Source organism: Micromonospora sp. NPDC048909 (assembly GCF_040649635.1).
Taxonomy (GTDB): Bacteria; Actinomycetota; Actinomycetes; order Mycobacteriales; family Micromonosporaceae; genus Micromonospora.
The window spans coordinates 13,650-69,571 of sequence record NZ_JBEZFU010000019.1 but is presented as its reverse complement, the minus strand read 5'-3'; the positions used below and the strand labels follow the sequence as shown (position 1 = coordinate 69,571).

General features: G+C 73.6%; 55 protein-coding genes (1 of these 55 only partly in view). 35 read left to right on the top strand and 20 right to left on the bottom strand.

Features of this window, described 5'->3' with window-relative positions; all coding sequences use genetic code 11:
- The 5 genes from treY to AB0C04_RS30850 form a co-directional block, all read left to right on the top strand.
- Nucleotides 1-1,519, top strand: partial view of a malto-oligosyltrehalose synthase gene (gene treY, locus AB0C04_RS30870; RefSeq protein ID WP_357061602.1) — the 3' portion only. The gene continues 818 nt to the left of window position 1, outside the view; 1,519 of the gene's 2,337 nt are visible here — the last part of the coding sequence; its start codon lies beyond the left edge, outside the window; the stop codon is at nt 1,517-1,519.
- Nucleotides 1,516-3,249, top strand: a complete 1,734-nt coding sequence (gene treZ, locus AB0C04_RS30865; RefSeq protein WP_357061599.1) for a malto-oligosyltrehalose trehalohydrolase — start codon at nt 1,516-1,518, stop codon at nt 3,247-3,249. Before treY ends, treZ begins: the two co-directional genes overlap by 4 nt.
- 66 nt (nt 3,250-3,315) lie before the next feature.
- A complete protein-coding gene (locus tag AB0C04_RS30860) occupies nt 3,316-4,236 on the top strand; it encodes a hypothetical protein (RefSeq protein WP_357061597.1) in 921 nt (306 codons plus the stop codon).
- 498 nt (nt 4,237-4,734) lie between these two features.
- Nucleotides 4,735-5,070 (top strand): hypothetical protein, encoded by a 336-nt coding sequence (locus AB0C04_RS30855; protein WP_357061595.1) that lies wholly within the window; start codon nt 4,735-4,737, stop codon nt 5,068-5,070.
- Nucleotides 5,071-5,144: 74 nt separating this feature from the next.
- Nucleotides 5,145-5,300, top strand: a complete 156-nt coding sequence (locus AB0C04_RS30850) for a hypothetical protein (protein WP_357061592.1) — start codon at nt 5,145-5,147, stop codon at nt 5,298-5,300.
- Nucleotides 5,301-5,362: 62 nt separating this feature from the next.
- On the opposite strand, the gene AB0C04_RS30845 is transcribed toward AB0C04_RS30850, so the two are convergent.
- The 3 genes from AB0C04_RS30845 to AB0C04_RS30835 form a co-directional block, all read right to left on the bottom strand.
- Nucleotides 5,363-7,411, bottom strand: a complete 2,049-nt coding sequence (locus AB0C04_RS30845; RefSeq protein ID WP_357061616.1) for a glycogen debranching N-terminal domain-containing protein — start codon at nt 7,409-7,411, stop codon at nt 5,363-5,365.
- Between the two features lie 12 nt (nt 7,412-7,423).
- Nucleotides 7,424-7,777 (bottom strand): SCP2 sterol-binding domain-containing protein, encoded by a 354-nt coding sequence (locus tag AB0C04_RS30840; protein WP_357061590.1) that lies wholly within the window; start codon nt 7,775-7,777, stop codon nt 7,424-7,426.
- A gap of 394 nt (nt 7,778-8,171) precedes the next feature.
- Nucleotides 8,172-8,375, bottom strand: coding sequence for a hypothetical protein (locus AB0C04_RS30835; protein WP_357061588.1), 204 nt, complete (start codon nt 8,373-8,375; stop codon nt 8,172-8,174).
- Nucleotides 8,376-8,490: 115 nt separating this feature from the next.
- Between AB0C04_RS30835 and AB0C04_RS30830 the strand changes: the two genes are divergently transcribed.
- A complete protein-coding gene (locus AB0C04_RS30830) occupies nt 8,491-9,801 on the top strand; it encodes an alpha/beta fold hydrolase (RefSeq protein WP_357061586.1) in 1,311 nt (436 codons plus the stop codon).
- 15 nt (nt 9,802-9,816) lie between these two features.
- Here AB0C04_RS30830 and AB0C04_RS30825 read toward each other — a convergent pair whose 3' ends face one another.
- Complete coding sequence (locus AB0C04_RS30825; RefSeq protein ID WP_357061584.1) at nt 9,817-10,656, bottom strand: hypothetical protein; 840 nt, start codon at nt 10,654-10,656, stop codon at nt 9,817-9,819.
- Between the two features lie 481 nt (nt 10,657-11,137).
- Between AB0C04_RS30825 and AB0C04_RS30820 the strand changes: the two genes are divergently transcribed.
- The 4 genes from AB0C04_RS30820 to AB0C04_RS30805 all read left to right on the top strand — a co-directional run bounded on the left by AB0C04_RS30820 (nt 11,138) and on the right by AB0C04_RS30805 (nt 13,943).
- The gene (locus tag AB0C04_RS30820; RefSeq protein ID WP_357061581.1) at nt 11,138-12,094 is read left to right on the top strand and encodes an SRPBCC family protein; all 957 of its coding nucleotides are present in this window, start codon (nt 11,138-11,140) and stop codon (nt 12,092-12,094) included.
- A gap of 25 nt (nt 12,095-12,119) precedes the next feature.
- Nucleotides 12,120-13,292, top strand: coding sequence for a zinc-dependent alcohol dehydrogenase (locus AB0C04_RS30815; RefSeq protein ID WP_357061579.1), 1,173 nt, complete (start codon nt 12,120-12,122; stop codon nt 13,290-13,292).
- 61 nt (nt 13,293-13,353) lie between these two features.
- A complete protein-coding gene (locus AB0C04_RS30810) occupies nt 13,354-13,587 on the top strand; it encodes a hypothetical protein (RefSeq protein ID WP_357061577.1) in 234 nt (77 codons plus the stop codon).
- Nucleotides 13,588-13,709: 122 nt separating this feature from the next.
- Entirely contained in the window at nt 13,710-13,943 is a 234-nt protein-coding gene (locus AB0C04_RS30805; protein ID WP_357061575.1) for a GNAT family protein, read from the top strand.
- 90 nt (nt 13,944-14,033) lie between these two features.
- On the opposite strand, the gene AB0C04_RS30800 is transcribed toward AB0C04_RS30805, so the two are convergent.
- On the bottom strand, nt 14,034-15,512 hold the full coding sequence (locus tag AB0C04_RS30800; RefSeq protein WP_357061573.1) for a glutamate--cysteine ligase: 1,479 nt from the start codon (nt 15,510-15,512) through the stop codon (nt 14,034-14,036).
- Between the two features lie 182 nt (nt 15,513-15,694).
- Here AB0C04_RS30800 and AB0C04_RS30795 point away from each other — a divergent pair, with 182 nt between their 5' ends.
- On the top strand, nt 15,695-16,036 hold the full coding sequence (locus AB0C04_RS30795; protein ID WP_357061570.1) for a DUF3817 domain-containing protein: 342 nt from the start codon (nt 15,695-15,697) through the stop codon (nt 16,034-16,036).
- Between the two features lie 90 nt (nt 16,037-16,126).
- Here AB0C04_RS30795 and eda read toward each other — a convergent pair whose 3' ends face one another.
- Together eda and AB0C04_RS30785 are read right to left on the bottom strand one after the other, a co-directional pair.
- The gene (gene eda / locus AB0C04_RS30790; RefSeq protein ID WP_357061568.1) at nt 16,127-16,840 is read right to left on the bottom strand and encodes a bifunctional 4-hydroxy-2-oxoglutarate aldolase/2-dehydro-3-deoxy-phosphogluconate aldolase; all 714 of its coding nucleotides are present in this window, start codon (nt 16,838-16,840) and stop codon (nt 16,127-16,129) included.
- Nucleotides 16,841-16,901: 61 nt separating this feature from the next.
- Complete coding sequence (locus AB0C04_RS30785; protein WP_357061614.1) at nt 16,902-17,450, bottom strand: hypothetical protein; 549 nt, start codon at nt 17,448-17,450, stop codon at nt 16,902-16,904.
- 143 nt (nt 17,451-17,593) lie between these two features.
- Between AB0C04_RS30785 and AB0C04_RS30780 the strand changes: the two genes are divergently transcribed.
- The 4 genes from AB0C04_RS30780 (at nt 17,594) to AB0C04_RS30765 (ending at nt 23,705) form a co-directional block, all read left to right on the top strand.
- Entirely contained in the window at nt 17,594-18,718 is a 1,125-nt protein-coding gene (locus AB0C04_RS30780; RefSeq protein WP_357061566.1) for a Vms1/Ankzf1 family peptidyl-tRNA hydrolase, read from the top strand.
- Nucleotides 18,711-20,471, top strand: coding sequence for a thiamine pyrophosphate-binding protein (locus AB0C04_RS30775; RefSeq protein WP_357061563.1), 1,761 nt, complete (start codon nt 18,711-18,713; stop codon nt 20,469-20,471). Before AB0C04_RS30780 ends, AB0C04_RS30775 begins: the two co-directional genes overlap by 8 nt.
- 461 nt (nt 20,472-20,932) lie before the next feature.
- Nucleotides 20,933-22,345 (top strand): hypothetical protein, encoded by a 1,413-nt coding sequence (locus tag AB0C04_RS30770; protein ID WP_357061560.1) that lies wholly within the window; start codon nt 20,933-20,935, stop codon nt 22,343-22,345.
- A gap of 223 nt (nt 22,346-22,568) precedes the next feature.
- Nucleotides 22,569-23,705: a SigB/SigF/SigG family RNA polymerase sigma factor gene (locus AB0C04_RS30765; protein ID WP_357061557.1), complete on the top strand. Its 1,137-nt coding sequence runs from the start codon at nt 22,569-22,571 to the stop codon at nt 23,703-23,705.
- 183 nt (nt 23,706-23,888) lie between these two features.
- Here AB0C04_RS30765 and ctaD read toward each other — a convergent pair whose 3' ends face one another.
- From ctaD to AB0C04_RS30740, 5 genes are all read right to left on the bottom strand, one after another.
- A complete protein-coding gene (ctaD, locus tag AB0C04_RS30760; RefSeq protein ID WP_357061554.1) occupies nt 23,889-25,892 on the bottom strand; it encodes a cytochrome c oxidase subunit I in 2,004 nt (667 codons plus the stop codon).
- Between the two features lie 105 nt (nt 25,893-25,997).
- Nucleotides 25,998-26,726 carry an STAS domain-containing protein gene (locus tag AB0C04_RS30755; protein WP_357061550.1) on the bottom strand — a complete coding sequence of 243 codons (729 nt, stop codon included), beginning with the start codon at nt 26,724-26,726 and terminating at the stop codon, nt 25,998-26,000.
- A gap of 91 nt (nt 26,727-26,817) precedes the next feature.
- A complete protein-coding gene (locus tag AB0C04_RS30750) occupies nt 26,818-27,282 on the bottom strand; it encodes a DUF4383 domain-containing protein (RefSeq protein ID WP_357061547.1) in 465 nt (154 codons plus the stop codon).
- A 129-nt stretch (nt 27,283-27,411) separates the two neighbouring features.
- Entirely contained in the window at nt 27,412-28,569 is a 1,158-nt protein-coding gene (locus tag AB0C04_RS30745; protein WP_357061544.1) for a glycosyltransferase, read from the bottom strand.
- A 70-nt stretch (nt 28,570-28,639) separates the two neighbouring features.
- Nucleotides 28,640-29,623, bottom strand: coding sequence for a glucosyl-3-phosphoglycerate synthase (locus AB0C04_RS30740; protein WP_357061611.1), 984 nt, complete (start codon nt 29,621-29,623; stop codon nt 28,640-28,642).
- 230 nt (nt 29,624-29,853) lie between these two features.
- Here AB0C04_RS30740 and AB0C04_RS30735 point away from each other — a divergent pair, with 230 nt between their 5' ends.
- The 6 genes from AB0C04_RS30735 (at nt 29,854) to AB0C04_RS30710 (ending at nt 36,775) form a co-directional block, all read left to right on the top strand.
- On the top strand, nt 29,854-30,864 hold the full coding sequence (locus tag AB0C04_RS30735; protein WP_357061542.1) for a Gfo/Idh/MocA family oxidoreductase: 1,011 nt from the start codon (nt 29,854-29,856) through the stop codon (nt 30,862-30,864).
- Entirely contained in the window at nt 30,857-31,945 is a 1,089-nt protein-coding gene (locus AB0C04_RS30730; protein WP_357061539.1) for a zinc-binding alcohol dehydrogenase, read from the top strand. The genes AB0C04_RS30735 and AB0C04_RS30730 overlap by 8 nt, the downstream gene beginning before the upstream one ends.
- Before the next feature lie 90 nt (nt 31,946-32,035).
- Nucleotides 32,036-34,327, top strand: coding sequence for an accessory Sec system translocase SecA2 (gene secA2, locus AB0C04_RS30725; RefSeq protein WP_357061536.1), 2,292 nt, complete (start codon nt 32,036-32,038; stop codon nt 34,325-34,327).
- A 181-nt stretch (nt 34,328-34,508) separates the two neighbouring features.
- A complete protein-coding gene (locus tag AB0C04_RS30720) occupies nt 34,509-35,249 on the top strand; it encodes a GAF and ANTAR domain-containing protein (protein WP_357061533.1) in 741 nt (246 codons plus the stop codon).
- A 98-nt stretch (nt 35,250-35,347) separates the two neighbouring features.
- The gene (locus tag AB0C04_RS30715; RefSeq protein WP_357061530.1) at nt 35,348-35,848 is read left to right on the top strand and encodes a DUF2231 domain-containing protein; all 501 of its coding nucleotides are present in this window, start codon (nt 35,348-35,350) and stop codon (nt 35,846-35,848) included.
- A gap of 168 nt (nt 35,849-36,016) precedes the next feature.
- Entirely contained in the window at nt 36,017-36,775 is a 759-nt protein-coding gene (locus tag AB0C04_RS30710; RefSeq protein ID WP_357061527.1) for a class I SAM-dependent methyltransferase, read from the top strand.
- A gap of 6 nt (nt 36,776-36,781) precedes the next feature.
- On the opposite strand, the gene AB0C04_RS30705 is transcribed toward AB0C04_RS30710, so the two are convergent.
- Complete coding sequence (locus AB0C04_RS30705) at nt 36,782-37,735, bottom strand: DUF3500 domain-containing protein (protein WP_357061525.1); 954 nt, start codon at nt 37,733-37,735, stop codon at nt 36,782-36,784.
- 40 nt (nt 37,736-37,775) lie between these two features.
- A complete protein-coding gene (locus AB0C04_RS30700; protein ID WP_357061522.1) occupies nt 37,776-38,168 on the bottom strand; it encodes an ankyrin repeat domain-containing protein in 393 nt (130 codons plus the stop codon).
- A 62-nt stretch (nt 38,169-38,230) separates the two neighbouring features.
- Between AB0C04_RS30700 and AB0C04_RS30695 the strand changes: the two genes are divergently transcribed.
- From AB0C04_RS30695 to AB0C04_RS30655, 9 genes are all read left to right on the top strand, one after another.
- Entirely contained in the window at nt 38,231-38,608 is a 378-nt protein-coding gene (locus tag AB0C04_RS30695) for a signal peptidase I (RefSeq protein WP_357061520.1), read from the top strand.
- 127 nt (nt 38,609-38,735) lie between these two features.
- Entirely contained in the window at nt 38,736-39,194 is a 459-nt protein-coding gene (locus AB0C04_RS30690) for a cysteine dioxygenase family protein (RefSeq protein ID WP_357061518.1), read from the top strand.
- A 98-nt stretch (nt 39,195-39,292) separates the two neighbouring features.
- Nucleotides 39,293-39,781, top strand: coding sequence for a rhodanese-like domain-containing protein (locus tag AB0C04_RS30685; RefSeq protein WP_357061516.1), 489 nt, complete (start codon nt 39,293-39,295; stop codon nt 39,779-39,781).
- Nucleotides 39,782-39,832: 51 nt separating this feature from the next.
- Complete coding sequence (locus tag AB0C04_RS30680) at nt 39,833-40,381, top strand: winged helix-turn-helix domain-containing protein (RefSeq protein ID WP_357061514.1); 549 nt, start codon at nt 39,833-39,835, stop codon at nt 40,379-40,381.
- Nucleotides 40,382-40,773: 392 nt separating this feature from the next.
- On the top strand, nt 40,774-41,379 hold the full coding sequence (locus AB0C04_RS30675) for a winged helix-turn-helix domain-containing protein (RefSeq protein ID WP_350876555.1): 606 nt from the start codon (nt 40,774-40,776) through the stop codon (nt 41,377-41,379).
- A 60-nt stretch (nt 41,380-41,439) separates the two neighbouring features.
- Nucleotides 41,440-42,117 (top strand): uridine kinase, encoded by a 678-nt coding sequence (locus tag AB0C04_RS30670; RefSeq protein WP_357061511.1) that lies wholly within the window; start codon nt 41,440-41,442, stop codon nt 42,115-42,117.
- A 153-nt stretch (nt 42,118-42,270) separates the two neighbouring features.
- Nucleotides 42,271-42,669: a TraR/DksA C4-type zinc finger protein gene (locus AB0C04_RS30665; RefSeq protein ID WP_350876551.1), complete on the top strand. Its 399-nt coding sequence runs from the start codon at nt 42,271-42,273 to the stop codon at nt 42,667-42,669.
- Between the two features lie 48 nt (nt 42,670-42,717).
- A complete protein-coding gene (locus AB0C04_RS30660) occupies nt 42,718-43,590 on the top strand; it encodes a DUF72 domain-containing protein (RefSeq protein ID WP_357061506.1) in 873 nt (290 codons plus the stop codon).
- 326 nt (nt 43,591-43,916) lie between these two features.
- On the top strand, nt 43,917-44,345 hold the full coding sequence (locus AB0C04_RS30655; protein WP_350876547.1) for a DUF2267 domain-containing protein: 429 nt from the start codon (nt 43,917-43,919) through the stop codon (nt 44,343-44,345).
- Between the two features lie 42 nt (nt 44,346-44,387).
- Here AB0C04_RS30655 and AB0C04_RS30650 read toward each other — a convergent pair whose 3' ends face one another.
- On the bottom strand, nt 44,388-45,149 hold the full coding sequence (locus AB0C04_RS30650; RefSeq protein ID WP_357061504.1) for a DUF72 domain-containing protein: 762 nt from the start codon (nt 45,147-45,149) through the stop codon (nt 44,388-44,390).
- 183 nt (nt 45,150-45,332) lie between these two features.
- On the opposite strand from AB0C04_RS30650, the gene AB0C04_RS30645 reads away from it, so the two are divergent.
- Both AB0C04_RS30645 and AB0C04_RS30640 read left to right on the top strand, forming a co-directional pair.
- Nucleotides 45,333-45,623, top strand: coding sequence for a hypothetical protein (locus AB0C04_RS30645; protein WP_357061502.1), 291 nt, complete (start codon nt 45,333-45,335; stop codon nt 45,621-45,623).
- A gap of 8 nt (nt 45,624-45,631) precedes the next feature.
- Complete coding sequence (locus AB0C04_RS30640) at nt 45,632-46,906, top strand: cupin domain-containing protein (protein ID WP_357061498.1); 1,275 nt, start codon at nt 45,632-45,634, stop codon at nt 46,904-46,906.
- 364 nt (nt 46,907-47,270) lie between these two features.
- Here AB0C04_RS30640 and AB0C04_RS30635 read toward each other — a convergent pair whose 3' ends face one another.
- The 5 genes from AB0C04_RS30635 to AB0C04_RS30615 form a co-directional block, all read right to left on the bottom strand.
- Nucleotides 47,271-47,936 carry a hypothetical protein gene (locus AB0C04_RS30635; RefSeq protein WP_357061496.1) on the bottom strand — a complete coding sequence of 222 codons (666 nt, stop codon included), beginning with the start codon at nt 47,934-47,936 and terminating at the stop codon, nt 47,271-47,273.
- Complete coding sequence (locus AB0C04_RS30630) at nt 47,933-50,602, bottom strand: FtsK/SpoIIIE domain-containing protein (protein WP_357061494.1); 2,670 nt, start codon at nt 50,600-50,602, stop codon at nt 47,933-47,935. Before AB0C04_RS30630 ends, AB0C04_RS30635 begins: the two co-directional genes overlap by 4 nt.
- Complete coding sequence (locus tag AB0C04_RS30625) at nt 50,595-51,725, bottom strand: hypothetical protein (RefSeq protein ID WP_357061491.1); 1,131 nt, start codon at nt 51,723-51,725, stop codon at nt 50,595-50,597. Before AB0C04_RS30625 ends, AB0C04_RS30630 begins: the two co-directional genes overlap by 8 nt.
- Before the next feature lie 8 nt (nt 51,726-51,733).
- Nucleotides 51,734-51,994 carry a hypothetical protein gene (locus AB0C04_RS30620; protein WP_350876533.1) on the bottom strand — a complete coding sequence of 87 codons (261 nt, stop codon included), beginning with the start codon at nt 51,992-51,994 and terminating at the stop codon, nt 51,734-51,736.
- A gap of 150 nt (nt 51,995-52,144) precedes the next feature.
- Nucleotides 52,145-52,555, bottom strand: a complete 411-nt coding sequence (locus AB0C04_RS30615) for a hypothetical protein (protein ID WP_357061488.1) — start codon at nt 52,553-52,555, stop codon at nt 52,145-52,147.
- A gap of 174 nt (nt 52,556-52,729) precedes the next feature.
- Here AB0C04_RS30615 and AB0C04_RS30610 point away from each other — a divergent pair, with 174 nt between their 5' ends.
- Genes AB0C04_RS30610 through AB0C04_RS30600 form a run of 3 tightly spaced genes read left to right on the top strand, consistent with a single transcriptional unit; the run spans nt 52,730 to nt 55,832 of the window.
- The gene (locus AB0C04_RS30610) at nt 52,730-55,285 is read left to right on the top strand and encodes an ATP-dependent Clp protease ATP-binding subunit (RefSeq protein WP_357061486.1); all 2,556 of its coding nucleotides are present in this window, start codon (nt 52,730-52,732) and stop codon (nt 55,283-55,285) included.
- Nucleotides 55,282-55,482, top strand: coding sequence for a hypothetical protein (locus AB0C04_RS30605; RefSeq protein WP_357061483.1), 201 nt, complete (start codon nt 55,282-55,284; stop codon nt 55,480-55,482). Before AB0C04_RS30610 ends, AB0C04_RS30605 begins: the two co-directional genes overlap by 4 nt.
- Complete coding sequence (locus AB0C04_RS30600; RefSeq protein ID WP_357061480.1) at nt 55,482-55,832, top strand: DUF3140 domain-containing protein; 351 nt, start codon at nt 55,482-55,484, stop codon at nt 55,830-55,832. Before AB0C04_RS30605 ends, AB0C04_RS30600 begins: the two co-directional genes overlap by 1 nt.
- Nucleotides 55,833-55,922 lie beyond the last annotated feature (90 nt).

Sequence of the window (55,922 nt, the reverse complement as noted above, 5' to 3'; positions counted from 1 at the left end):
GAAGATCCTCGAGTACGGCGAGGAGCTGCCGGACTGGCCGGTGGACGGCACCACCGGCTACGAGGCCCTCGCGGCGGTCAGCGGGCTCTTCGTCGACCCGGACGCCGAGGGGGACTTCACCGCCCTGGACACCCGGCTGGTCGGGCGGCACACCTCATGGGAGGACATCACCCACGCCACCAAGCTGGCCGCCGCCACCCGGCTGCTCGCCGCCGAGCTGACCCGGCTGGCCGCGCTCGCCCCCGAGGTACCGTCCGAGGCGGCCCGGGCCGCGCTTGCCGAGCTGGCCGCCGCCTTCGCCGTCTACCGGGGTTACCCGCCGCACGGGGCTCGGCACCTCGCCGCCGCCCGCTCCGAGGCCGGCCGGCGCCGCCCTGACCTGGCCGGCGCGCTGGACACGGTCACCCGCCGGCTGCGCGACCCCGACGACGAGCTGGCCCGGCGCTTCCCGCAGCTGACCGGCGCGGTGATGGCCAAGGGGGTGGAGGACACCGCCTTCTACCGGTGGAGCCGGTTCGTGGCGCTCAACGAGGTCGGTGGCAGCCCCGCCCACTTCGGGGTGCCGCCGGCGGAGTTCCACCGCTTCGTCGCCGCCCGGCAGGTCCGCTGGCCGGCCGCGATGACCACGCTCTCCACCCACGACACGAAGCGCAGCGAGGACGTCCGGGCCCGGCTCGCCGTGCTCAGCGAGCTGCCGGAGCAGTGGGCGCAGCGGGTCACCGGGTGGATGGCCGCCGCGGAGCTGCCCGACCCGGCCTTCGCGCACCTGCTCTGGCAGACCGCCGCCGGCGCCTGGCCGATCGAGCGGGAGCGGCTGCACGCGTACGTGGAGAAGGCCGCCCGGGAGGCGTCCACGTCGACCAGTTGGGCCGACCCCGACCCGGCCTTCGAGCGGGCCATGCACGCGGTGGTCGACCGGATGTACGACGACCCGAGGCTGCACGCCGAGCTGACCGCGTTCGCCGACGAGATCACCCCGGCCGGCTGGTCCAACTCCCTCGGGCAGAAGCTGGTGCAGCTGGCCATGCCCGGGGTGCCGGACACCTACCAGGGCACCGAGCTGTGGGACAACTCGCTGGTCGACCCGGACAATCGCCGCCCGGTCGACTTCGTCGTACGCCGGGAGCTGTTGACCCGGCTCGACAGCGGCTGGCAGCCGCCGGTCGACGCGGTCGGCGCGGCGAAGCTGCTGGTGGTCTCCCGGACGCTGCGGTTGCGCCGCGACCGGCCCGAACTGTTCACCGGCTACCGGCCGGTACCGGCGCACGGGCCGGCCGGGCGGCACGCGGTGGCCTTCGACCGCGGCGGCGCGGTCGCGGTCGCCACCCGGCTGCCGCTGCGGCTGGCCCGGGCCGGTGGCTGGCGTGACACGGTCCTGTCGCTTCCCGTTAACAACATGACGGACCTGTTCACCGGGCGGGTCTACAGTGGCGGGGAGACCTCTCTGGCCGACCTGTTGGCCACCTACCCTGTCGCGCTGCTGGCTCCCACCAACGAGTCCGTGGAGGCTGCGTCATGACCGAGTTCACGGTGTGGGCCCCTGAGGCCAGCCGGGTCCGACTACGACTGACCGGCGACTCCGACCACGAGATGGCCGCCGGCCCCAACGGCTGGTGGCGGGTGGACGTACCCGGCGTCGGCCCCGGCACCGACTACGCCTTCCTGCTCGACGACGATGAAACCCCGCTGCCCGACCCCCGGTCGCCCTGGCAGCCGGCCGGGGTGCACGGGCCGAGCCGGCGCTACGACCACGCCGCGTTCGACTGGACCGACGGGTCGTGGACCGGCCGGCAGCTGCCCGGCGGCGTCCTCTACGAGCTGCACGTCGGCACCTTCACCCCGGAGGGCACCTTCGACGCGGCCATCGACCGCCTCGACCACCTGGTCGAGCTGGGCGTCGACCTGATCGAGCTGCTGCCGGTCAACGCGTTCAACGGCGAGCACAACTGGGGCTACGACGGGGTCTGCTGGTATGCGCCGCACCAGCCCTACGGCGGCCCCGACGGGCTGAAACGCCTGGTCGACGCCGCGCACGGCAAGGGGCTGGGGGTGATTCTCGACGTCGTCTACAACCATTTCGGGCCCTCCGGGGCCTACGCGCCGCGGTTCGGGCCCTACCTCGCCGAGCAGAGCAACACCTGGGGACGCTCGGTCAACCTGGACGGCCCGCACTCCGACGAGGTGCGCCGCTACATCATCGACAGCGTGCTGATGTGGCTGCGCGACTACCACGTCGACGGGCTGCGCCTGGACGCCGTGCACGCCCTGCCGGACACCCGGGCGGTGCCGCTGCTGGAGGAGCTGGCGATCGAGGTCGAGTCGCTCGCCACCCACCTCAACCGCCCGTTGTCGCTGATCGCCGAGTCCGACCTCAACGACCCGAAACTGATCACCCCGCGCGAGGCGGGCGGCTTCGGCCTGCACGCCCAGTGGAACGACGACGCCCACCACGCGCTGCACACCCTGCTCACCGGGGAGCGGCAGGGCTACTACGGCGACTTCGGCTCGCTGGAAACCCTCGCCGAGGTGCTCACCGGCGCCTTCTTCCACACCGGTACCTGGTCCAGCTTCCGCAACCGCCAGCACGGCCGCCCGGTCGACCGGCAGCGCACCCCCGGCCACCGGTTCGTGGCGTACCTGCAGAACCACGACCAGATCGGCAACCGCGCCACCGGCGACAGGATCTCGGCTTCGCTCTCGCCGGCCCTGCTGCGCGTCGGAGCGACGCTGCTGATGACGGCCCCGTTCACCCCGATGCTGTTCATGGGGGAGGAGTGGGCGGCCTCGACGCCGTGGCAGTTCTTCACCTCGCATCCGGAGCCGGAGCTGGCCACCGCGGTGGCCACCGGCCGGCGGCGGGAGTTCGCCGCGCACGGCTGGCCGGAGGGGGACGTTCCGGACCCGCAGGACCCGCAGACGTACCTGCGGTCGCGGCTGGACTGGGCCGAGCTGGACAAGCCCGAACACCGGGAGATGCTCGACTTCTACCGGCGGTTGATCGCGCTGCGCAAGAGCCGGGCCGACCTGTCGGACCCGCGGCTGAACAGCGTCGAGGTCCGGCACGGCGACCAGTTCCTGCTGATGCGGCGCGGCGAGACGCTGGTGGTGGCGAACCTGGCCGGGCGGGCGCAGGGGATCTCGCTGCCGGGGGTGGCACGGCGGGTGCTGCTGGCCACGGGGGAGGGCGTCACGGTGATGCGGGACCGGATCGAGCTACCGGCAGAGACGGCGGCGATCGTGGCGCTATGAGGTCGAGGTCGATGCGCTTGGTAGGAGGATGGACGCGGATCGCGGCGGATCCGGACAATCCAGAGTGTGCCGTTGGATGAGCTGCCGGACTGGTTGCCGGCTTGGTGTCTTGACCATCTAGGCGGCGAACCCGCCGGCGTGCTGTTCCACTCGCAACAGGTCTCGATGGTGTTCGGTCTGCGGTTGGCCGGTGGCAGGGACGTCGTGGTCAAGGCGCGCGCCGACGACGGCCGGGCCGCGTCGTGCGTCGCGGCACAGGCCCGGTTGGCCGAGCGCGGGTTTCCGTGTGCCCGGCCGCTCACGCCGGTGGTCGGTGTCGGTGCGCTGGCCGTGCACGCCGAAGAATTGCGGCCCGCCGGCGAGGTGTTGCACGGGGACTCGCCGGGCATAGCCATGCGCTGCGCGGAGGTGTTCGCCCGACTGATGGGCGAACTTGCCGGCGTGACCGTCGCGCCGCCGCTTCCGAATCCGCCCTGGGTGCGGTGGGACCACACCGATTCTGGGGTGTGGCCGGCGATCGACTTTCTCGACAGCCGGGACCAGATCGTCGTGCCCGAGCACATCGTTGAGACGGCTGAGCGGGCCCGGGGGCGGCTGCTGGCCGCCGGCTTGCCGTGCGTGCTCGGCCACGCCGACTTCGAGGCGCAGAACCTGCGGTGGCAGGGTTGGCAGGTGTGGGCGGTGCACGACTGGGACAGCCTGGCGTGGCAGCCAGAGGCGGCGCTGGTGGGAGCGGCGAGCGGGTCGTTCGCCAGTTCCGGGCCGCCCACGCTGGCGCCGATCCAAGGCTCCGAGGCGTTCCTGGTGGCTTATCAAGACATTCGAGGGCGCTTGTTCACGGCCGTGGAGCTGGAGATCGCATGGGCGGCCAGCTTGTGGATGGCTGCGTACAACGCCCGGGAGATGGCACTGTGCGGTGGCACCCCGGCGGGCGGCGATGCGCTGCGGGCGCAGGCAGCCGAACGCCTCCGCCGGGCTAACGCGTAACATCAGCACGCAAATTCAGCCAGCGTCTGCCCCGGCCGCGACGTGACACGTCGGTCTCAGGACGTGGGCGACACTCGACGGAGCTGCGGCGGGGATGAGCATGGTGCGTAGCAGCCGTATCGCGCGTGCAGACTCAGATCGGCGCGTACCAAGAAAGCTGCTCGGATTTCCGTGCCCCCGGCTGAGAGACTGCGATCCATGGGGAACTCGGCTGTCTACCGGATACACACCAGTGATGACCTTGACGTCGCGTATGCGATGGCCCAGCGTCTACTGGGCCACCGGTCGATCGCCTGCCGCTGCCCACAAGACGTCAGCGCCCGAGCAGAGACCAACACCCATGACCTCGGCCGGTACCTGAGCGTTGGACCCGCGTTGCTGTCCCTATCCATCCCGGCGTACTTGCTCGGTCAGGTAGAGGACATTCTGGAGCCACGTCTACCGCCTCACGACCGACCGAGGCAGCACCGTGACGGCAGCGGGTACCTCCTCACGGACATGACGACCGAGGTCGTGGCAGCACTCCGTCAACTGCCACCGATCGGCGCTGAGGTTTCCACACCCGAATACCCGCTGCCGACTACCTCGGCTGACACCATCCTCGCAGCCGCGAACACGGATCCCGCATCGATCTCGTGGCACACGTGCTGGCCAAGCGAGCACAACCGCTGCGGGTTTGAACTCGCCATCAACGGCGCCGAACTGTGGCACGCTCCAGCACCAGCGGGCCACAGTGTCTACGTACACGTCCACCCCGCACAACCGAAGCTCGCGCACGGCCTTGCCGCAGCAATAGGGGGCCAGGTCATGGGCGAGCCGGCACTGGGCTGGTGAATACCAGATACATCCCGTCGAGCTGAACAGCGCTCCCGCGAACCCGGCAACGCGCTGCAAGATCGCCCAGGGCCATGTCACGCACCTCCCGACGGCGCGCGGACAGCGTCGCGCCGGCCGAGGTCCGGTGCCGGCCGTCGGCGCGTACGGTGATCGCCGAGGTCGCCCGGGGTCACCCGGCGCGGGCCGGCGTGGCGCGACTGGCGACGCTGGTCGGCCTGACCCGATGACCGGTCGGCCGGCACCCACTTTCGCCGGGAGATCGCGTCGACCTGGCCGCCGGGAACGCGGATCAGCCGTGTGGCTGGTCGGGGCGGCGGCGGCCGAAGGCGTCGGCCTTGCCCCAGCGGCCGGGGATGTCCAGCAGCGCGATCCGCTCGAAGGCGGCCGGCAGCGCGGGGGCCACGGCGAGATGGTCCTCGTGCGGATCGATGCCGAGCATGGTCCGCAGGAGCAGCATCGACGCTCCGCTGGACCACGCCTGCGGGCTGCCGGCCGTCGGGTACCGGACCGGGTAGCGGGTGGTGTAGCGGTCGAACCCACCGAAGGCCTCCGGCAGCCGCCCCTGGAAGTAGGTGGCCGCGTAGAGGATGCCCTCGGCGATGCGGCCCGCCTCGCTGGTGAAGCCGTAACGGCGCAGGCCCCATGCGATGAACGAGTTGTCGAACGGCCACACCGTGCCGTTGTGGTAGCCGAGTGGGTTGTAGCGTCCCTGCCCCTCGGCGAGGGTACGCACTCCCCAGCCGGAGAAGAGCGCCGGACCCATCAGGTGCTCGACGACCCGCGGCGCCCGCTCGGGCGGCACGATGCCGCTCCACAGCAGGTGACCGATGTTCGAGGAGAGGCTGTCGACGGGGGTGCCGTCGCGGTCGAGCGCGAGCGCGTAGTAGCCACGATCCTCGAGCCAGAAGTCCCGGTTGAAGCGGTCGTACAGGGCCGCCGCCTCGCGTTCCAGCCGGTCGGCGTAGCCGGGGTCGCCCCAGACGGTACGGGCCAGCCGGGCCCCGCGGATTTTGGCGTCGTAGGCGTACCCCTGGGTCTCGCACGTGGCCCTCGGGAAGGCCGGCAGTCTCCCGTCGGCGTAGGAGATGCTGTCCCACGAGTCCTTCCAGCACTGGTTCTCCAGTCCGGTCGCGCGGTTGCGCCGCTCGTACCAGATGTAGCCGGTGGACATCAGGTCCGCGTACTGGTCGATCCACGCCAGAGCCGCGCGGGCCTCCTGCTCCAACTCCATCACCAGCGCGGTGTCGCCGCTCCACCGCTCGTACTCGTCGAGCAGCACCACGAACAGTGGTGAGGCGTCGACCGTGCCGTAGTAGGGGGAGTGCGGCTGCTCCTCGAACGCGGCCGACTCGCCGTAGCGCAACTCGTGCAGGATCCGCCCGGGATCCTCCTCCAGCACGTGGTCGGTGCGGGCGCCCTGCAGCGAGGCGAGGATCCGCAGCGTCGGCGGGGTCAGCGACGGGGTGACGGGCAGGGTCTGCAGGCAGGTCAAGAGGCTGTCCCGGCCGAACAGGGTCATGAACCAGGGCAGCCCGGCCGCCGGCACGCTCGCGCCGCCGAGCGAGAGCGGCGCGAAGCGCAGCGCCGCCAGGTCCACCAGGCTGCGGCGGTACACCTGCTGTAGCGCGGTGTTCTCGGTGTCCAGGGTCGGGGCCGCCGCGACCCACGCCTGCACGCTCGCCGGCAGGGTGGACTCGTCCGGCCGTAGCGCCCGCAGGGTGGACCGGAAATCGAAACCGTCCGGGCGCAGCGCGCGCATGACCACCTGCAACTGGGTGGACCACTGCTCTCCGGGCTGCAGCCGGGGGGTGAACCGAAGCCCCTGCGCGTCGAACGTGGCCGGCTCACTGGCCGTCACGGAAACTTCGCGCCGGTACGTTGCGCGCCCGTAGCCCAGCCGCAGTTCGTTTGCGCCGACGTGGGTGTAGTGACTGCCGGCCTTGTCGTGGAGGTCGAACTTGATCTCGAAGATGTCGGCGAAGTCGGCCGCCACGTCGAGCCGTACGTCCAGCTCGACGTCCTGCTGACCGTAGTTGAAGATCGTCAACGACTCGGTCAGGTCCGGGCCGAGCCGACGGCGCCGGATCGCCGAGACATCAGCCTGCACGTAGTCGACCGCCCCGCCCGGCACCAGGAAGAACGTGACCTCGTAGTACAGCATGTCGTCCACCGACAGCGCGTTCAACCGTTCGCCGTTGAGGGTGAGCACCCAGCGGGACAGGAAGCGGGTGTCGGCGGCGAACAGCCCGACCGGCGTACTGCTCGACGACTCCACGTCGCCACTGGCGTCCGACACGATGAAGGTGTTGCCGTCGAGGCACGACACGGTGCCGGGGATGTCCCTCATTGGCTACGTCCCGCCGTCGGGAGCGGTCTGATCCGGTGCCCGTGGGAACAGCCGGCCGATCCGCAGCGCCAGGGCGAGGTCCCCGTCGACCAGGATCTCGCCCCGGGTGATCGCGGCCAGGCCGTTCACCTCTCCCCGCGCCATCGCCTCCGCGACCTGGGCGGACACCCTGATGACGGTCGTGGCGGGGCCGCCGTCCCGCGTCACCCGCATGCGGCCGTGATCGATGTCGAGCTGCCACTGCTCCACGCGGTCTCCGTCCCGGATGTCGAACCGCACACTCCCGGACACGTTGCCCAGCCGTTGATCCTGGCCAGCAACCGTCAACCGCTCGAAGAAGTCGCTGGTCGCCGTCATCCGATCTCTCCAGGCGCTGGTAGGGGCGCCTGCCGGCTACCCGCTGGACGAGGCGGCTAACTCCGTGTCGGCGGCTGCCAGCCGAACACCGGGGCGCGTACCTGGTGGACGCCCCCGCTCACCGTGGCGGCATGCGTGGCTGGCAGGGCCCTCACTCAGTCGCGACATCCACACCCTGACCCGGCAGCACCAGCACGGTGCGCTCACCGACGCCGAGTTCGCCGCGGAACTGGCGAAGATCCGCGGCACCGGCTAGGTCGACTCCGCCAGGACGCCGGGAGGCTCCCGAGGGTGTTCCCCAGCCGACGGGCCGCCGCTCCGCACCTCGCCGTCGGCGGCGCGGCTGCTCAGGGCGCGAGCGTGAAGCGGCTCCAGCTCTTCGCGTCCGTGGTCATCAGGAAGTGCCCCGCTCGCCGGTCGATCCGTCGTCCCGTCCGAACAGCCAGGCATACCCGGGCGCGACGCTCGTCCAGGTGGCCCCGGTCGATGCTGCGCGCTCCTGAGCCTCGCTCAGGTCGCCGGTCACCGCGTACAGCTGGACCACCAGGCGGCGGAAACAGCCGGCGTAGAGCTCGGCGATCAGATCACCGTCAGACACCGTCAACCCCCCTTCTCCACCCACTCCCACCAACGGGCTGCGGAGAAGGTTCCGGTGGTCGGCCAGAATTCTCGTAGCCGCCAGCGCGTCGAGGCGTCTTCCGGGAAGGGAACCCGTGCCGACCTACCGCCATCCGGGCACCGTCATCACCGACCACAGCTTCCGGGTACCGCTGGACCACGCGGACCCGGCCGGCGAACGGATCGAGGTGTACGCCCGCGAGGTCGTGGCCGCCGGCCGGGAACGCGACCCCCTGCCCTGGCTGCTCTTCCTCCAGGGCGGCCCCGGCGGGCGGTCGCCGCGCCCGGTGGGCCGGGACAGCTGGCTGGACCGGGCGCTGGACGACTACCGGGTGCTGCTGCTGGACCAGCGCGGCACCGGCCGTTCCACCCCCGCCGACCGGCACACGCTGCCGTTGCGCGGGGACGCCGCCGCGCAGGCCGACTACCTGGCGCACTTCCGGGCCGACTCGATCGTCCGTGACTGCGAGCTGATTCGCCGGGAACTGCTCGGCGAGGACGTGCGGTGGAGCCTGCTCGGCCAGAGCTACGGCGGCTTCTGCACCCTCACCTACCTGTCCTACGCGCCGGAAGGCGTCCGCGAGGCCTTCGTGACCGGCGGCCTGCCCGGGCCGCGCAGCACGGCGCAGGAGGTCTACCGGGCCGCCTACCCGCGCGTGCAGCGCAAGGTCGCGGCGCACTACGCCCGCTACCCGGAGGACGTCGAAGCCGTCCACGCCGTACTGCGGCACCTGCGGGAGCGGGAGGTGCGGCTGCCCGGCGGCGGGCTGCTGACCGCCGAGGCGTTCCAGGCGATCGGCACCATGCTGGGCACCGGCAGCGGCTCACACGCGCTGCACTACCTGCTCGAAGACGCCTTCCTGCCCGGGATGCCCGAGCGCCGGCTCGCCGATTCGTTCCTCGCCGAGGTCCAGGGCCACCTCTCGTACGCGGGCCGCCCGCTCTACGCCCTGCTGCACGAGTCGATCTACGGCCAGCGCTCGGTGTCGCCGCACGCCACCGGATGGGCGGCCGAGGCGGTACGCGCCGAGTTCCCGCAGTTCGACGCCGATCGGGCGCTGGCGGGAGACCGGCCAGTGCTGCTGACCGGCGAGATGATCTACCCCTGGATGTTCGGGACCGATCCGGCGCTGGCCCCGCTGCGGGAGGTGGCCGAGCTGCTGGCGGCCCGCGAGAACTGGCCCGACCTGTACGACCCGCGGCAACTGGCCCGCAACGAGGTGCCGGTGGCCGCCGCCGTCTACCACGACGACATGTACGTCGACACCGACGACTCGTTGGCCACCGCGCGCTCGGTGCACGGCCTGCGCCCCTGGATCACCAACGAGTACGAGCACGACGGCCTACGGGTGAGCGAGGGCCGCGTCCTCGACCGGTTGATCAGGCTGGTCCGCGACGAGACCTGAGCACGGGCGCCGAGGTCACAGTGGTGGCGGGCACCGATCGGGGAGCGTGACCTGCCCCGGCTGGTGGGTGAAGGTCCTCATCGTGAACCACTCGTCCAGCGCCGGATCGAAGAGGTTCTGGAAGCCGAACTGCAGCACCTGCCACCACTGGCTCGGGTTCCGTTGGTCGACGTAGACATCGCCCAGGGCGATCGGGAACCGGAAGACCTCGCCCGGCTGGGTGAAGCCGCCGACGATGCCGACCCGCCAATGGTCGACGCGGCGATCCTTCTGCCCCTGCAGGATCTCCGGTCCGACGAACCGCGCGGTCTTCAGCAGGTCGTTGAACATCTGCCGGTTGAAGAACCCCAACCGATCGCAGGGGCGCGGCGGGTCCAGCGGGATGTTCGGCCACTTGTAGGTCAGCGTGTAGAGCGTGTTCCGGTAGATCAGGTTGGTGAACCAGATCGGATGCTCCGGACCCCCGGCGATCATCTGGCTGTCGCCGTTCCGGCCCTGCCAGGTGAAGGGCACGTCGATGCCGAGGTCGCGCACGATGTACCGGCCGGTGCCCCGGAAGTCCGCCGGCAGTAGCGGCGGGCGCGGCTCTCCCGGGCCGGGCGGCTTGCCGCGCGCCGTACCGCCGGGTTCGTCGGGGCCGGGCGGCCCGCTGGCCGTCGTGTCGCCCGGCTCGTCGGGCCCGAGCGGCCCGCTGGCCGTGGTGTCGCCCGGCTCGTCGGGCCCGAGCGGCCTGCTGGCCGTGGCGCCGCCGGCCGAGGTCGCGTTCGGCGGAGAGGCGGACGCGCCGGGTGCGATGAGGGCGAGGACGACCACGCCGCTGGCGATCAGCGTCCGAAGTGCGCGGGTCGGTGCCATCTGCCCTCCGTGCTCAAAGCGGCTGATGCTCGGACAATCCGGGCGTCTGTCGCGAATAGTAGGGCTCGACCGGCAGCCGAGCCGGCGTCAAGTCCGCCGTCGTCACCCGGAAGCGCCGAAGAATCCTCGCCTGCCGCCTGCCGCCTGCCGCCTGCCGCCCACGTCCCCGCCGGACTTTCGGGAGCGCGACGGCCGCCGCGAAGATCGCGCTCGATCCGGGATGTAGTGGCCTCCTGCTAATGGCGATGCCACTACATCGTGGATCGAGCACGATCTTGCAAGCTCGCGGGTGGTCCCACGTGCCGACCAGGTGGGCGGGACCGGCCGGGCGGATGCTCGGAGTTGGCGCAGCGGGATGCGGTTGGACATTCTCGGCTGAATCGGGCTTGCCGACACGTCGTACCGCATAGCGTCACGGTGGCGGCGTCACCGCCGCGCCGCCGGTCCGCCGGCGGCCCCGCGCTGCGCGGAGGTTACCGACGTGAACCGCATCGACGGAGTGCTCCTGCCCGAGCTGGATTCCCCCATCCGGGAGCCGCTCCTGGCCCGGGCCGTGGGCTGGCTGAGCCTCGTCCTCGGGGTGGGCGCCCTCGCCGCGCCCGGCCGGCTCGCCGAACTGGCCGGTGTCGACGACTCGCCCACCGCCCGTGCCATCATCCCGGCCGTCGGCGCCCGCGAACTCGGCCACGCCGCCGGGCTTATCGCGGGCCGCCGGACGGCCGGCTGGGCCTGGAGCCGGGTGGCCGGCGACGCCATGGACCTGACCCTGCTCGCCCGGGCCCTCGCGGACCGGAGCGGCGACCGGCGGAAACGCGTCGCCGCCACCACCGCCGTGATCGCCGGCATCACCGCCGTCGACGTGCTCGCCGCGCTCGGCGCGTCGCGCGCCCGCCGATCCCGGGACCGGATGATCCGCATCGACGTCGGGGTGACGGTGAACCGGTCGCCGGCCGAGGCCTACCGGTTCTGGCGGGACGTGGAGAACCTGCCCCGCTTCATGTCGCACCTGGAGTCGGTGCGCGCCGAGGACCTGCGCCGGTCGCACTGGACCGCCCGCGGGCCGGCCGGCCGCCTCATCGAGTGGAACGCGGAGATCCTGGACGACCAGCCGAACCGGTCGATCGCCTGGCGGTCGATGCCCGGCGCGCGGGTGCCGAACGCCGGCCGGGTCCGCTTCCAGCCCGCACCCGGCGACCGGGGCACGGAGGTCCGGGTGCAGCTCGGCTACGCGCCGCCGGCCGGCTCGCTCGGCCGGGCCGTGGCGAAGCTCTTCGGCGAGGCGCCCGAGCAGCAGGTCCGCGACGACCTGCGCCGGTTCAAGCAGGTGCTGGAGACCGGAGAGGTGGTCCGCTCCGAAGGCAGCCCGGACGGCATCTCGGCGCGGCAGCAGGTCATGCAGCGCCCCGCCCAGCCGCTGCCCAACGGTCACCGGCGCTGAGCGCCGCACGGCAGGAAGGAAGACGATGAGGGCCACCGCCTGGATGGGCAAGGAGAACGTCAAGGTCGTCGACGTGCCCGATCCCACGATCATGAACGCCCGGGACGCGATCGTACGGATCACCACGACCGCCATCTGTGGCTCCGACCTGCACCTCTACCACGGCTACATCCCCGCCATGCGCAAGGGCGACATCCTCGGCCACGAGTTCATGGGCGAGGTGGTCGAGGTCGGCCCGCAGGTGCGCAACCTGCGCGTCGGTGACCGGGTGGTGGTGCCGTTCCCGATCGCCTGCGGGCACTGCACCTCCTGCCAGCGTGGCCTCTACTCGGTCTGCGAGAACTCCAACCCGAACGCCGGCATCGCCGAGAAGATCATGGGTCACTCGCCGGCCGGCATCTTCGGCTACTCCCACCTGCTCGGCGGCTACGCCGGCGGCCAGGCCGAGTACGCCCGGGTGCCGTTCGCCGACGTCGGGCCGATCAAGGTGCCCGACGAGGTGCCCGACGACCAGGCGGTCCTGCTCGCCGACGTGTTCCCGACCGCCTACATGGGCGCCGAGATGTGCGACATCAGGCCGGGCGACGTGATCGCGATCTGGGGCGCCGGCCCGGTTGGGCTGCTCGCCGCGGCCAGCGCCCGGATGCTCGGCGCCGAGCGGGTCATCATCATCGACCGGTACCCGTATCGGCTGGCGCTGGCCCGGGAGCACACCGGCGCCGAGACGATCAACTACGAGGACACCGACGTCCTGGACGCGCTCAACGAGCTGACCGCCGGGCGGGGCCCGGACGCGTGCATCGACGCCGTCGGCATGGAGGGGCACCACGGCAACGCCGCGATCTACGCGTACGACCGGGCCAAGCAGGCGGTCCACGCGGAGACCGAGCGGCCCTTCGCGCTGCGCCAGGCGATCCTGGCCTGCCGCAGCGGCGGGGTGGTCTCGGTGGTCGGCGCGTACGGGGGCCTGATCGACAAGTTCCCGATCGGGGCGTTCATGAACCGGTCGCTGACGTTGCGCACCGGGCAGTGCCACGTGCAGCGCTACACCCGGCCGCTGCTGGAGCGGATCCAGCGCGGCGACATCGACCCGAGCTTCATCGTCAGCCACCGGATGCCGCTCAAGGACGCCCCGAAGGGCTACAAGATCTTCCAGAAGAAGCAGGACGAGTGCACCAAGGTCCTGCTCACGGTGTGACGGCGACTGCGTCCGGCCGGCGGGGCGACGGCCCGGTGCGTGAGCGGCTAGCGTGTCCAGGGTGGAGGGTGCTCAGCCGCCGGCGCCGCTGACCGGCATCGCGCACGAGGCGGACGGGACGACCGTCCGGCTGCGGCCGGTGACCGAGCCCGACCTGAGCATCTTCCGGCGCTTCGCCACCGAACCGGGCCTGATCGGCCTGGACTGGGCCGGCATCCGGGACGCCGGCGCGCCGGCCCGCCGGTTCGCCGCCGACGGCTGGCTCGGCGGGGACGACGGCCGGCTGATCGTCTAGGTCGACCCGGAAGCGGCCGCCACCGGGTTTGTCAGCTACCGGGCCGGCCGCTACGGCGGGCAGGCCGGCTACCGGGACATCGGCATCGCCCTGCTGCCGCAGTGGCGCGGACGGGGCATCGGGTGGCGCGCCAGGCGCTGATCTGCGACTACCTCTTCGCGCACAGCCCCGCGCAGCGCATCCAGGCCGGCACCCACCCGGAGAACGTCGCGGAGCAGCGGTCACTGGAGAAGGCCGGCTTCCGGCTGGAGGGCGTTGTCCGCGCCTGCGAGTTCCGGGCCGGCCGATGGCACGACGGGCACCTCTACAGCCGGCTGCGTGACGACCCGTCGCCGTGGGACCGGCCCGCGGCCTGACCGGGCCGGCTCAGGGCGGCGGGCGCCGTCGCGGGGCCTGACCCGCCCCGGCTGCTCGGCGACGCGGGAGAAGCGGCCGCGCGACGAGGGTCAGGGCAGCGGCCACTCGTGCACCGGGCGGTTGCTGTGCATCAGGTCCACGTAGTGCCGCACCACCTCGCTCAACGCCGCCGGCCGGTCCAGGTGGTCGGCCGACTCCAGCCGGTGCAGCGTCTCCACCTGCCAGGTCGCCCCGTTGCGCCCGGTCAGGCAGCGCTGCTCGATGATGCCGAGCAACCGGTCGCGTTCGTGCGGGTCGAGCCCCCAGCGGTCCAGCCCGTGGTGGGCCATCGGCAGCAGCCGGCGCAGCACCAACTCGGTGACCGGCAGATAGCCGAGGCCCGGCCAGAACACCTGCGCGTCGATGCCGTAGCGGGCGCAGGCGTTGAAGTTCTCCTCGGCCGCGCTGAACGACATCTGCGACCACAGTGGCCGGTCGGACTCGGCCAGCGCCCGGACCACCCCGAAATAGAAGGCGCCGTTGGCGATGGTGTCCAGCACGGTCGGGCCGGCGGGCAGCACGCGGTTCTCGACCCGCAGGTGCGGACGGCCCCGCAGCACGTCGTAGACCGGCCGGTTCCACCGGTAGACGGTGCCGTTGTGCAGCCGCAGCTCGGCGAGCTTCGGCACCTCGCCGGCCGAGAGCGTCTCGGCCGGGTCCTCCGGGTCGCAGACCGGCAGCAGCGCCGGGAAGTAGCGGACGTTCTCCTCGAACAGGTCGAAGACGTTGGTGATCCAGCGCTCGCCGAACCAGACCCGCGGCCGTACGCCCTGCGCCTTGATCTCCTCGGAGCGGGTGTCGGTGGCCTGCTGGAACAGCGGAATCCGGGTCTCCCGCCACAGCTCCCGGCCGAAGAAGAGCGGCGAGTTCGCGCCCAGCGCGACCTGGATGCCGGCGACGACCTGGGCCGCGTTCCAGTAGTCGGCGAACTGGGCCGGGCTCACCTGGAGGTGGAACTGCGTGCTGGTGCAGGCAGCCTCCGGCGTGATCGTGTCGGCGGTGACCGCCAGCCGCTCCACCCCGTTGATGGCGATCCGCAGATCTTCCCCGCGGGCGGCGAAGATCTGCTCGTTGAGCAGCTCGTAGCGGGGGTTGGTGGAGAGCGTGTGCGCGGTGAGGTGCTCCGGCCGCAGGGTCGGCAGGATGCCGATCATCACCATGTGCGCGCCGATCTTGCGGGCCTTCTCCTCGGCGGCGTTAAGGCTGGCGCGGACATGCTCCTCGAACTCCGCGGTGCCGGTGCCGGTCAGCCGCCGCGGCGCGACGTTGATCTCGACGTTGAACTGGCCCAGCTCGGTCTGGAAGCTCGGGTCGGCGACGGCGGCCAGCACGTCGGCGTTGCGCATGGTCGGCTGCGACTGCTCGTCGACCAGGTTGAGCTCGATCTCCAGCCCGGTCATCGGGCGGTCCACGTCGAAGCGCGACTCGCGCAGCATCTCGGCGAAGACGTCCAGGCAGCGGCGCACCTTGTCCCGGTAGCGGGCCCGATCCTCCCGGCTGAAGGTTCGCGCGCCGACTTCCTCGCCCATGGTCACCACCCCGTCACCGCTGGTCTTCCTAACCTCGCACGCCACCGTTGGCGGGGGAAGACCCGTCTGCGCCTTTCTCTACCCAGCCCGGGCCCCGGTGATCCCCGTCGCCTCCGGCGGGTCCGTACCGGCGGGCCGACCCGTCCCGGCTAGCATGGCGGCCCGAGAGGGTGGTGGTGGGGATGCGCGACAAGCTGACCGGGCTGTTCGTCGTGGCGGCGATCGCCGAGGCCTGTTCCTGGTTCGGCCTGCTCGTCGGCATGGTCGTGAAGTACGGTCCGCCCGGCAACGAGCTGGGCGTCAAGATCTTCGGCCCGATCCACGGCGGCCTCTTCGTGGCGTACCTGGTGCTGGTCCTCGCCGTCGCCCGCCGGCAACGGTGGAGCCTGCTGGCGACCGGGGTGGCCCTGGCCTGCGCGGTGCCGCCGTTCGCCACCCTGGCCTACGAGCGGTGGGCCCGCCGCCGGCGAATGCTCGGCGCCGCGCCGGCCCCGACCCGGCGCGACCCGGCCCCGGTGGGCTGAACCCGAGCGGCCCGCGCGGCCCCGGGCCCGGCCCTGGTCGGCTGAGCCGGCAGTTCGATGTCGCGGCCGGTGGCGGACGTCGCCAGCAGGTCAGTCGGCCGTCGGGTCGGCCTTGCCCAGTGCCGCGGCCTCGCGGGCGAGCGCCGTCACGGTCGCCTCGTCCCGGGCCCGGACCGCGGCGGCCGGCGTGAGCCACGACCCGCCCACGCAGGAGACGTTGGGCAGGGCCAGCCACTCGCCCGCGCTCGCCGCGGAGATGCCGCCGGTCGGGCAGAAGGTGACGTGCGGCAGCGGTTGGGCCAGCGCCGCGAGGTAGGCCGGGCCGCCACTCGCCGCCGCCGGAAAGAACTTGATCGTGCTCAGGCCGAGTTCGGCCAGTGCCAGCATCTCGCTGACCGTGCCGGCGCCGGGCAGGAAGGGCAGCCCCGAGCTTAGGGCGGCGCGGGCGAGCCGGGGGGTCGCGCCCGGGCTGACCAGGAACCGGGCCCCGGCCTCACCGGCCTCGGTGACCTGCTCCGGGGTGAGCACGGTGCCCGCGCCCACCACCATCTCCGGCACCTCGGCGGCCACCTCCCGCAGGGCGGGGAGCGCGGCGGCGGTGCGCAGGGTGATCTCCATGGTCCGGACCCCGCCGCGCAGCAGCGCCCGGGCCAGCGGAACGGCGTCGTCGGCGCGGTCCACCACCACGACCGGAATGACGGGACCGAGCCGGACCAGCTTCGCGGCGGTGAGCGGGGCCGAGGGCGGTCGGCCGCCGGCCGTGGACGCCTCCGACGGGTCGGCGACGGGTGGGGGGATCGGCATGGCTCTCCTCGGGACGGTGCGGTCGGCACCGTGAGCCCGAAGCGTACGACGGCGATCCCGGTCAGCGCAGCGCGGACCAGGCGGCGATGCCGAGCAACAGCAGCGCCCCGAGCATCGCCTGGAGCAGCAGCGGCGGGCCGAGGTGGGTCCAGAGCGTCGCCGTACGCGGGGTGAGCAGCTGTCCCGTGGTGAGGTTGACGATCCGCTCGATGCGCGGCGGCAGCTCCGGATCCCGCTGCGGGCGCAGGGCGATCTGCACGTGGTCGGCCGGATGCAGCGCGCTCTGCGGCAGGTGACCGTGCAGCTCGACCTCGCAGAGCCGACCGGTGGTGTCGCGCAACCGCAACGGTGTGACCAGGTATTCCGGGCCCTTGCGCAGCTCCTTCCAGCGCCGCCGGGCACCGCTCCCGCCGCCGGGCAGCACCGAGCGCACCAGCAGCATCAGCAGCCCCGCCACGCCCGCCGCGGCGAGCACCGCGACCAGCACGGGCTGACCGACGGACACCTCCCGGGAGTAGCCGTCGAGCAGCCGGACCACCCGGCCGGTGACGATCCGTTCCGTCGGATGCGCGATCCGCCGGGTATCGAGTCCGCTGTCCATGTCCACCACCGAGAGTCCTGATCCGTTCACTGATGGTATCGACGACATGGGTTGAACGGCGTGAATGAAACCTGGTCACGCGCTCACGATCGGCCAGGTGACATCCGGGACGGCACGGGTAAGCGGGGGGCCGAGCTGGAAAGGGGTCGAGCATGCAGCTGTCCTTCCTGCGCCCGCTCTACGACCGACCCGGGCCGTGGTGCTCGGTATATCTGGACGCGTCGGCCGACACGCACGATGCCCATCCGGCGCTCGACCTGCGCTGGCGGGCATTGGAGAGTCAACTGACCGAACAGGGCGCCGACGAACCCACGCGCGCCGCGCTGGACCGGGTTATCCGCGGCCACGACCCGATCGCGGGCGACTACGGGCTCGCCGTCTTCGCCACCCGCGGACAGGTGGTGCTCACCGAGTACCTCTCGGCCCCGCCGATGCGCGATCTCGCCTCGTACGCGCAGCTGCCGCACGTGATGCCGCTGCTCGCCCAGCGCGGCGAGCAGGTGGCCTGGGTGCGGGTGCTGGCCGACCGCACCGGCGCCGACGCGATGGCGGTGAGCGCCGGCGGGGTTCCACGCCGGGCGCACATCGTCGGGCGGGAGGAGTACCAGCTGCGTCGGGTGCAACCCGGCGGCTGGTCGCAGTCCCGCTACCAGCGGGCGGCGATGGAGGCGTGGCACCACAACGCCGGCGACGTGACCGCCGCGACGGTGGAGCTGGCCGAGAAGGTCGGCGCCGACGTGGTGGTGGTGGCCGGCGACGTACGGGCCACCGGAATGATCGCCGCGCAGATGCCGGAACGCTGGCAGGACCTGGTGGTACGTACCGACGCCGGGTCCCGGGCCGGCGGCGCCGACCAGACGCTGCTGGACGACCTGACCGTGCAGACCATCGCCGAGGTGGCCGACCAGCGGATCAACGCCGCCCTGGACAAGTTCGGCATGCAGGAGGACGTCGGCGCGGGCCTGGACGCCGTGGTCGCCGCGCTGCAGCGCAACCAGGTCGACACCATGCTGATCGTGGACGACCCGTCCGCCAACGGCGAGCTGTGGATCGGCCCGGAGCCCACCGAGATCGCCGTCGACCCGGGGCAGCTCGCCGCGATGTCGATCACCGACCCGCAGCGGGTACGGGCCGACGCGGCGCTGGTGCGGGCGCTGGTCGGCACCAACGCCGAACTGACCGTGCTCGGTGCCGACGAGGCCCCGGAGCTGGTCGACGGCGTCGGCGCGGTGCTGCGGTACGCGGACGCCAGCACCCCCGGGCGGGGCAATGGCTGAGCGCACGGTGGCCGACCTGGTGGTCGACCGGCTGCGGGCCTGGCGGGTGCCGCGGGCGTTCGGCTATCCGGGTGAGGCGATCGCCCCGGTGATCGCCGCGCTGGACCGCTCCGGCGGCGACCCCGCCTTCATCCCGGCCCGGCACGAGGAGACGGCTTCCTTCATGGCCACCGGGCACGCCAAGTTCACCGGCGGCATCGGCGTCTGCCTCGCCACCCAGGGGCCGAGCGCGGTGCAGCTGCTCAACGGCCTCTACGACGCCAAGCTGGACAGCAAGCCGGTGGTGGCGATCGTCGGCGAGGACGTCTCCGGCCCGCTCGGCGGCGCCCATGAGGAGATCGGGCTCAGCCGGCTCTTCGGCGACGTGTGCAACCAGTTCGTCCGCTACGCGCGCAGCCCCGGGCAGGTTCCGACGCTGCTCGACCAGGCGTTCCGTACCGCTGCGGCGACCCGCAGCCCGGTCTGCGTGGTGCTGCCCCGGCAGGTGCTGGATTCCGCCGTGCCCGACCTGCAACCGCACGCCGCCGGCGTCTTCACCGCCACGCCCGGCGAGCCGCTGGCCCGGGTGCTTCCGCACGAGGTGGACCTGGCCGCCGCCGCGCAGCTGCTCGGCAGCGGCCAGCGCACCGCGATCCTGGTCGGGCAGGGCGGGCGTGGCGCCGAGGACGAGATCATCGCGCTGGCCGACCGGCTCGGCGCCGGGGTGGCCACCTCGCTGCTCGGCAAGCCGGTGCTCGACGAGCGGCTGCCGTTCCACGCCGGTGTGCTCGGTGAGGTGGGCACGCCCGCCGCCGCCGAGCTGATGGGCGGCTGCGACGCGCTGCTGCTGATCGGCACCAACGACCCGTGGACCGACTACTTCCCGATGCCGGGGCAGGTCCGCACGGTGCAGATCGACATCGACGGCCGGCGGATCGGCACCCGCTACCCGGTCGACGTGCCGCTGGTCGGCGACGCCGCCGAGACGATACGCGCGCTGCTCGACCGGGTGCCGGACCGGCCCAACCCGCAGTGGCGGGCCACCGTGGAGAACTCGGTGGACCGGTGGCGGCGGGAGGCCACCGAGCGGGCGGCCGCGCCGGCCGAGCCGGTGAACCCGCAGTTGGTGCTGCAGGAGCTGTCCACGCGGCTGCCCCGTACCGGCGCCGTCGCGGTGGACGTGGGGTCCGTCATCTACTGGTACGCCCGCCATCTGGAGCTGCCGCCCGGGGTGAACGCGCAGCTCTGCGGCACGCTCGGCTCGATGGGCTGCGCCCTGCCGTACGCGTTCGCCGCCAAGCTCGCCGCGCCGGACCAGCCGGTCGTCGCGCTGATGGGCGACGGCGCGATGCAGCTCAACGGCCTCGCCGAGCTGATCACCGTGTCGCATCACTGGTCCGAGTGGCGCGATCCACGGCTGGTGGTGCTGGTGCTCAACAACCGGGACCACTCCGGCATGGGCGGTGGGCGCCAACCGGTCAGCGATCCGGCCCGGCGACGGCCCGACGTGCCGTACGCCGGCTGGGCCCGGCTGCTCGGCCTGCACGGCGTCCGGGTCGACCGGCCCGAGCTGGTCGGCGCGGCCTGGGACGAGGCGCTGGCCGCGGACCGGCCGTGCGTACTGGAAGCGGTGGTGGACGCCGCGGTGCCGCTGTCGCCGCCGGAACCGGCCTTCGCCGACCTGCGCGACCTCTTCGCCGAGGGCGACGCCGCCCGGCGGGTACGGGAGCAGTCGGACCGTCGGCTGACCCTGGCGGCGGAGGAGATCTCCTAGGACCGCTCGGAACTCGCCCCCGGGCACCGGGCTCCGCTTCGCCTCGCCGGCGTGCGGCGGGCGAGGCGAGCACCGCAGCCTTTGCTCTGCTTCAGTCCCGGCAACACCCGACGTCCGGTATCCGGACATCGGGTGTTGCCCCGGGTGAAGCAGAGCAAAGGTGGCGTGGGGTTCGGGTCGGGTGCGCCCAATTCGGAGTGGTCACCGCCGCGAGCCGGGTCAGATCCGGTCAGCTCACCCGGCGAGCGACAGCACGACCGACAGCACGACCGGGCGGAACGGACGGGAAGTCGTCGGAGGCACGGCCGGGCCGAGCCGGGCCGGACGCCACCAACCGCCCGGGACCGGCGAAGCGCCGCCGACCTGCGGATTGGTCCCGCCGGGTGGGGGAGGGCCCGTTTGAACCGCATCGGGACGGGAAGCCGGGCCGCGTGGTGAGCGAACGAGGCAAGGTGGGGCCGGTGCACAAGGTGCACAAGGGGCTCACGGCTGACGGCGCCGGTCTGGCCGGCGACCGGGTCGTGACGGCCGGCAGCACGGCACGGGTCCTGGTCGCCGCCACGGCCCGCGCGCTGCGTGGCACCGACTGCGCCGATCTGGGGCACCCCGGGCCGGTCTCCCGGTTTCCCGGGGCACCGGAACCGGTCCGCCGGGCGGCGGTCACCCGCGCCGCCGGGCGGGTGGCGCTCACCGTGGGGCAGACCGCGGAGGTCGACGCCGAGCGGGTGGCCCGCTGGTTCGTCGACCAGTACGCGCGCCGCACCTACCCGGGGGCGGTGCTCGGCTCGCCGCACGGCGCCGCGGCGCATCTGGCGGTCGCGCTCGGGGTGCCCTGGCTGCCCGCCGGCTTCGAGATGAGCGTGCACTGGGCCCAGGGTGCGGTGGACCGTCCCGGCGCCGCGTTGGACCACGGGGCCGCGCTCGCCGCCCGGCTGCTCGCCGGGAACGACGATCTGCACGTACGCCAGGTGCACTGCCCGGCGAGCCGCGGCGCGCTGGCCGGGGTCACGGTCGCCCTGGCGGCCCGCTGGCGGACCCTGCCGGCGGTGTACCGGCGGTTCCTCGCCGACCGGCTCGCGCCCGGTGCGCCGGTGCTGCTGCTGCGCGACGCGCGCACCTGGCCGGTGCTCGACTCCGGGCAGGGTCACAGCTTCCAGGTCGGTTGCCCGGGCAGCGGACTGGACCCGGTGGACTTCCACCCGGACAGCCACGCGCTGCGCCAGGTGCTCCGCTCCGCCGGCGGCGACGCGTCCTGCTGGGAGCCGCCGCAGGTCTCCTCGCCGTCCGGCTACGCCGAGCACGGCGTGGAGTCCGGTTTCGAACTCGCTGCCCGGGACTGGGCGGCCCGAGGCGGGCATCCGCTGCACCGGGTGCTCTTCCCCCGCCCGGAGGCGCTGAGCGCCGCCACGGCCGACCTCTACCGCCGGTGGCTGCGCTCGGCCGGTAAGACCGGCAACCGGCTGGTGGTGGAGTGCGGGCGGCTGCTCGACCCGTGGCAGGTGGTGCGGGCGGGGCTGGTGCCGTACTGGTGCGAGAACGCGACGCGGCGCAGCGTCGAGGGCGTCGAGTGGTGGCTCGCCGGCAGCGAACCGTTCAGCTCGGTGGACGTGCTGCCCGAGCCGCCGGGGGTCCGCTCGCCGGCGCTCGCCGGGCTGCCGCAGTGGCTGGCGGTGGCCGGGTTCGGCCGCCGGCGCCGGGCGCTGGACCGCACGTCGGCGCGGGGCTACCCGGTGACGTCGGTACCCACCCGCCGGGCCACCGAGGTGCTGCGGGCCCAGCCGTACGACCTGCCGACACCGCCGCCGCTGGCCGTCGCCGAGGCGCTCGCCGTGCTCCGCGACAGCGGCACCCACCAGGGGTTGCTCGTCTCTTGAGGGGAGCCCACCGAAACATCCTCGCGAACCGGGGATCCCGTGATTGAGTACCTACGGAGCGGGAACATCGCTGGCTGCGACGGCCTGACAACGCTGCGCAGCGTGGTGTCGTCGCCCGCTGGCATCCCAGTCACGTAACCCATTTCCGGCCCGGTGCGTGGCCTGACCACGCGCACGACCGGTTTCCCAATCCGGGCGGGGGACCTTCCTGAGGGAGGCGCGGATGTTCGGACAGACCACCACAAGCACGCCACCACCCACCGAACGAGGGCTTGAGGATCTCGACGCGGCCGCTCTGGCGTACGCGGCACGTATCGCCGGGCTACCGCCCGAACGGCGGCAGGAGGCCCGGGACGACCTGGTCCGCTTCGCGCTGCCGTTCGCCGGCCGGCTGGCCCGCCGCTACCGGGGGCGGGGGGAACCGCTGGAGGATCTGGAGCAGGTGGCGCGACTGGGGCTGGTCAACGCCGTCGACCGGTACGACCCCGAACGGGGCTCGTTCACCGCGTACGCGGCGATCACCATCGTCGGCGAGATCAAGCGGCACTTCCGGGACCGCACCTGGGGGGTGCACGTGCCCCGTCGGCTGCGGGATCTGATCCTCGAGGTCGGCCAGGCCACCGCGGCGCTGACCAGTGAGCTGTCCCGGGCGCCCACGGTCGCCGAGCTGGCCAAACGGTTGGAGACGCCGGAGGAGGAGATCCTCGCCGCGCTGGAGTCGGCCGCCGGTTACAGCCCGGCCTCGCTCAACGCGCCGGTGGGCGGGGAGAGCTCGGCCGAGTTCGGCGACCTGGTCGGCGAGTCGGACAACGCGCTCGAATCCGTCGACGACCGGGTCACCGTCAGCGGTCTGCTGCACCGGCTGCCGTGGCGGGAGCGGCGGATCCTGGCGATGCGCTTCTACGGCAACCAGACCCAGGCGGAGATCGCCGCCCGGTTCGGAATCTCCCAGATGCACGTCTCGCGGCTGCTCTCCCGTGCGCTGACCTGGCTGCGCCAGGCGATGCTCGCCGACGCCCCACCACCGTGGCAGAACGGTGCCGCCGAGTCCGAGCCCGCGAAGACCCGCATCTCGGTCCGGCAGAACGGTGACCGGGTGGTGGTCGAGGTCGGCGGGGAGATCGACCGGGACGGCGCCGACCAGCTACGCCGGGCGATGCTGGAGGCGGTCACCGGCCAGCCGAGCGAGGTCGTGGTCGACCTGGTCGGCGCGGGCGGTTTCGACGCCGGCGGCATCGCCGCGCTGATGGCCGGCCGGGACGCGGCGGCCCGCACCGGTGTGCCGCTGCGGCTGACCCGGGTGCAGCCCGCGGTACGCCGCTCGCTCACCGCCGCCGGCCTCGCGCCGGTCCACGACTGAGCACCGGCACCTGCGCCACCGACCAACGGCGGGCGGTCCAGCCCACGCGGTCAGGCGGCCTGCGCCGCCACCGGCTCGCCCGCCAGGAGCCGAGCGACAGGGGCAGAGCCGGCACGGCCTACGGGAACGGCAGGGCCGGCACCCAGCGGGTGCCGGCCCTGATCGCGTTCCTGCCGGTGCTCGTCAGCTCTCCGGCCGGTCCTCACGGCTGTGCGGGTGGCGCCACCGCTGCTTCTCCGGCGGCTCGCGCCCCGTGTCGGGTGGGGTCTCCTCCGGGGCGTCGCTCTGGTCGAAGCTGGGCCGGCGGACCTCGGTCGGCTCTGGCACCTCCACCGGCCGGGCGCCGGACTGCGCCGCCGGCTGGAACTCGGCGGCCTCGCGCGGGCCGTGCGCCCCCTCGGCGGCGGGCGACTCCGGCACCTGGGTGATGTGCCGCAGCTCCTCGCGGAACTCCTGCGGCGGTTTGGTGGTGCGCTGCGGCAGGTCCCGGCCGAGGTCGGCGACGAGCGGGCCGTACTTGGCGTCGAACGCCGGGCGCTCGGAGCGGATCCGGGGCATCCGGTCGAAGTTGCGCAGCGGCGGCGGGCAGGTCGTGGCCCACTCCAGGGAGTTGCCGAACCCCCACGGGTCGTCCACGGTCACCATCGCGCCATAGCGCCAGGACTTCCAGGCGTTGTAGATGAAGAACAGGGTGGAGATGCCGAGTACGAACGCGGAGATGGTGGAGATGGTGTTCAGCGTGGTGAAGCCGTCGGTCGGCAGGTAGTCGGCGTAGCGCCGCGGCATGCCCTCGTTGCCCAGCCAGTGGTGCACCAGGAAGGTGCCGTGGAAGCCGAGGAACATGGTCCAGAAGTGCACCTTGCCCAGCCGCTCGTCGAGCATCCGGCCGGTCATCTTCGGCCACCAGAAGTAGTATCCGCCGAAGAGCGCGAACACCACGGTGCCGAACACGACGTAGTGGAAGTGCGCGACGACGAAGTAGGTGTCGTGGGTGTGCCAGTCCGCTGGCGGGCTGGCGAGCAGCACCCCGGTGAGCCCGCCGAGCAGGAAGGTCACCAGGAAGCCGATCGCGAACAGCATCGGCGTCTCGAAGGTGAGCTGTCCCTTCCACATGGTGCCGATCCAGTTGAAGAACTTCACCCCGGTGGGCACCGCGATGAGATAGCTCAGGATGCTGAAGAACGGCAGCAGCACCTGGCCGGTGGCGAACATGTGGTGGGCCCACACGGTCATCGACAGCACGGTGATGGCGATGGTGGCGAGCACCAGACCGGTGTAGCCGAAGATCGGCTTGCGGGCGAAGACCGGGATGATCTCGGTGATGATGCCGAAGAACGGCAGCGCGATGATGTAGACCTCGGGATGGCCGAAGAACCAGAACAGGTGCTGCCAGAGCATCGGCCCGCCGGTCGCCGCGTCGTAGACGTGCGCGTTGAGCAGCCGGTCGGCCGACAGGGCCAGCAGCGCCGCGGCGAGCAGCGGGAACACCAGGATCACCAGCACGCTGGTGAAGAGCATGTTCCAGGTGAAGATCGGCATCCGGAACATGGTCATGCCCGGCGCGCGCAGGGTGAGGATCGTGGTGATCAGGTTGACCGCGCCCAGGATGGTGCCGAGGCCGGAGATCACCAGGCCGATCACCCACATGTTGGCGCCGACGCCGGGGGAGTGCTCGACGTCGTTCAGCGGCGCGTACGCGGTCCAGCCGAAGTCCGCCGTGCCCCCGGGCGCCGCGAGCCCGCCGATCACCATCAGCCCGCCGAACAGGTAGAGCCAGTAGGCGAGCGCGTTGAGCCGGGGGAAGGAGACGTCCGGCGCGCCGATCTGGATCGGCACGATGAAGTTGCCGAAGCCGAACGCCGCCGGGGTGGCGAAGAGCAGCAGCATCACCGCGCCGTGTGAGGTGAAGAGCTGGTTGTACTGCTCCGAGGAGAGGAACTGCAACCCCGGGCGGCCCAGCTCGGCGCGCATCAGCATCGCTTCCAGGCCCGCCACGACGAAGAACCCGAACGAGGTCAGCAGGTAGAGGATGCCGATCTGCTTGTGGTCGGTGGTGGCCAGGAACTTGAGCAGCGAATTGCCCGGGATCGGCGTGCGCAGGGGCCCGGGAAAGCCACCGAATCGGGCCGGCGCCAGGATCGCCGCACCCCGGTCGTGGCCAGGCTCCGTGCTAACCCGCTTGGGCATCGCTGCTCACCCCGTCCAGACGAGAAAAGGACGGGCGTGCCTACCCGACCCGGTCTCCATGTAACCAGGCCGAAGCGGAAAATTCGGTCAGTTCGGTGGTGGCGGTCAATTCGCCGGTAGCATCGCCCAGACCGCCTTGCCGTTTCCGGCCGGGACGCTGCCCCAGCGCTGGGCCAGTTCGCGCACCAGCAGCAGCCCCCGACCGCCCTCGGCGGTCACCTCCGGGGTGGCCGCCCGGGCCGCCACCTGGCTGCCGTCCACCACCGCCAGGTGCAGGTACGAGCGGCGCAGGGTCAGCGTGACCTCCATCGGAGTGCCGGCGTGCCGGACCACGTTGCCGACCAGTTCGCTGAGCACCACCGACGCGGGGCCCAGCGCCTCGGGCAGGTTCCACCGGGTACAGGCGTCGCCGACCAGCTCCCGGGCCCGCCGGCACGCCTCGGCGACCGGCTCCAGCCGGGCGCGCAGCCGTGGTGCGGTGGCCTCCCCGGCCTCCCGGGTCGCCTCCGCGCAGTCCCGTCGTACCGGCAGCACCCGGCACGCCGTGGTCTCGGCCAGCCAGCGCGCGGCGGCCGGCGGCGGGGCGCAGAGCACCACCGGCACGGCCGGCCACTCCTCGGCCCGGCGGGCCGTGGCGGCGAAGACCGAGAGCGCCAGCCGGTCGCGGACGGTGACCCCGCCCAGGTCGACCACGAGCGCGTCGGGCTGCGCGGCCAGACAGTCGTCGAGCGTCCTGTGCACCGATCGCATCGTGACCAGGTCCAGCGTGCCCGCGAGGTGGACGACGGTGACCGGGGACCCGTCGTGTACCTCGCAGCTGATCCGGCTCGCCATCAGGGGCGCCTCTCGCGTCTCGTCGGTGGGACTCACGAACTACCCCCGACGCCGGTCGGTCAAACGGCGGCGGCCCACCGTGGGAGGCACCTCACCCACCCCGCCGCACCCGGCTGGTCAGCAGCCCCAGGGTGATCATGCCGAGCCCGAGGCCCAGGTGCAGCCAGTTGTCGGCGTCGTTGAGCGGGAGGAAGTTCGCCCCGCTGCCGCGGTCGACGACCAGCCCGTAGAGCCAGAGCACCAGGTAGATCGCGCCGCCGCCGACCAGGTACGTCCGGGCGTTGGTGACGGTCCGGGCCATCGCCAGGCCGACCACCCCGAAGAGCAGGTGGACGAGATTGTGCAGCACCGAGACCTGGAACGCCCCGAACAGCATGGCGCCGGAGTGATGGCCGGCGAACCGCAGGTCGCCGTAGCCGCTGGTCACCCCCGGTAGGAAGCCGAGCAGGCCGATCAGCAGGAAGAGCACGGCCACCGCGCCGGCGGCCCGGCGGACCGGCGCCTTGCCGTCGGCCGGGTTCGCCCGGGCGCGGGAGTGTGCCATCGGTCCGGCCACCACCGTCTCCTCCCACCCCGGGCCCGCTCGGTCCGCCGCGGGCCGCTCGGTGGTGCGCGGCTACCCGTCATCGGCCCGGGCAAACCGGGCAGCGGGCCGGCCCCGGGTGCGGGCCGACCCGCCGGCGGATCAGGCGACCTGCAGGCGTCCGGTGGCGGCCAGCTGCCGTACCCGCTCGTAGAGCCCGACGTAGCGCTCGGCCATCACGGCCGGGGTGAACCGTTCGGCGGCCTCCCGGCGGCACTCGTCCGCATCGAGCAGACCCGCCGCCAGCACCAGGTCGCCCAACTCCTCCTCGTCGGTGGTGAGCAGGCCGGTGCGGCCGTGCTCGATCAACTCGGGCAGGCAGCCCCGGGCGGTCGCCACCACCGGGGTGCCCAGGGCCAGCGACTCGACCACGGCGGTGCCGCCGGGCTCCTCCCAGCGCAGCGGGAACAGCGACGCGCGGGCTCCGGCGAGCAGGTCGTCCCGCTCCTGCCCGGCGACGGTGCCCACCCAACGGACCAGGTCCCCGTCCACGTACGGCGCCACCTCGTCGTAGAAGAAGCGCACGTCCGGGTTCTGTCGTGCCTCGTCACCGGCGGCGGCGAGATCCTCCGGGCGGTGGTAGGGGCCGACCGGGCCGGCCAGCACCAGGGGGAAGCCCACCTGCCGCGCCAGCCGCGCGCCGAGGTCCTGCCCCTTGCCGGGATTGATCCGGCCCAGCACGAGCAGGTAGTCGCCCTTCTCCGCACGGGGGCGCCGGTCGGCGTCGACGGCGAGCGGAGTGGAGAGGTGCACGTGACCGACCGAGTGGTCGCGCAGCGCCTGGGGCGCGCGGGCCAACTGGGAGGCGGAGACGCCGTTGACCCGGACCCGGTCGCCGCCGTCGAGATTGCCGTAGAGCGCGGGATGCTTGGCGAGGTCCCAGTGCAGGGTGTGCAGCACCGGCGGAGCGTCCGGGCCCATCGCGGCGAGGGTGGCCAAACCGACCGCCTCGACGTGGTCGTGCACGAGGTCGATGTCGTCGCGGGTGTGCAGTTGCCGGACCACCCCGCCCAGGTGTGCCTGCGAGATGCCGCAGACCTGGTTGTAGGGGCGTTGCAGCGCGGCGAACTGGCCGTCGGGGAAGACCGTCACCAGCTCGTCGGCCGGCAGCGTGCTGCTGCCCACCGAGGCGAGCACCACCCGGACACCGAGGCGGCGCAGCTCCGGCACCAGCGTCGCGATCACGTTCTCGATGCCCCCGTAGCCGGGCGGTGGCACGGAGAGCCACGGGCCGGCGTTCATCAGGACGGTGAGGCTCATCGGCTCGGGCCCTTCACCCCGGCGGCGTCGCCGGCCAGTGGTCGGAGAAGCCGGCAGCGGGACCGGCCGTTCACGCCGCGGCCATCCGCCGGCGCGGCACCTGGTGCTGCAGCTGCGCCAGGGGCGGGCGTTCCTCGATGGACACGTCGCTCACCACGATCTCCCGCTCCAGGTTGGGCAGGGCCTCGGAACCGCCGCGGCGGAACTGGGTCAGCAACGAGGTCGGGACGGTGCCGGGGGCCGCCCACCCGCGCCGCTGCAACCGCGACCAGGCGGTGAGCATGATCTGCGCGGACATCCGGCCGAGCGCCGCCGTGTCCTGGTGGCGGTGCTTGCGCTCGCCGAGGTCCACCTGGGCCAGCGCGTCGAGCCCCACCAGCTCCAGCAGGTCGATGAGCATCGCCGTCTCCACCCCGTAACCGGAGACGAAGGGCACCTGGGCCAGCACCTCCCGGCGGCCGGCGTACTCGCCGGCGAGGGGCTGGACGAAGCCGGCCAGCTCCGGCCAGAACAGGTTGAGCAGCGGACGGGCCATCAGCTCGGTGACCCGGCCCCCGCCGTCCTGCTCCACGCCGGCGGTGCCGACCAGCGGCCGGTGGTAGAAGCCCTTGACGAAGTCGACTGACGGGTCGGTCAGCAGCGGGCCGAGCAGCCCGGTCACGAAGTGCGGACGGAACTCGCGCAGGTCGGCGTCGATGAACGCCACCACGTCGCCCTCGGCGGCGGCCAGCCCCGCCCAGAGCGCGTCGCCCTTGCCGGTCAGCCGGGGCAGCCCGCGGGTCATCGCGTCCTGGCTGACCACCTCGGCTCCGGCGGCCCGGGCCACCCGTGCGGTCCGGTCGGTGGACCGCGAGTCCACCACGATCAGCTCATCCACCAGGGCGACCCGGTCCATCAGGTGCTCGCGGATCGTCGACACGATCGCGCCGACCGTCGCCTCCTCGTTACGCGCCGGAAGCACCACGCTGACCCGGCTCTCGCCCTTGGCCCGGACCAGCCGCCGGGGCGTCCAGTCCGCAGCGGAGGTCGTCCGATATGTCGCCCACGCCTCCACCACTGGTGAGACGGTCGATTCTGTATCCCGCACGGGCACACCCCCAGATCGTGGCGGAAAACGCGAACTCGGATTTCCCACTGCCGACCTCGCGCTAACCGGATCATGCCTAACAGCTGGATCACGACGGTCCCACCACCGCGTTCCCGGCCCGTGAACGTTTGGTTGCGCCGCCGTGGGGGGAGTGCTTGCGTCGAAATGTGAAACCGGGGGCGGAGAGGGCTGGTCGGATGCGCAAGTGCCGAGTGGGACTGGTAGGGGCTGGCGGGGTGGCGCAACGCCACGCCCGCGTGCTGGCGGGCTTCGACGACACCGAACTGGTCGGGGTGACCGACGTGCGGGCCGAGGCGGCCGCCGCGCTGGCCGCCTCGCACGACACCCGGACGTTCGCCGACGTCGACGAGCTGCTCACGGCCGGGCCGGACGCCGTCTACGTCTGCGTGCCGCCGTTCGCGCACGGCCCGGTGGAGGAGACGGTCGTCGCCGCCGGCGTGCCGATGTTCGTGGAGAAGCCGGTCGCGGTCGACCTGGTCACCGCCGAACGGATCGCCGACCTGGTCGCCCGGCGCGGGCTGCTCACCGCGGTCGGCCACCACTGGCGGTACCTGTCGGTGGTGGAGCAGGCCCGCGAGCTGCTGGCCGGCCGTCCGATCCGGATGGTCAGCGGCGCCTGGCTGGACAAGGTGCCGCCGGTCGACTGGTGGTCGCGGCGGGAGCGCTCCGGCGGCCCGGTGGTGGAGCAGGCCGCCCACGTGCTGGACCTGATCCGGGTGCTGGCGGGCGAGGCGAGCGAGGTGACCGCGTACGGCGACGGCACCCCACCCCCGGTCGACGGGGCCGACATCGACTCGGTCACCACCGCCACCGTGCGCTTCGCCGGCGGCGCGGTCGGCACGCTGAGCGCGGCCTGCGTACTGGGCTGGAAGCATCGGGCCGGGTTGGAGATCCTGGCCGACGGGCTGGCCCTCACGCTGACCGAGGACGGCCTGCTGGTCTGCGACGCCGAGGGGGAGCGCCGGCTTCCGGCCGACCCGGAGGCGGCCCGGGTGGCGGTGGACCGGGCGTTCGTCGACGCGGTACGCGGCGTCGGCGACGACATCCGGGTGCCGTACGCCGAGGCGCTGGCCACCCACCGGTTCGCCCTCGCGGTGGCCGACTCGGCCCGCACCGGCCGGACCGTACGGCTCGGCGCACCGCGCGCGGCGGCGGTCGACGTCACCGGGGTGACCGTCGATGCGTGACCGGGTGGTGGTGGTCGACGGGCCGGGCCGGGTGGCGCTGGTCGAGCAGGACGCCGCACCCGTGCGCCCGGGCACCTTCCGGGTGCAGACCCTGTTCAGCGGGGTCTCCGCCGGCACCGAGCTGAGCTACGTCAAGGGCACCAACCCCTACCTCAACGTCACCTGGGACGCCGACCTCGGCCTGTTCCGGCCCGGCGCGGCGAGTACCCCCTACCCGGTGACCCGGCTCGGCTACATGCAGGTGGGGCGGGTGGTGGAGAGCGCCACCCCCGCGGTCGCGGAGGGCACGGTGGGCGCGATGACCTACGGCCACCGCACCGGCTGGGTGGCCGACCCGGTCGCCGAGCGGTTCGTCCCGCTCCCCGACGACCTGGACCCGCTGCTCGGGGTCTACGTCGCGCACATGGGGCCGATCTGCGCCAACGGGCTGCTGCACGCCGCCGCCGACCTGCACGGCACCGACGTCCGGTCGCTCGGCGACGGGGTGCGCGGGCGCCGGGTCGCGGTGGTCGGCAGCGGGGTGGTGGCGCTACTCACCGCGCTCTTCGCCCGCCGCCACGGCGCGGCCTCGGTGGTGGTGCTCGACCCCACCCCGCAGCGCCGCCAGGTCGCCGAGGCGCTCGGCCTGGAGACCCTCGACCCGGAGGCGGACGACCCGGCGGTGGTGCTGAAGACCCGGTGGGCGCACCTGGCCGGCGACCGGGGCGCGGACGTGGTGTTCCAGTGCCGCGGGCAGGCCTGGGCGTTGGGGCTGGCGCTCCGGCTGCTCCGGCCGCAGGGCACAGTGATCGACCTCGCCTTCTACCAGGCGGGCGCCGCCGAGGTCCGGTTCGGTGACGAGTTCCACCACAACGGGCTCTCGCTGCGCTGCGCCCAGATCGGCCGGGTGCCGCGTGGGCTCGCTCCCACCTGGGACCGCGAGCGGCTCTCGGCCGAGACGATCGACCTGCTGCGGACGTACGGAGATGTGATCCGCAAGCACCTGGTCTCGGCGGTGGTGCCCTTCGCCGAGGCGCCGGCCCTGCTCACCGATCTCGCCGAGCGGCGCCGGCAGGAACTGCAGGTCGTCCTGACCGCCTGAGCAGCCGATCATGGCCGCCGTCCCGCCCGGGCCGACATGCCGCCCGGGTGGGACGCGGAACGCGGCCAAGTTCGCGTACCGTTGCCGCTCATGGGTGTGTCGCAACGGATGAAGAGCAGGTTCCGGCGGTTCCTCCAGCGCCCGGGGACGACGGTCGACCTCGCCCCACTGGAGAAGCTGCTGCCGGCGATCGAGGCGCGCGAGGATGATCTCGCCGCGCTCGACGACGTCGAGCTCACCGAGGCCGCAGGCAAGGCCGAGGGCTACGAGGAGATCTGCGCCCTCGGCCGGGAGGCCGCCCGGCGCGGGCTCGACCAGCGGCCGTACGACGTGCAGCTGCTCGGCGCGATGGCGCTGCTCTCCGGCAAGGTCGCCGAGATGGCCACCGGTGAGGGCAAGACGCTCACCGCCGCCGTCGCCGCCTACGGGCACGTCCGGATGGGCAACGGTCCGGTGCACGTGCTCACCGTCAACGACTACCTGGCCCGCCGCGACGCCCAGTGGATGGAGCCGGTCTACACCCTGCTCGGCCTCAGCGTCGGCTGGGTCAACGAGGCGTCCACCCCGCAGGAGCGGCGCGACGCCTACGCCTGTGACGTCACCTACGTCTCGGTCAGCGAGGCCGGCTTCGACTTCCTCCGCGACCAGCTGGTCACGGAGATCGAGGACCGGGTGCAGCCGCCGCTGCGCACGGCGATCGTCGACGAGGTCGACTCGATCCTGATCGACGAGGCCCGGGTGCCGATGGTGCTGGCCGGGGCGGTGCCCGGCGAGCAGGACCCGGTGCACGCCGCCGCCGCCCAGGTGCGCGGTCTGCGCCGGGGCAAGCACTACACGGTGGCCGAGGACGGCCGCAGCGTCGCCTTCACCTCGGCCGGCCTGGCCGCCGTCGAGGCCAAGCTCGGCATCGACCTCTATGACGAGGAGCACGTCGAGCAGCTCTCCGCGGTCAACGTGGCGCTGCACGCGCACGCGCTGCTGCACCGTGACGTGGACTACATCGTCCGGGACGGCTCGGTCGAGTTGATCGACGAGATGCGCGGCCGGGTGGCCCAGCGCCGCCGCTGGCCCGACGGGCTCCAGGCGGCGGTCGAGGCCAAGGAGGGCCTGGACGCCACCGCCGAGGGAGAGGTGCTGGGCACCGTCGCCGTGCAGGCGTACATCGAGCTCTACCCCAAGCTCTGCGGGATGACCGCGACCGCCGTGCTCGTCGGCGACCAGCTGCGCGAGTTCTTCGGCCTCGAGGTGGCGGTGATCCCGCCGAACACCCCGTGCGTCCGCGAGGACGAACCGGATCGGATCTACGCCACCCGGGCCGAGAAGGAGGAGGCGCTGATCGACGAGATCAAGCGCTGCCACTCCGCCGGGCGGCCGGTGCTGGTCGGCACCCTCGACGTCAAGGAGTCCGAGGGGCTTGCCGCCGGCCTGCACGCGGCCGGCGTGCCGTGCGTGGTGCTCAACGCCAAGAACGACGACGAGGAGGCCTCGATCATCGCCGAGGCCGGCGCGTACGGCGCGGTGACCGTGTCCACCCAGATGGCCGGCCGGGGCGTCGACATTCGGCTCGGCGGCAGCGACCAGGCCGACCGGGACCGGGTCGCCGAGCTGGGCGGGCTCTACGTGATTGGCAGCGGCCGGCACGACAGCCGTCGGGTCGACGACCAGCTGCGCGGCCGGGCCGGCCGGCAGGGCGACCCGGGTGGCTCGGTCTTCTTCGTCAGCCTGGAGGACGACCTGGTCGTCCGGCACGCCGCCGACGCGGTGCCGCCCTCGCCGCGGATGAACGCCGACGGCCTGGTCACCGACGAGCAGGTCGACTACGCGGTGGAGCACGCCCAGCGGGTCGCCGAGGGCGTCAACCACGAGATCCACCGCAACACCTGGCGCTACAGCGTGGTGATCGAGCAGCAGCGCAAGGCGCTCGCCGAGCGGCGGGAGCGGCTGCTCACCACCGACGTGGCCGCGCTGATGCTGCTCGACAAGGAGCCGGAGAAGGCCGGCGAGATGGACGAGGATCTGCTCGCCCGGGCCGCCCGCTCGATCGCGCTCTACCACCTCGACCGGCTCTGGGCCGCGCACCTGGCCGAGCTGTCGGAGGTGCGGGAGGGCGTGCACCTGCGGGCGCTGGGCCGGCTGGATCCGCTGGACGAGTTCCACCGGGCCGCGGTGCCGGCCTTCAACGCGCTGGTCCCGGAGATCGAGGCGCGGACCCTCGCGACCTTCAACGAGACCGAATTCGACGAGGACTGGGAGCCGGACGCGGCCGAGCTGGTCCGGCCCACCGCCACCTGGACCTACCTGGTGCACGACAACCCGTTCGGCTCCGAGCTCGACCGCCTGATCGCCTCCATCGGGCGGCGGCTCGCGGGCGCCTCCCGCTGACGCGTACGGGCCCCCTTCCGGGTTGCTCCACCCGGAAGGGCCCCCGTTTACGCCCGTTTCGACCCATGTTCTCAGGGGTAGTAGGGCGGGTCCGAAGACTCGGGAGAGAGCAGACGATGACACAGGTGATGGCATCGGTGGGGCGTGCGGTGGCACGCGCGGGGGCCGGGACCGTGCGCCGGTGAACCTGGACACGCAACAGCCGGCGGCGCCGACCGTCGGTGTGCTGGAGACGGCCGCGCTGCTGCGGGAGCTGACCGCCGGCCTGATCGCCGTGACCGATTTCGATGAGGCGCTGACCGCGCTGGTCCGGATCAGCCGGGACGCGGTGGCGGGGGTGAGCTGGTGCGGTTTCACCGTCCTGCGGGCCGGTCAGCCGGCCGGCGGGGCGGCCTCCGACCATCGGCTGGCCGGCCTGGACGACCCGCGGCACGGTCCCGACTCGCCGGCGATGGACGCCATCCGCCGGCGGGAGATGGTGCTGTCGGAGAATCTCGGCCGGGAACGGCGCTGGCCGGACTGGACCTCACGCGCGACCGACCTCGGCGTGCACGGGGTGATCTCCGCCCCGCTCGACGTCGACGACCACGTGATCGGGGCGATCAACCTGTACGCGGGCGCCGCCGACGTGCTCACCACCCTGCACCAGCTCACCGCGATGCTGCTCGCCGAGCACGCCGGCCTGCTGCTCGCCGCCGTGCGGGGCCGTGCCCGCCAGTTGGAGGTGGCCGGCGAGTGGGACGCCGCGCTGCTGCACGACGGGGTGGTCGGGCAGGCCGTCGGGGTGATCATGACGCAGCGCGGCTGCCCCGCCGAGGAGGCGCTGGACGTGCTGCGCAGCGCCGCGTCGTCGCTCGAGATCCCGCTGCGCGAGGTGGCCCAGCGGCTGGTCCGGACGGTCTCCCGCGCCCGGGAGAGCTGACCCGAGTCGGTCGGTTTCCACCTCGCGTGTCGTTTCGTCCCGGGTGTGCCCGGGTAGCACTCTGGACTCAGACGCTGAGCTGACCAGGGGAGGGAACGATGCAGAGCCGGCTGCGGGTCCAGGGGCACCCCATTCAACCGATGCTGGTGACGTTCCCGTACGGGCTCTTCGTCAGCGCGGTCGTCTTCGACCTCACCGACGTGCTGGGCGGGCCCGCGTTCCTGGGCGAGGTCGGCTACTGGACGGCGGTGGCCGCCCTGGTCGCGGCGGGACTCACCGCGATGGCCGGGATGATCGACCTGTGGGACGTGCCCGGCGACCGGACCCGGCGCACCGCGATCGCCTTCAACCTGGTGAACCTGACGATGGCCGGGCTGTTCCTTCTCGCCTGCCTGATCCGGGCCGACGCACCGCAGCGCGGCGCGTCGATCGTCCTGCTCCTCACCGAACTGGTCGCCCTGGCCGTCGGCGGGGTGGGCGTACGGCTCGGCGCGCGGCTGATGCGCCGGTTCGACAAGGGCCGCAGCGAGGCGACCACCTTCGACGCTCTGGGCGGCGTCACCGCCTCGACGGCGGAGATCGTTCCGCCCCGCCCCTGACCGCAGCCGCCGAAACGGCCGTCCGGAGGCGAAGACCGACACCGGATCCGCGACCTGGCGGCCTCTCCTTGCCGGGGACTCCGCCATGTCGCCGACCTGGAGTTGAGCGAGTTTCGTGTCGTGCAATTCGTTTGCCGGCGGTGGAAGCCGGCCGGCAGGCTCACCCGGGTGGACACCGATCCGGACTTCGAGAAGCTGATCGCCGAGGGCGCCGCTGCCCCGGTCGAGGGCTGGGCCTTCGACTGGCTCGCCGGCCGGGCCACCGAGGAGCGCCCGGCCTGGGGGTACGCCCGGATGGTCGCGGCCCGGATGGCCGACGCCGAGGCGGCCCTGGACGTGGACACCGGCGGCGGCGAGGTGCTCGCCGAGGTGCCCCGGGCACCGCGGCTGCTGGTGGCCACCGAGGGCTGGCCGCCGAACGTGCTGGTCGCCCGGCAGACACTGGGTCCGCTCGGCGCGACCGTGGTCGCGGTCGCCCCGGACGCCGAGCTGCCGTTCCGGGACGCGTCCTTCGACCTGGTGGTCAGCCGACACCCGGTGCGGACCGACTGGGCGCAGACCGCACGGGTGCTCCGGCCCGGCGGCACGTTCCTCTCCCAGCAGATCGGGGCGGGCACCGTACGGGAGCTGAGCGAGGCGATCCTCGGCCCGCTGCCCCCGCCCACCTCGCGGCACACCGCGCAGGCGGTGGCCGCCGCCCGGGCCGCCGGGCTGACCGTCGTCGACGTGCGGGAGGCGACGCTGCGCACCGTCTTTCACGACGTCGCCGCGGTGGTGTGGTTCCTGCGCAAGGTGATCTGGACGGTCCCCGGCTTCACCGTCGAGCGGTACCGGCCCCAGTTGCTCGCCCTGCACCGGCGGATCCGGTCCGAGGGCACCTTCGTCGCCCACGCCCGCCGCTTCCTGATCGAAGCCCGCCGCCCCTGACCGGGGTCAGGGGTGGGGGGTGGTGGTGTGGTGGGTGGCCAGGACGTCCTGGCCGAAGTCGCTGGCCGGGCGGCGCAGCACCGTGTGCGCGTGGTTGCCGTCGTCGGTGGTGTTGTCGTACTCGATCAGCAGGTCGTCGCCCTGGATCCGGTAGTAGTGCCGCTGCCCGGGACTCATCGGGCCGGCCCAGGCGAAGTGCAGCTCGCGGCTGTCCAGCCGCTTCGCCTCGCGGATCGCCAGCTCCGGCGGCAGCCGGTCCAGGTAGAGCGCGACCAACTGGTCGAGCAGCGCCCGCCCGGTGGGACCGAGTCGGTCCGCCGGAACGCCGAGCGGCTCCAGCGGCCCGTCCACCCGCGGTCGGGTGGCGCTGATGATGTCGCCGGGCGCCTTGTCGTCGATGATCGCGGCGGCCCGCCCGGCCGACCCGATCGCGTCCAACAGGGCGCGGCCCAGGTCCTCCTCGATGCCGAGCGGGCGGGAGACCGGCCGGCCACCGTGCCGGACGGCGGCCGGGTTGGCGCCGAAGAAGATCGGCGCGGGGGAGACCTGGTCGTCCACCACGGTCATGCTGACCGACAGGTGATGCCCCTCCAGCCGCCACGCCCAGCGGTCGTCACGTTCCGGGTCGCCGAAGACCGCCACCCAGTAGTCGCCGCTGTGCCGGCCCTGGCGCCACCCCTCGGCCCGGTCCAGCACCTCCTCCAGGGCGACGATCGCCATCGCCTGGGCGTACGCCGCCGGGCTCAGCGCGGTCGCCAGCAGCCGGTGCGCGGCCTTGCGCCCGACCACGTCCAGGTCGGCGAGGCAGACCCCGGGCCGGGGCCGCGGCCGGTACTCCAGCCAATGGCGGGCCGCCTCGTCGTCGAAGCGGTACGCGGCGCGGGCGCGCGTCGGCTCGTCGAGCGCGGCCAGCAGCGCCCCGCCGGCCGTACGCATCTGCTCAGGTAGCGGATCTTCCACCGCCCCTGTATACCGTGCCCGGCAGCGGGCCCGCCGGAGGTCACCCGGCGCGCAGCAGCTCCACCATCGGTGGCAGGTCGAAGAATTGGGCGGTGTCCATCGCCGACGGAGCGCCGTGATCCGGGTCGGCGCCGGCGGCGAGCAGCGCCCGTACCGCCTCGGAGCTGCTGCGGAAGACCGCCGCGGCCAGCGCGGTCTGCCCCCGGTCGTTGATCCGGCTGTGATCGGCGCCCCGGGCCAGCAGCGCGGCCACGGTCTCCGGGTGAGCGTGGTAGGCGGCCAGGATCAACAGCGTGTCGCCCTTGTCGTTGGTCAGGTTCACCGGCAGCCCGGCGTCCAGGTGCCCGGACAGCTCTTCGGCGGCACCGGCCCGGGCCAGGTCGAACATCCGGTGCGCGAAGGCCAGGGTCTCGGCGTCGAGTTCGTCGCTCACCGGTCCAGATTAGGTCTCCCGCGCCCCTGGTACGGTCCTCGGCCGGCGGATGGGGGAGGGCGATGAGCGAGACGGTGTACGTGGGCAACGCGGGCATCGACGGCGCGGCGGACGCGGGCTGGCTGCTCGGGCACTTCGTCCCGCCCGGCGACGTGCGGCACAGCACCGACGTCGAGGTCAAGTGGGGGGTGCACCCGGCGGGGGAAGCCCGCGCCCGGTGGGCGACCGGTGAGCGGCGCATCGCCCTGCTCGTGCTGATCAGCGGGCGCTTCCGGGTCGAACTGCCGGACCGCACCGTGGTGCTCGGCGCGCCCGGCGACTACGTGGTGTGGGGTCGCGGCGTCGACCACAGCTGGTACGCCGAGCGGGAGTCGGTGGTGCTCACCGTGCGCTGGCCGTCCGTGCCGGGCTACCGGGTGGAGCCGCCGGTACGCCGCTGACCGGGTCCGGGGCGGAGTTGGCCGCTGCGGGGCGGACCGCGTCCCGACATCTGAGAATACCTACTAAACCTATAGGGTTTGCCGCCTAGAGTGGGGTGACCGTACCGCCCGACCCGCGAGGAACGTCATGAACCGCAACGTCCCGCAGCCCGACCTGCTCGCCGTCGCCGCGAGGTGGGCGGCGGACCCGGCCGGCTGGCCCGTGCCGCTGTGCTTCGACCCCGCCGAGCGCTGGTACGGCCGGCTCGCCGCCGGGGCCGACCACGAGGTGTGGGCGTTGAGCTGGCTGCCCGGCCAGGGCACCGACCTGCACGACCACGGCGGCTCGTCCGGCGCGTTCCTGGTCGTCGCCGGGGCGCTGACCGAGGAGACGGTCAGCGCGGGACGGCTGCGCCCGCGCCGGCTCGCCGCCGGCGCCGGCCGCCGCTTCGGCGCCCGACACGTGCACCTGGTCGCCAACCGCGGCGACGAGCCGGCGGTCAGCGTGCACGTCTACCGGCCGGCGCTGCGCCGGATGACCCGCTACCAGCTCACCGACGGCCGGCTGCGGGTCGCCGAGGTGGCCGAGGCCGGCGTCGCCTGGTGAGCACCACCCGCCGACCCGCGCCGACCAGCGTCGCGGCGCCGACCGGCACGCCGTCCCGCACCGGGTCGCCGACCCGCCGTCATCGGAAGGAACCGAGAATGCGCCAGCCCCGCGCCACCCGCTGTCCGGCCCCGGTGCCCCCACCGGGTTCCCGGGGCATCGACGAGATCCTCACCGCCGCCCGGGCCCGGCTCGACCGGCTCGATCCGGAGCAGGCGCATCTGGCGTACCGGGCGGGCGCGCTGCTGGTCGACATCCGGCCGGCCGCCCAGCGGGCCGCGCACGGCACGGTGCCGGGCTCGCTCGCGGTGGAGCGCAACGTGCTGGAGTGGCGGTTCGACCCGCGCTGCCCGGCCCGGCTGCCCCAGGCGGTCGGCTACGACCTGCCCGTGATGGTCCTCTGCCAGGAGGGTTACACCTCCTCGCTGGCCGCCGCGGCGCTGAAGGACCTCGGGCTGCACCGGGCCACCGACGTCGTCGGCGGGTTCGCCGCCTGGCGGATCGCCGGCCTGCCCGCCCTCGGCCCCACCCCGCTGCCCCCGTCCCCGCTCGCGCCACCGGTGACCGCCGGCCGGGCGCTCCACTGACCGCCACGCGCCACCCGGCGTGGCGGGCGTACCGCCGTCACAGGAGGCACCATGTCCGTCGTCGCCATCTCGCCACGGCCGCACCCGCCGGTCCGCGCCGGCCGGAGCGCGCCGGCCCGCGCCAGCTCGACCCTCACCCTCACGGTCGACCTCGCGCCCGGCCCGCTCACGCCGGGGCTGGTCCGGCTGCTCGACCTGATCGGTGAACTCGCCGAGTCGGGGGAGGGCCGGCTGCGCGCCGACGACCTCGCCCCGGCCGGGCCCCGGGCCGTCCCGGACCTGCCGGCCGCCGGCCCGGACGAGGTCCACATCCTCGCCGGCTCCCGGGTGGTATGCCAGGGCGACCGGGAGATCCCACTGACCCGCATCGAGTACGACCTGCTGCTGTTCCTGGCCGAGCGGCCTCGACGGGTGTTCACCCGGTTGCAACTGTTGGCGAACGTCTGGGGCTACGAGCACGCGGTGGCCCGCACCGTCGACGTGCACGTGCGGCGGCTGCGCGCCAAGGTCGGCGTCGACACCCCGGTGGTGACGACCGTCTACGGCGTCGGTTACCGGCTCGCCGACGAGGCCCGGATCGCCGTCGACCGGACCCGCTGACCGGCGGCTCCGTCCCCTTCGCCGACGCGGCGCACCCGTACCCCCGGTTGCGCCGCGTCGTCCTGTCGGCGGGTGACGTGTCCCGCCACCGTGACGTGCCGGGTCCATCTGGGAGCGTGCCCGACGAAGGCGAGCCAGATTCACTTGCGACGGTGCGTGCGGGCCGACACCGAATGTGAACCGGGTGGGCACCCCCCGTATCGGGTCATCTCGGCGACTCTGCTGTAATCATCAGGCCTCGTACGCAGAGCGAGCATCCGGCTCCGATGCGTTCGTCAATTGTCACATTCATGCAACGCAGCCGCCCCTTGACCCTCGCACGGGCGCCGGGAAGCATCGATGAAGCGGCGTCCCGGGCCGTGGGGAGATACCCGGACCAGCCAAGGAGGACCATGTCGGTCAGCCCCGCCTCGTCGCGCGCCGGATGGCATACGTCCCAACCCGCGGTTCCCGGTCGACCCCCGGGCGGCCAGCGCCGCCCGGCGAACACGGTCGCGCCCGTGCTCACCGTGACGCTGTCCATCCCCCTCGCCGCCGAGGAGTCGCTGACCCCGCCGGCCCGCCGGCTGCTGGAGGCCGCCCGGGAGCTCCTTGAGCGCGGCGAGGGGGTGATCTCCAGCAACGTCCCGCTGGAGCGGCGGCCCGAGTCACTGCCGGCCAACCGTGCCCCCACCCGGCCACTCGCCGCGACCATCCCGGCCCTGCACATCCTCGCCTCGTCCCGGTCCGTGCTGCGCGACGGTGAACCGCTGCCGCTCACCCGGCTCGAGTTCGATCTGCTGCTGCACCTGGTCGCCCACCCCCGCCGGGTCTTCACCCGGCTGCAACTGCTCAACGCGGTCTGGGGCTACGAGCACGCCGGCGTCCGCACGGTCGACGTGCACGTGCGCCGACTGCGCGGCAAGGTCGGGGTGGACGTGCCGCTGGTCACCACCGTCTACGGCGTCGGCTACCGGCTCGCCGACGACGCCCGGGTCACCATCGACCGCAACGGCTGACCCCGCTCGGCGCCACCGCCCGCCGCGCCACCGCCCGCCGGCGCGCGGCAGGATGGGTCGGTGCGCATCCGTCCCATCTCGCCCGAGCGGCTCGTCGCCGAGCTGACCGACCGGCTGACCGACCGGTTGGCCGAGCAGGACGCCCACGCCGTGCCCGCCGCCGACGCGGCCCCGCGCCGACTCCGGGTGGGAGTGGACGGGCCGGCCGCCGCCCGACCGGACGAACTGGCCGCCGCCCTGATCGACCCGCTGCGCGCCCGCGGCCACCCGGCCCTGCACGTGCGGGCCGAAGACTTCCTGCGCCCGGCCTCGGTCCGCCTGGAACTGGGCCGGACCAACCCGGACGCGTACTACGAGGGGTGGGTGGACGAGGTCGGGTTGCGCCGGGAGGTGCTCGACCCGGCCGGCCCGGGTGGCTCCGGCCGGGTGCTGCCGTCGCTCTGGGACGCCGCGGCCGACCGGGCCAGCCGAGCCGGCTACGTCGACCTGCCACCCGGCGGGGTGGTACTGGTCAGCGGGGCGCTGCTGCTCGGTGGTGGGCTGCCCTTCGACGTCACCGTCCACCTCGCGCTCTCCCCGGCGGCCCTGCGGCGGCGGACCGACCCGGAGCAGAGCTGGACGCTGCCGGCGTTCGACCGCTACGCCGAGGAGGTCGCGCCGGCCTCGTTCGCCGACGTGGTGGTGCGCTACGACGACCCCCGGCATCCCGCTGTCGTGGAGCCGCCCGCGGGCGCCTGATGTCCCCGAAATCGCCGGTTTGGTCGACGGATCCGGTGGGTAATCGCCCGGCTCACAGAGCACGGGTGATCGCCCGTGCACCGGACGCGACCGTAACCGGGGCCAGGGGCCGCCGGGCCGCCGGTTGACAGACGCCAGGAAAGGCAGGCAGCGATGCTCGTCCATGACACGGTCGGAACGGGCCGTTCCCAGACGGAGACCGCCCAGATCCGTCAGTCGCTCCAGGCGCGCTACGACGAGCTGTCCGCGGAGTACGAGCAGGCGGTGCTGCAGAGCCAAGTGCTGCGGCTGGTCGAGGTCGGCGACACCGCCGGCGACGACCAGGCTGACAGCGGCACGAAGACCGCCGAGCGGGACACGGCGCAGTCCCTGCTGCGCACCATCCTCGACCGCCGGGCCCAGTACGAGCACGCGCTGGGCCGGCTGGAGGAGGGCACCTACGGCTTCTGCGAGGGCTGCTCCGCGCCGATCCCGGTCGAACGGCTGGAGATCTTCCCCTCCGCCACGACCTGCGTGTCGTGCAAGCAGACCCGGGAACGTCGGGCGGCCTGACGAGCGTCAGCGGTTGCCGGTCGGTCCGGAGCGCGGTGGACTTCACCCATGGGTGAGATCAAGGTGGGCACCGCGTCCTGGACCGACCGGACCCTGTTGGACTCCGGCTGGTATCCGCAGACGGCCGACACGCCGGAGAAGCGCCTGGCCTACTACGCCAGGAAGTTTCCGCTGGTCGAGGTGGACGCCACCTACTACTCGCCACCCGCCGAGCGGACCGCCCAGCTCTGGGCCGAGCGCACGCCGGCCGGCTTTACCTTCAACATCAAGGCGTTCAGCCTGCTCACCGGTCACCCGACCCGGGTCAGCGCGATCTACAAGGACCTGCGTCCCCAGACCGACAAGCGCAACGTCTACCCCGACGACCTGCCCGCGCAGGCGTACGAGGACGTGTGGTCACGTTTCCTCTCCGCGCTCGACCCGCTGGTGGAGGCGGGCAAGCTCGGCGCCCTGCTGTTCCAGTTCCCGCCCTGGTTCACCATCAAGCGGGACAACAAGCAGTACCTGCTCGAGGTGGCCCGGCGCTGCGCCCCGCTGCGGCCGGTCTACGAGTTCCGGCACGCCTCCTGGTTCGACGGCGACAACGCCGACGAGACGCTCGACTTCCTGCGTACCCACGAGTTGCCGTTCGTCTGCGTGGACATGCCGCAGGGCCACCGCTCCTCGGTGCCGCCGGTGCTGGCCGCCACCGCGGACCTCGCGGTGGTCCGCTTCCACGGGCACAGCGACAAGTGGACCAGCAAGGACATCCACGAGAAGTTCGGCTACCGCTACGCGGACCGGGAGCTGCGGGACTGGGCGCCGAAGCTGCGCGAGCTGGCCGACTCCACCCAACAGACGCACGTGCTGATGAACAACTGCTACCGGGACTACGCGCAGACCAACGCCGCCACCCTCGCCGGGCTGCTGGGCGCCGACTGATCCGACCTCACCCGACCGGGGTGAGGCCGGCTCACCCGCCCGGCGGGCAGAGTGGCGGTGCGTGCGGTCGGCGTCGTCGACCCGGCCCGGGCGGCACCGCAAACGGTCGCCGGCACGCACCACGAGGAGGTGACCGGGAATGACGGCTCGGATGGTGACGGACCCCCGACGGGGCGCCGTCCTGCACGTGGTCGGCGGCTCCGGAGACACCAGGCGCGCTCCGCGGAGCGGCCGACGGGGCCCGATCCGCTCGCGACCCGGCCCGGTGGGGCCGCCGCGCCGCGACGACGACCGACGCTGGGATACCGAGGAACGGGGGTGGGGAGATGGCTGAGCAGTTGATCTCAGCGTTCGAGTCCTCGCTGGACAAGACGAACCTGATCCTGAAGGACATCGAGAGCGCCTACGGCTGGCCGAAGGAGCAGCGCAACCAGTCCTACGCGGCGCTGCGAACCGTGCTGCACCTGCTGCGCGACCGGCTGCCGGTGCAGGAGAGCGTCGAGTTCGCCCAGCAGTTGCCGGTGCTGGTGCGGGGCATCTACTTCGACGGGTGGAGCCCGTCGGACGTGCCGATCAAGCTCAACCGTGACGACTTCCTCTACGAGGTCCGGCAGGGCTTCCCGTACGACGTGGAGGGCGGCATGGAGCAGGTCGTGCAGGTGGTGCTGGACACCCTGCGCCGGCACATCACCCAGGGCGAGTGGCAGGACGTCAAGGACACCATGCCGAAGGACCTGGCCCGGATGATGCCGTGACACCCACCGGCCCGCCCCGGCGCAGGGGCGGGCCGGGCGTGGTCACTCCGCCGGGACCCGGCTCACCGGGTGCCCGGCGCGGCGCGCCAGGCCGGCGAAGGCGACCGCGTCCACGATGGCCGCGCCGCCCGGGTCGTTGTTGAAGTAGACGTACGCCGGCGCGTCGCCGAACGTGTCGGCGAGCCGCCGGACCCACGAGGCGAGCGCAGCGCGCCCGTAGCGCGGGTGCGGACGGGCCCGCCCCTCGTGCAGTCGCAGGTAGCCGAAGTCGGTGGTGCGCCACAGCGGGGCCACCGGACGGCCGAGTCGGTCGGCCCAGACCAGCGCCGCGCGGCGTCGCTCCAGCAGCGCCCGGGTCGCCGGCATCCACCACGACGGGTGGCGTGGCTCCACCGCGACCCGCACCTCGGCCGGGAAGAGGCGCAGCGTGGCGTCCAGCGCCGCCAGGTCGGCGGGCAGGTTGGGCGGCAGTTGCAGCAGCACCGGACCGAGGCGGTCGCCGAGCGCGGTGGCCCGGCCCAGGAAGCGGCTCACCGGCTCGGCCGGGTCGCGCAGCCGCTTGATGTGGGTCAGGTAGCGGCTCATCTTCACCGCCACGCAGAAGTCGCCGGGGGTCCGCGCCCGCCACGCGGCGAAGGTGTCCCGCTCCGGCAGCCGGTAGAAGGCGTTGTTCACCTCCACCGTCGCGAACCGCTCGGCGAAGTGCTCCAGCCAGAGTCGCTGCGGCACCGCGGCGGGATAGAACCGCTCCCGCCAGTCGCGGTACTGCCAGCCCGAGGTGCCCACCAGGATCATCCGCTCCATCCTGACACCGGCGACGCCGCGCCGCTGGGTGGCCGGGCCGTCGAGCAGCGCGGCGGCGGACCGGCGAACCGCCCGTGCCGGCCGGTCGGGGCGTCTACGGTGTGGTTAGAGAAGATCGCGCGTGGGGTACCACCCGCTGCACACGGACCCCGGCGCACGGCGGGGCGGCACAAGGGAGCACCGATGGCACTCAGCGACGACGACATGACCACCAGCGGCGCCGGTGGCGCCGAGGGTCCGGCCGACGGCGGGGCGACCCCGGGTCAGCGCGACGGCGGCGCCGACGGCGGCGCGGACCAGGGCGCCGAGCGCGGCATGGACCAGGGCGCCGACCAGGGCGCGGAGGGTCCGGCCGACGGTGGCGCGACCCCGGGCAAGCAGGACGGTGGCGCCGACGGCGGTGCCGAGGGTCCGGCCGACGGCGGTGCGACGCCGGGCAAGCAGGACGGCGGCGCCGACGGCAGCGCCCGGTAACGAGCGCCGTGACGCACAACGACCCGCCGGGCGGCCACGGCCGCCCGGCGGTCCCGTCCGTCACCGCGGCGGCCGCGTTGGCCCGCTGCGTCAGCGTCGAGCCGGCGAAGTTCGCCGCCGCGTACTGGGGGCAGACCCCGTTGCTGTCCCGCGCCGACGAGCTGCCCGACGCGGCCGGTTTCACCGACCTGTTCAGCCCCGGGGACGCCGACGAACTGCTCAGCCGCCGTGGCCTGCGCACCCCGTTCCTGCGGATCGCCAAGGACGGAGAGCTGGTTCCCGCCGCGCGGTGGACCGGTGGCGGTGGCGCCGGCGCCGAGATCGCCGACCAGGTCCTCGACGAGCGGGTGCTGGAGCAGTACGCGGGCGGGGCGACCCTGGTGCTGCAGGGTCTGCACCGCACCTGGCCGGCGCTGATCGACTTCGCCCGCGACCTGGGCCTGGCGCTCGGCCAGCCGTTGCAGGTCAACGCCTACCTGACTCCTCCGGGCAACCAGGGCTTCGCCACCCACTACGACACCCACGACGTGTTCGTGCTCCAGGTCGACGGCCGCAAGCACTGGCGCATCCACCCTCCGGTGCTGCCCGACCCGCTGGAGCGGCAGCCCTGGGGTGGCCGGGCCGACGAGATCACCGCGACCGCGCAGGGGCCGGCCGCGCTCGACGTGGTCCTCGCCCCCGGCGACGCGCTCTACCTGCCCCGTGGCTGGCTGCACAGCGCGCAGGCGCAGGAGACGAGTTCGCTGCATCTGACCGTGGGCATCCGCGCGCTGACCCGCTACGCGCTGGTGGAGGAGTTGCTGGCGCTCGCCGCCGAGGACCGCCGGCTGCGGGCCAGCCTGCCGTTCGGCACCGACGTCGCCGACCCGGACGCCATCGAGCCGGAACTCACCGAGACCGTCGAGGCGCTGCGCGACTGGCTGCTGCGGGCCGACCCGGTCGCGGTGACGGCCCGGCTGCGGCAGCGGGCCTGGCCGGCGTCCCGGCCCGCGCCGATCCGCCCGCTCGCCCAGGCGGCGGCGCTCGCGGCCCTGGACGCCGACGCTCGCCTCAGCCCGCGAGCCGGGCTGCGCTGGCAGCTCGTCCCGGACGGCTCGGACGGGGTCGCGCTGCGCCTGTCGGACCGGACGATCACTCTGCCCGCGCAGTGCGAGCCGGCGGTGCGGGCTCTGCTCGCCGGCCAGGTCACCCGCGTCGGCGACCTGCCCGGTCTGCCCGACGACGCCGACCGGCTGGTGCTGGCCCGCCGGCTGCTGCGCGAGGCGGTCGTCGTCCCGGCCTGAGCGATGCCGTTCCTGTCCGCCCGGTCGTCACGCCGCCACGCCGTCGCCGGTCGGCGGTGACCGAGGCGGCCGGGGGTGAGCGAGCGTCCGGCAGGGACACCGCCGGCCAGGGCGCGATGTCGAGCGAGCGTGATGCCTCTGCGGCATATTGATACCGCAGAGGCAGCACGCTAAATGGCCCACTGCCCAGGCGGTCGCTGCGGGCCGCGCCCGCGAGCAGACCTGGCCCACTGCCCCGGCGGTCGCTGCGGGGGCCGCGTCCATGAGAGCGGCCGGGCGCATGCGGGCGGGGCCATTGCGCCGGCCATCGCGCGGATCGTCGCCCACCAGAGCATCCCGCAGCCGCCGACGACGCGGGCCGGGCTCAGCGGCCGAGCACCAGCAGCAGCGCCGTGGTCAGCAGCCCGGCCGCCAGCACCACGGTGATCGGGCGTGGGCCGAGCACGGCGTGTCGCCGGTCGGCCAGCACCTTGGCCGGTACCAGGCCGACCAGCGGGCCGAGCAGCGTCACCACCAGCGCCAGCACGGGCATCCCGACGGCCAGGTCACCGCCGTAGCCGACCCCGGCCGCCCGAGCGCCCACCCCGAGGCCGTAGGCCAGGGCGGCCCCGCCCACCCCGCAGAGCGCGAGCATCGGGTTGACCGACCCGGGCAGCTCACCCGGCTGCCTGGTCCGGTTCAGCAGCTCCCGCACCCGGGCGAGCAGCAGCACCGGATCGCCGTCGGCGCCGACCGCCGGCGCGGGTGGACCGGCCAGCCGCCGCCCGGCGGCGCCGAGCCGGGCGCGCAGCTGCTGCCACAGGTGCGTCACCTCCGCGTCCATCCGCTCCTGCAGCTCACGGGCGGCGGTCAGCTCGCGTTCGGCCTCGCGGACCTGCTCGGCGGCCTCGGCGACGGCCCGGTCCGCGGCGGCGCACTGCCGCTCGTGCCAGCTGCGCGCCTCGTCTCGCTGGGCGTGCACCCGGGCGGTCAGGTCGGCCAGCCGCCGCACCTGGGCCGCGTACGTCTCACTGGTCACCGGTTGGTTCATCGGGCCGGTCCATAGGGGATAATCACCTGTCCGGTGCGGTGTACCGCCCGGTCGAAGAAGAGCCCGCGCCACGGCCGGGGATACCAGTCCGGCCCGCCGGTGCCCGGATAGAGCGAGGAGCCCAGCTCCCCGCCGTGCGCGTCGAGCGCCACCCACGCCCCGATCTGGTCCGTGCGCGCGGCCGGCCCGCCCAGGTCGGCGCGCATCCGGGCCACCCCCCGCCACCAGGCCAGCACATGGGTCCGCCGCTCCGGCCCGTCGTGCAGGATCCGGCGCAGCTGCTCCAGCCCGCTGCGTCGCCCGGCCGGCGCGGCCAGCGAGCCGGCCGCCGCGTCCACCGCGAAGAGCAGCAGGTAGTGCGGGTGGCTGGAGGCAGTGAGGCCCTCCGCGGTCTCGACCATCAGCTCGGGCACGGTCTCCTCGTCGTACCAGGAGGCGTCGTCGGCGAGGTCCTCGTAGAGGGCGCGGGCGACCGGATCGGCGTCCGGGTCCAGGCAGGCGATGGAGAACCGGGCGGTGCCCGGACGGTGCTGGCGCGCGAGCGACCGGGCCGCCGCGTCGAGCACCGCGCACGCCTCGTCGACCCGGGTGCCGAGCACCGCCAGGTTGCGCCCCGGCGCCCGGGGCAGCCGCAGCGCCGCCGAGCGGGCCTGCACGTCGATGATCTCGCCGAGCAGCGCGACCGGTCCCCGCTGCGTCCCGTCACCCGGCCGCAGCGCGCGGAAGTCCGGGGCGTCGGCCAGTCGAGGGATGGCGTCGCCGTCGAAGAGCCGGGCCGGCGCGGCGTCCTGCGGACGCATCCGCCACAGCCGGTGCTGCAGGCCGCTCCAGGTCTCCCAGTCGCTGGCCGACGGGATCCTGGCCACCTCGTTCCCCTCGGGCAGCCCCGACTCGGCGTTGACCAGGGCGTGCCAGCGGGGCAGCGACTGGGCCGCGTCGTTGCGCTCGGCCAGGATCCGCAGCGCCTTCGGCAGCGCGATGCGCAGGGTGAACTGGGCGACCAGGGCGGGCCGCCCCCACAGCGCCTCGATGCCCCGCACGTCCTGGGAGGCGAGCACCAGGTGGATGCCCTGCGAGCGGCCCCGGCGGGCCAGGTCCTCCAGCAGGTCGGCGGCCTCCCGGGCGACCACGTCCCGGCCGGCGAGCAGCATCTGGAACTCGTCGACCACCGCGACGATCCGCGGCCAGCGCCCGGTCGGGTCCACCGCGCGCAGCTCGGCCAGCTTGGTGACCTCGTGCTTCTTGGCCGCGTCGGCCCGCCGGCGTAGCTCCTCGGCGAGGAAGCGCAGCAACGCCAGCCCGAACTCGCGGTCGGTGTTGACGTTGATGCCCACCAGCCGCATGTGCGGCAGCCAGCTCGGATCCCGTCGGCCCTGCGCGAACCGGGCGAAGGAGACCCCCTCCTTGAAGTCCAGCAGATAGAACTCCAGCTCGGCCGGGGAGTAGCGGGCGGCCAGCGCACCGATCCAAGCGAAGATCAGGTTGGTCTTGCCGGTCCCGGACGGGCCACCGATCAGTGCGTGCGGCGGGTAGTCGCCCAGCGTCACCTGCACCGGCCGGCCGTGCGGCCCCTCCCCGATCGGGGCGGTGAGCGCGGTGGAGGAGTCCTCCTGCCACATCTGCTCCGGCGGCGGCAGCAGGTCGGTGAACGGGGTCGGCGGCGGGCCGGCGTTGACCCGGGCCGCCACGTCCCGGCAGGTATCGGTGACCAGCGTCGCCGGTGGCGGCGGATCCAGCCGGACCGGCAGCCCGGGCGGCCCGCCGGTGCGCGCGCCGTCCGGCTCGGCCACCACCCGGGTGATCGTCGGGTCGTCGGGCAGCGGTACGCCCCGGACGACCAGGTGGACCCCGCAGGCCGCGCCGGTGCGTACCACCCGGTCGAGCTGTCCCCGCTCGTGTCGGGACAGCTCGTCGCCGCCGAGCAGCACGGCGACCCGCCACGGCTCGGGGCGGCGACCGGTCGCCGCGGCCAGCTCGCGCAACGAGCCGTGCTCGCCGGCCAGCACGGTCTCGTTGATCCGGCGGATCTGCTCCACCAGGTCGTCGAGGAGTCGGCTCAGCCCGCCGGGGCCGACGAAGGTGAGCAGCCCGGCGGTGCCCAGCGGGGCGAACCCGGCGAGCCCGCCGCCCAGGTGCTCCGGGTCGTACCCGATCAGCCGGACCGCGCCCGGGTCGGCCCGGCCCAGCGCGCGCAGCAGCAGCGCGGAGAGCACCGCGTCGCCGCCGTCGCGGTCGTCGCCGGTGAGGTGGACGTGCCCCGCGTCGAGCAGCGGCACCAGCGCCGGCACCGGTTCGGCGCCGGCGATCCGGACCGCGCCGACCCGCAGCGCGCCGGGCGGTTCGCCGCGGCCGGCGGGCGTGGGCCGCCACCCTGGCCACTCGTCGCTGGCCGCGCCCGGCGCCTCCCGCCGCGCGGCGTCGGCGGCCCGGCGGGCCAGCTCCGCGATCCGGGCGGCGTGCCGGGCGTCGATCTCGGCGAGCCGGCGGTCCCGTTCCGCGCCGACCCGCTCCGGCACCACCGCCGCGGCCCGACGTACCCGGGCAAGCCGCTCCTGCCCGGCGGTCAGCTCGGCCTGCGCGGCGGAGAGCCGGGTCCGGCTCGCGCCGAGAGCCTCGGCGAGGGTTTCCCGGACCCGGGTGACCAGCTGGGCGCGCCGGTCAGCCATCGGAGCCCCGGCGCCGCGGCGCGTCGTGCCACGGACCCGAGTGCGGCGGCACCCGGCTGCCGGCTCCGGCCGGCTCGCCCGGCCACGACCGGGCGCTCGTCGGCGCACCGGGTGCGGCGCCGGTGCGCCCCGGTGGGCGGGCAGCGTGCCCGCGTGGCGGTGTCCGGCCGGCGCCGATGGTGTCCTGACCGGCCGGCGGGCGCCGTTCACCCGTGCGCCCCGGCGCGCCCGGCGTGGTGCCACCCGCGTCGGCCCGGCCCGCGTCCGCCGTGCTCGACCGGCCGGCGTCGGCCGGGAGGTCCCGGCCGAGGCGGGCGAGCAGCACACCGGTCAGCACCCCGGCGCTGACCGCGGAGTCCGCGGCGTGCGGCGGCTCCCCGGAGCGTCGTGGTGGGGGCATCCGGCAGACCCGGGTCAGCAGCGTGTCGAGCACCGGCGCCGGCAGCCCGGGCAGCAGGTCGAGGACCCTGCCGTCCAGTTCGCCGCGCAGCCGGCCCAGGTCGTCGGCCCGGGGCGGGTGCCCGAGCAGCTCACCGGCCAGGTCGCGGAGCAGCGGCGGGGCGAGTGCGGCCAGCCCCAGCCCGACGTCGGCGTGCGCCCGGCGCAGCTCGGTACGGAGCCGGTCGCGGTCCCCGGCGCGTACCCCGCGAACCACCCGGCGCAGCAGCTCCGCGGAGTCGCCGATCCGCTCGTCCGGCTCGTCGGCGCCCTCCGGCCCGCCGGTCAGCTCGGCCACCCGCACCGACCACCAGCGGCGAAGCCGCACCTGTTCGGCTGGTTCGGCCGGTACGCCGACGGGGGCGGCGTCGCGGGGCGCGTCGTGCCGCGGTTGGGAGTCCTGCGGCCGGGGCGCCGCCGGCCCGCCCCCGCCGGCCAGCCCGAGCGCGGCGAGGTAGGCCGCGAGCTGCTCCTGGGCCAGCCGTAGCGCGTAGCCGGCGGTCTCGGCGTGCTCGGTCGCGGCGGAGAGCTCCGGCACCCCCATCGGGTTGGCCGATTCCTGCCGCACCCAGCGCAGCCGCTCGCCGGCCATCCCGAACTTCTCCAGCGCCTGCCCGAGCAGGTCGAGCGGCAGCTCCTCGGCGGCGGCGCGGACCTGCGCGCCGACATCCTCGACAATGGACACGGCGGGCCCTACAGGGCCGCGACGTAGAGCTGCGCCTGCTCGACCGCGACCAGGGTGGCGGCGAGGCACTCCTCCAGCTCCTGGCTGGCCTGGGTCAGCGACGCCTGGGCCGCCTCGACCGTCTCGTGGCCGCTGCCCTCGAGCGCGCCGGCGAGTGTCTGCTGCGCCTCGGCCAACCTCTCACCGGCTGCCTGGACGGCGCTCTGGCCGTCGCCGATCTGTTGCAGTGCAACGTCGATGGCTGCCTTGAGCTCGGCGACGCTCGCCACGGGGGGTACCTCCTGGGGGCGGGGAGGCCTTCATTAGAGCCTATTCGGGGCGCGGGAGAACATCCGCCCTGTCAGTGTTCCTGCCCCGCTGACCGCTTGTCACCACGAAGCGCCGGGAGTCCGATTGGCGGGACCGCGGGTCGGGGGCATTCAGCCGCGCGCCGTGGCGTCCGGGCCGGTCATCGCCTCGCGCAGCCAGCGCGGCCCGTACACCTCGGCGCCCCGCGCGGTGACGCGTTCGCGCAGCTCACGGTCGGCGGTGACGACCACCCGGCGGCGCTCCGGCGCCGCGCCGACCAGCTCGACCATGGCGTCGTCGCCGGAGCCCGGGGCCGCGACCACCTCGACCCCCGGCACGGCCGGCACGTCCCGGGCCGCACCCTCGACCACCAGCACCACCTCGAGCGGAGGCGGCAGCTGCGGCGGCAGCCCGGCGGCGGCCACCCCGGTCAGCGAGTCGCGCAGCCGGGCGGTCGCCCCGGCCCGGTCCCGCCACCACCCGTTCGGGCGGGATCCGACCACGTTTGCGGCGTCCACGATCAACAGCGGCGGTACGTCCATGGCCTCAGCCTGCCACCGCGACCGCTGGTACGCCCGCTGCTGGGCTCTTCCGGCGGGTCGCGACGACCGGACGACGGACCGGATCCGCGCCGGTGCCCCGCGCTCCGCGGCGTTTGTCGCGCCGACCGCCGGGTAGCCCCTGCCGACCGTGCCGCTCGCAACTGCGGAGGAGACATGATGGGACCCGGCGAGTTCGGCTCCGACCCGTGGGACGAGTTCCTGGCCCGGTACTTCGGCCGGGGTGAGGGTGGGCGCCGACCGGCGCACCGGGTCGACATCACCCGGCTGATGACCGCCGACGCGCGGGAGATGCTGGCCGACGCGGCCCGGCGCGCGGCGCAGCGGCAGAGCAGCGACCTGGACACCGACCATCTGCTCTGGGCGGCGCTGCAACGTGAACCGCTGCGCGACCTGGTCCGGCGGGCCGGCGCCGACCCGGACACGCTGCTGAACGCGCTCGGCGGGCGGGGTGACGGCGCCCCCCGTGGCGAGGTGCCGCCGAACCTGTCGCTCACCCCGGCGGCGAAGCGGGCCCTGCTCGACGCCCACCAGCTCTCCCGCGCGATGGGCGCGAACTACATCGGCCCCGAGCACATCCTGATGGCGCTGCCGCTGAACCCGGAGTCGCCGGCCGGGCGGATGCTCGCCGCCGGGCGGATCCAGCCGGAGTCGTTGCAGGCCGCCAACGCCGAGCGCGGCCCGATGACCGGCCCGAGGCCGGACCGGGGCACTCCGACCCTCGACCAGTACGGCCAGGACCTCACCGACCTGGCCCGCAACGACCAGATCGACCCGGTGATCGGCCGGGCCGACGAGATCGAGCAGGCGGTGGAAATCCTCTCCCGGCGTACCAAGAACAACCCGGTGCTGATCGGCGAGGCCGGCGTCGGCAAGACCGCCATCGTGGAGGGGCTGGCCGAGCGGATCTGCGACGGCGACGTGCCGCAGACCCTGCTCGGCAAGCGGGTGGTCCAGCTCGACCTGGCCGGCCTGGTGGCCGGCACCCGCTACCGCGGCGACTTCGAGGAGCGGCTCAAGAAGGTCATCGACGAGATCCGGGCGCACCGGGACGAGCTGATCATCTTCCTGGACGAGATCCACACGCTGGTCGGGGCGGGCGGGGCCGGCAGCGAGGGCGGCATGGACGCGAGCAACATGCTCAAGCCGGCGCTGGCCCGCGGCGAGCTGCGGGTGATCGGCGCGACCACGCTGGACGAGTACCGCAAGAGCATCGAGAAGGACGCCGCCCTGGCCCGCCGGTTCCAGCCGGTGCTGGTGCCCGAGCCCAGCGTCGACGACACCATCGCCATCCTGCGCGGGCTACGTGACCGGTACGAGGCGCACCACCAGGTGCGCTTCACCGACGAGGCGCTGGTCGCCGCGGCCGAGCTCTCCGACCGGTACGTCACCGACCGGTTCCTGCCGGACAAGGCGATCGACCTGATCGACCAGGCCGGCGCCCGGGTCCGGTTGCGTACCCGAACCCCCGCCGCCGACGTGCGCGACCTGGAGCGTCAGCTCGACGACGTCCGTCGGGACAAGGAGCAGGCGGTCGCCGACGAGCAGTACGAGCGGGCGTCGACCCTGCGCGACCGGATCGGCGAGTTGGAGGAGCAGGTACGTCGGGCGCACGGCGAGGACGGCGACACCTCGCAGGTTCCCGAGGTCGGTCCGGAGGAGATCGCCGAAGTGGTCTCCCGGGCCACCGGGATCCCGGTCGCCCAGCTCACCGAGGAGGAGCGGGACCGGCTGCTGCGCCTGGAGGGGCACCTGCACGAGCGGGTGGTCGGGCAGGACGACGCGGTGACCGCGGTCGCCGAGGCGGTCCGGCGCTCCCGGGCCGGGCTCGCCGACCCCGAGCGGCCGATGGGCAGCTTCCTCTTCCTCGGCCCGACCGGTGTCGGCAAGACCGAGCTGGCCCGGGCCCTGGCCGAGGCGCTCTTCGGCGAGGCGGACCGGATGGTCCGGGTGGACATGAGCGAGTTCCAGGAGCGGCACACGGTCAGCCGGCTGGTCGGGGCGCCACCCGGGTACGTCGGCTACGAGGAGGCCGGTCAGCTCACCGAGGCGGTGCGCCGCCGCCCGTACGCGGTGGTGCTGCTGGACGAGATCGAGAAGGCGCACCCCGACGTGTTCAACATCCTGCTCCAGGTGCTCGACGACGGCCGGCTCACCGACAGCCAGGGCCGGACGGTGAACTTCAAGAACACTGTCCTGATCATGACCAGCAACCTGGGTTCGGAACTGATCACCGGCACCCAGCGCTCGGTCGGCTTCGGCGCCGGCGAGCCCGGCAGCGCCCAGGAGAGCGACGAGTTGCGCGAGCGGCTGATGCGCCGGCTGCAGGAGAACTTCCGGCCGGAGTTCCTCAACCGGATCGACGAGGTGATCATCTTCCGTCGGCTGGAGGCCGAGCAGCTGCGCCAGATCACCGAGCTGATGCTGGAGGAGACCCGACGCCGGCTGCACGCCCAGGACATCCAGGTGGAGGTCACCACCGCGGCCGTCGACTGGCTCGCCGAGCACGGCTACCAGCCGGAGTTCGGCGCCCGCCCGCTGCGCCGGGTGATCCAGCGCGAGGTGGACAACCGGTTGTCCCGGATGCTGTTGGAGTCGCAGATCTCGCCCAGCCAGAAGGTGACCGTGGACGTCAGCGAGGGGGCGCTGACCTTCCGGGTGGGGGCGGGGGAACGCGGCTACACCGCCGCCACGACGACGCACCCGCGATGAGCCGGCCGGACGCGCCCGAGCCCGAGGAGCGCCGGGAACCGGCGGAGTCCACCCAGGAGGACGAGCACCCCGAGCCGATCCAGGCCCGCCCGACGGCCAACCCCGCTCGGGTGCGGATGCCGGCGGAGGGGCTGAGCCGGAAGAAGGACGAGGAGGACCCGGAGGCGTCCGGGCCGCCACCGGAAGAGGAGGCCTGATGGTACGCGAGCAGCGGCTCGAACCCGAGGTTGCGGTGCTCTGGGATGACTTCCACGCCCAGGTCAACGTCCCGTCCGAGCAGTTGCGTCAGTGGCTGCTGACCCGCGGTTCCGGTGAGGAGTCGTTCGGCGCGGACCCGGATCTGGGCCTGCCCGAGCCGGGCCGGCAGATCCTGGCGGTGCTGCGCAAGCGGAAGGTGGACCTCACCCCGGAGGACATCGAGGTGATGCGGGACGCCATCGACCGGATTCAGTCCCTGGTGGACGCCAAGCCGTCGCGCGGCAACGCCGACGACGAGTGGCGCCACTCCCTGCTCGACCTGGGCCACGACGTCCTCGTCGAACGCTGACGCCCACGCCGGCCGTGTCGGCCGCGCGTCGATCATGAAGTTGTTGTTATGGGGGCCCGCCCGGCGGGGCGCAGAAAGATAATGTATAAA

Excerpts from the sequence above, each read along its gene's own strand:
- AB0C04_RS30600 (WP_357061480.1), top strand. The coding sequence starts at position 55,482 with ATGGTACGCGAGCAGCGGCTCGAACCCGAGGTTGCGGTGCTCTGGGAT.
- secA2 (WP_357061536.1), top strand. The coding sequence starts at position 32,036 with ATGGGTGTGTCGCAACGGATGAAGAGCAGGTTCCGGCGGTTCCTCCAG.
- AB0C04_RS30840 (WP_357061590.1), bottom strand. The coding sequence starts at position 7,777 with ATGACGGCGACCAGCGACTTCTTCGAGCGGTTGACGGTTGCTGGCCAG.
- AB0C04_RS30780 (WP_357061566.1), top strand. The coding sequence starts at position 17,594 with ATGCAGCTGTCCTTCCTGCGCCCGCTCTACGACCGACCCGGGCCGTGG.
- AB0C04_RS30800 (WP_357061573.1), bottom strand. The coding sequence starts at position 15,512 with ATGGGCGAGGAAGTCGGCGCGCGAACCTTCAGCCGGGAGGATCGGGCC.
- AB0C04_RS30610 (WP_357061486.1), top strand. The coding sequence starts at position 52,730 with ATGATGGGACCCGGCGAGTTCGGCTCCGACCCGTGGGACGAGTTCCTG.
- AB0C04_RS30650 (WP_357061504.1), bottom strand. The coding sequence starts at position 45,149 with ATGGAGCGGATGATCCTGGTGGGCACCTCGGGCTGGCAGTACCGCGAC.
- AB0C04_RS30630 (WP_357061494.1), bottom strand. The coding sequence starts at position 50,602 with ATGGCTGACCGGCGCGCCCAGCTGGTCACCCGGGTCCGGGAAACCCTC.
- AB0C04_RS30645 (WP_357061502.1), top strand. The coding sequence starts at position 45,333 with ATGGCACTCAGCGACGACGACATGACCACCAGCGGCGCCGGTGGCGCC.
- AB0C04_RS30850 (WP_357061592.1), top strand. The coding sequence starts at position 5,145 with ATGTCACGCACCTCCCGACGGCGCGCGGACAGCGTCGCGCCGGCCGAG.
- AB0C04_RS30685 (WP_357061516.1), top strand. The coding sequence starts at position 39,293 with ATGCGCCAGCCCCGCGCCACCCGCTGTCCGGCCCCGGTGCCCCCACCG.
- AB0C04_RS30855 (WP_357061595.1), top strand. The coding sequence starts at position 4,735 with ATGACGACCGAGGTCGTGGCAGCACTCCGTCAACTGCCACCGATCGGC.
- AB0C04_RS30745 (WP_357061544.1), bottom strand. The coding sequence starts at position 28,569 with ATGAGCCTCACCGTCCTGATGAACGCCGGCCCGTGGCTCTCCGTGCCA.
- AB0C04_RS30730 (WP_357061539.1), top strand. The coding sequence starts at position 30,857 with ATGCGTGACCGGGTGGTGGTGGTCGACGGGCCGGGCCGGGTGGCGCTG.
- eda (WP_357061568.1), bottom strand. The coding sequence starts at position 16,840 with ATGCCGATCCCCCCACCCGTCGCCGACCCGTCGGAGGCGTCCACGGCC.
- AB0C04_RS30735 (WP_357061542.1), top strand. The coding sequence starts at position 29,854 with ATGCGCAAGTGCCGAGTGGGACTGGTAGGGGCTGGCGGGGTGGCGCAA.
- AB0C04_RS30675 (WP_350876555.1), top strand. The coding sequence starts at position 40,774 with ATGTCGGTCAGCCCCGCCTCGTCGCGCGCCGGATGGCATACGTCCCAA.
- AB0C04_RS30795 (WP_357061570.1), top strand. The coding sequence starts at position 15,695 with ATGCGCGACAAGCTGACCGGGCTGTTCGTCGTGGCGGCGATCGCCGAG.
- AB0C04_RS30635 (WP_357061496.1), bottom strand. The coding sequence starts at position 47,936 with ATGAACCAACCGGTGACCAGTGAGACGTACGCGGCCCAGGTGCGGCGG.
- treZ (WP_357061599.1), top strand. The coding sequence starts at position 1,516 with ATGACCGAGTTCACGGTGTGGGCCCCTGAGGCCAGCCGGGTCCGACTA.
- AB0C04_RS30695 (WP_357061520.1), top strand. The coding sequence starts at position 38,231 with ATGAGCGAGACGGTGTACGTGGGCAACGCGGGCATCGACGGCGCGGCG.
- AB0C04_RS30775 (WP_357061563.1), top strand. The coding sequence starts at position 18,711 with ATGGCTGAGCGCACGGTGGCCGACCTGGTGGTCGACCGGCTGCGGGCC.
- AB0C04_RS30825 (WP_357061584.1), bottom strand. The coding sequence starts at position 10,656 with ATGGCACCGACCCGCGCACTTCGGACGCTGATCGCCAGCGGCGTGGTC.
- AB0C04_RS30655 (WP_350876547.1), top strand. The coding sequence starts at position 43,917 with ATGGCTGAGCAGTTGATCTCAGCGTTCGAGTCCTCGCTGGACAAGACG.
- AB0C04_RS30615 (WP_357061488.1), bottom strand. The coding sequence starts at position 52,555 with ATGGACGTACCGCCGCTGTTGATCGTGGACGCCGCAAACGTGGTCGGA.
- AB0C04_RS30665 (WP_350876551.1), top strand. The coding sequence starts at position 42,271 with ATGCTCGTCCATGACACGGTCGGAACGGGCCGTTCCCAGACGGAGACC.
- AB0C04_RS30815 (WP_357061579.1), top strand. The coding sequence starts at position 12,120 with ATGAGGGCCACCGCCTGGATGGGCAAGGAGAACGTCAAGGTCGTCGAC.
- AB0C04_RS30755 (WP_357061550.1), bottom strand. The coding sequence starts at position 26,726 with ATGGCGAGCCGGATCAGCTGCGAGGTACACGACGGGTCCCCGGTCACC.
- AB0C04_RS30660 (WP_357061506.1), top strand. The coding sequence starts at position 42,718 with ATGGGTGAGATCAAGGTGGGCACCGCGTCCTGGACCGACCGGACCCTG.
- AB0C04_RS30690 (WP_357061518.1), top strand. The coding sequence starts at position 38,736 with ATGAACCGCAACGTCCCGCAGCCCGACCTGCTCGCCGTCGCCGCGAGG.
- AB0C04_RS30715 (WP_357061530.1), top strand. The coding sequence starts at position 35,348 with ATGCAGAGCCGGCTGCGGGTCCAGGGGCACCCCATTCAACCGATGCTG.
- AB0C04_RS30765 (WP_357061557.1), top strand. The coding sequence starts at position 22,569 with ATGTTCGGACAGACCACCACAAGCACGCCACCACCCACCGAACGAGGG.
- ctaD (WP_357061554.1), bottom strand. The coding sequence starts at position 25,892 with ATGCCCAAGCGGGTTAGCACGGAGCCTGGCCACGACCGGGGTGCGGCG.
- AB0C04_RS30605 (WP_357061483.1), top strand. The coding sequence starts at position 55,282 with ATGAGCCGGCCGGACGCGCCCGAGCCCGAGGAGCGCCGGGAACCGGCG.
- AB0C04_RS30680 (WP_357061514.1), top strand. The coding sequence starts at position 39,833 with ATGTCCGTCGTCGCCATCTCGCCACGGCCGCACCCGCCGGTCCGCGCC.